This is a genomic window from Enterobacter cloacae complex sp. P15RS, assembly GCF_014895905.1.
In the GTDB taxonomy this organism is placed as follows: Bacteria; Pseudomonadota; Gammaproteobacteria; order Enterobacterales; family Enterobacteriaceae; genus Enterobacter; species Enterobacter quasihormaechei.
The window spans coordinates 1-56,699 of record NZ_JADBQL010000018.1 but is presented as its reverse complement, the minus strand read 5'-3'; the positions used below and the strand labels follow the sequence as shown (position 1 = coordinate 56,699).

The window sequence follows — 56,699 nt, the reverse complement described above, 5'->3', positions numbered from 1 at the left end:
GAGTCTCGTTTCCCGCTCCAGATTAAAGCATCGGCAGTTTGCGGGTGCGTGTCGAAAGATAAAAGATTTAAGGCGCGTTAGCAAAGCGGTTATGTAGCGGATTGCAAATCCGTCTAGTCCGGTTCGACTCCGGAACGCGCCTCCACTTTCTTCCCTGGCCGGATGGTGGAATCGGTAGACACAAGGGATTTAAAATCCCTCGGCGTTCGCGCTGTGTGGGTTCAAGTCCCACTCCGGCTACCATGGGAAACAAAGAATAATCAAAGCAATAAGCAGTGTCGTGAAACCACCGAAAGGTGGTTTTTTTGTGTCTGAAATCCTCTTCCTGACAACAATTCTTATTTTTCCTGCCTGACCCATGCACAACCATAATTTTTCGATCATTATGCGTTGAGTGCGTTTCCTTATCGTGTAAATTCTTATATCTCCGTTTCATCGATTGCCCTGCGGCAGCTTCGCAGAGAACTTCATTTGGATTTTCCTTAGAAAAAGTGGAAGAGCTTGCAAATGGACTGGGCAAGGGTATCAACAAATGACCAAAACATTGTTCTCCGGCGACAAGCTCTCGAACGTACAGGATATGAACTACGGTTGGCAAGAGGCATCTAAAACCGCAATGGCGCTGGATTTGACCAGTGGGAGCATTACGGGTTGGCAGATGTACCAGATAGCAAAAGAGAACTGATTATGTCTCATGAGTTAGAATTTTCGCTTCATCCACCTGTTTGGCCTGCTGTGGTCTATTTCATTGTATCTGTTGCAATTTTTCTCTTGCTTTATCTCGGCAAACTAAAAGTTAACAGACTGCATAAATACCCGCTATTTATCGCGTATATGGTGTTTGTAATCGCTATTGCAGCCGTTCAGATAAACATCTTTGCCAATGGCTACGAGTTTGTCAGCAGCTTTTTGCATATAGATTTTGACCCCTATCGATATGACTCGGTATATTGGGGATCATTGTTTTTCTCCATAATTTACTTGCTGGCGTTGCCCCGGAACAAGTTTTAGCGTAATGAATTTATGAGAATGTGCCGCGCGTCGAAAGTGAAAGGTCAGGGTAAGGCTGAATCATCTGAACGCGAAAGACTGAAAGGCACCTTCTGCTTTGTCTGACAGGGCGTCTTGTAGCAGTGAGGAAAGAAACGCTTTCACAGCGGTACATTACACGTGCTCCGCTTTTCAGCGAGCCACCACAATCGGTTCTGATCCGTGTTTCTTCACCTTTCTCACCGCACCTGTAGCTGCATGACAACTAAATTTGTCGGTGAGCACTTTACCGTCGGCAGCTATTTTTGCGAAGCGGCTTCGTCAGGCAAGTTGGCAAGACATTCGCGTGAATAACAGTTATCCATTTCGTAACGGAATTAAACAGATACGCATTATGCTATCGTGTAGCGGGCGCGATATGCGGTTTGAACATGTGCACGTTTGCGACCCCGATTCCCCATCTCATCACGTTATGTAAGGGACGCTATGTCTTTACCGCCATTGTATGCACTGCGTGCGTTTGAGGTTGCTGCGCGGCTGAACTCCTTTAGTAAAGCCGCTGAAACGCTGAATATTACGCCGGGCGCGGTCAGCAGACATGTCCGTACCCTTGAACAATGGTTCGACTGCGAGCTTTTCAAAAGGCAAGGTCCTCGCGTGGAGGTCACTGAAACCGGGCGGGTGCTTGCCGGACAGCTGAACGAAAGCTTCACGAGCATTGAATGGGCCTGCCGGGCATTTCGCAGTGAAAACCATCTGCTGCGGTTAAAAGCACCCAGCACCCTGACCATGAGATGGCTTCTCGACGTGCTGCGATCTTTTCGCAACACCCATGCAAAACCACAGGTGGAGATTGCCAGCGTCTGGATGGACATTGACACCGTTGATTTCAATCTTGAGCCATATGACTGCGCCATTCTTCTCGGCAATGGCCGTTTTGGTGAGACAACGGAAAGCCAGCTGCTTTTTCATGAATGGCTTATTCCGGTTTGCACCCCATCGCTTCTCGAACCGGCCCGGCAGCAGCTTTCGCAATGCGATCTGATCCATCCTTCACCGGACAGACGGGACTGGAGGCGCTGGCTGCGAAGGACGGGCTTGTTCCCGGGGCTTGATATGAGCAGCGGTATGGTGTTTGACACCCTTGAACAGGGAAGTATCGCCGCGATGAACGGGCACGGCATCGCTATCGCCGACCTGCATCTCACGCTTGATGCCCTGAAAAGCGGCCTGCTGGGCCTGCCGTTCAGGGAAGCTATCGCGACGGGAGATGGCTACTACCTCGTCTGGCCAAAAAATTCGCTCAAAAGAGAGAGCATCCAGCACCTTCTGGCCTGGCTGCAAAGCCATACCCCGGTCGTTCCGGCTCTGGATATTCTTTATCTGGAATACGATGAAAGCCGGGTTTATTAATACCCTTATGAATAAGAGATATTTGCCATCTTTTTATAGCGTTCTGGCAAAGCGCTGTTCAGGCTGAGCACCTTATCCAGAATATAAAAAGCAGGGGTATTTTTTTGCTGCTCGGCCTCGATGATTGCGTCGCGTAATATCGTGGCCGCAGACGTAATCTTGTGAAAATATGCCTCGGACTCGGGCGTCTGAAATTCACCCGACGTGGCGTAACGCACGTGCGGCCAGCCGGAGAAGTCGAGCAGAGGAAGGGGCTTTCCTGCTTCAGGATGACAGGCTGAAATCAGCGCAGCCGCTTGTTTAGGGTCGCGATGGGCAACGGACAGCATGTACACGCGCTGCGAAAACGGTGACAGAGCCTCTGAGTGATGTTTCGTCGCCATAAGCATGGCCATAAAATCCTGTAAATCATTGGCTGAATCGGTGTCAGGTGGTAATACAGTTTTCATTAACTGATATAACGCATCAAGTGTCATGTTTGCCCCGGATCCTCTTATCATTATTATTCAGTTTGCGGCTGAACGTTTTATCGGCCCGCGCAAAGGCGGGTCGTGAGGATGATATTTGAATACGGTCGCATCAGAAAAACGATTAATAATGGAAATCACTGTGAGTTTTTCTCACTATAGCCCTGGCTTCACACGCCACCCAGATACGCCTTCCTCACTTCCGGATCCCTCAGCAGCGCCTCGCCGCTGCCGCTCAACCGAATCTGCCCGTTAACCATCACATAGCCGCGATCGGACAACTTCAGCGCATGGTGCGCGTTCTGCTCTACCAGAAAAATCGTCATTCCGTTACGGGCCAGCTCGCGCAGCGTCTGGAAGATCTGCTTAACCACGATGGGCGCAAGGCCGAGACTGGGTTCATCCAGCAGCAGAAGTTTGGGGCGGCTCATCAACGCCCGGGCGATAGCCAGCATCTGCTGTTCGCCGCCGGAGAGCGTCATCGCCCGCTGGTTGCGTCGCTCCCTGAGGCGGGGAAACAGGTCAAACATGCTTTGCAGATCTGCCGCCGCATGGTGATTGCCGATGGGGATTGTCCCCATCAGCAGGTTCTCCTCTACAGACATATCCGGGAAAATGCGCCGCCCCTCAGGGGCCTGCGCGATGCCGCCGGTGGCCACGTAGTGGGTAGATTTTTGGCTGATATCCTCCCCGCAGAAGAGGATCTGTCCGTTGCGGATCCGGGGCTGGCCAAAAACAGACATCAGTAATGTTGATTTCCCCGCGCCGTTAGCGCCAATCAGGGCCACGGTTTCCCCTTTATTCACCTCCAGCGAAACCTGCTTCAACGCCTGGATCGCCCCGTAGAACACGTCCACATCATGAAACTGAAGCATCGGTTCGCTCACAGATTTACCTCGCTTTCGTCGGTGCCCAGGTACGCGGCAATCACCTTTTCGTTGTGCTGGATCTCGGCGGGTTTACCTCTGGCAATAACGTCGCCGTGATCGAGCACAATGATGTCATCCGAAATGTCCATCACCATCCCCATATCATGCTCAATCAGCAATACCGTGATGTCGTGGTGGTCGCGCAGGAACCGAATGATATCGCTCAGCTTGTGCGTCTCTACCGGGTTCAGGCCGGCAGCGGGTTCATCAAGACAAATCATCTCCGGGCCGGTACACATGGCGCGGGCGATTTCAAGGCGTCGCTGCTGGCCATAGGACATTTCACCGGCCAGACGGTTCGCGCAATCCACCAGATCCACCACCTCCAGCCAGTAAAACGCCCGGTCCAGCGCATCGTTCTCTGCCCGACGATACGCAGGGGTGTTCAGCACCCCCGCCAGCAGGTTACGGTTGACGCGCATATGCTGTGCCACCAGCAGGTTTTCCACCACTGACATCTCGCGGAACAGGCGGATGTTCTGAAACGTACGCGCAAGACCCGCGCGGTTCACCAGATGCGTGCCGCCAAACATCTTATAGAACAGGCGTTGACCAAGCTGCGCCGGGTTGAGCCAGTCGCCGGGCTGGAATTTCTGCCCGAGCACCTGAATGACGTTGGTGGTTTTATGCTGGGCATTGAACAGGATGTTGCCGCCGGAGGCCCGGTAGAAGCCGGTCAGGCAGTTAAAGACGGTCGTTTTTCCCGCGCCGTTAGGGCCAATCAGGGCGGTAATTGACCCGCGCTGCACTTCAAGATTGACGTCATTCAGGGCCTTGATCCCGCCGAAATGCATCATCAGATGTTCTACGCGCAAAATCGTTGCGTTCATGGCGCCACTCCTTTCCGTACGGCAAATCCGCTGCGGTTGATGCGGATCAGACCGCGAGGACGCCAGATCATCATCACCACCATCAGCATGCCAAAGAGCAACACGCGGTATTCCGCAAAGCTGCGCAGCAGCTCAGGCGTGACGGTCAGCACAAAGGCGGCCAGCACAACGCCCACGGTAGAGCCCATCCCGCCCAGAACCACGATCGCGAGGATCAGGGCCGATTCAAAAAAGGTGAAAGAGGTGGGGTTAACAAATCCCTGATAGGTGGCAAAAAACACCCCGGCAATACCTGCCGTTGATGCGCCCAGGGTGAAGGCAGAAAGTTTGACCAGAACGTGGTTAAGCCCCATGGAACGGCAGGCAATCTCGTCCTCACGGAGCGCTTCCCACGCCCGGCCAATAGGCATTCGGGTCAGCCGGTGTTTAATGTACAGCACCAGCATGACCACCAGAAAAAGCACCGCATAGATGAAGATAAACTTCATGTTGGGGTTATAGGTCAGGCCGAAGAACTCGTGGAAGGGTACGCCGCCTTCTTTGGCGCGTCGGCCAAACTCCAGGCCAAAAAAGGTCGGGGCAGGGGCCGAAACGCCGTTTGGCCCGCCGGTGAAGGTGAGCCAGTTGTTCAGCACCAGGCGGATGATCTCGCCAAACCCGAGCGTGACGATGGCGAGATAATCCCCGTGCATGCGCAGCACCGGAAAGCCGAGCAGGGCACCCGCGCCTGCGGCCATCAGCGCCGCCAGCGGCAGCATGCTCCAGAACCCGAGGCCCAGATACTGATACCCGAGCGCCAGGCCGTAGGCTCCAATGGCGTAAAAGGCGACGTAACCCAGATCCAGCAGACCCGCGAGCCCGACGACAATGTTCAGCCCAAGGCCGAGCAGAACGTAGATCAGCCCGAGAATAGCGACCGTCAGCACGTATTTGGTGGCAACAAACGGGAAACAGATCGCCAGCGCGATAATCAGCGGAAGGATCCAGCGCAGGCGGCTTTTATATTCCGGTGGCCGGACATATACCCCCGCATTGTCGGATTCAAACCGCGCCTGTAAACGCCTTCCGGCCGCCGTGCCCGTGAAGGCGCTCAGCAAAAAACGTCCCAGCATCACGGTGCCAACAATCCACGCCAGACGCTGGCCGTCAAAGTTAAAGCTGTAACCATCCAGTATGACGCCCGCAATCGGGCCGAAAATAATCAGGGCGATCATTCCGGAAAAAATTGCGTCCAGAATGCAGCGCTTCAGGGAAAAGCCGTCAGAGGTCATCGCGTTGTTCCTTACACTTTAGCCACGACAGGGCGGCCTAACAGCCCCTGAGGACGGAAGATCAGAATTAAGACCAGCAAACCAAACGAGAACACGTCTTTATAATCTGAGTTCACCATCCCGGAAAATTGCGCTTCTGCGACGCCCAGAATCAGCCCGCCGAGCATCGCCCCGGGCAGAGAGCCGATGCCGCCCAGCACCGCCGCCGTAAAGGCCTTAATGCCGATAACGAACCCGACGTAAAAATCAAAGGTGCCGTAATTCATGGTGATCAGCACGCCCGCCAGCCCGGCCATGGCTGCGCCGATAACAAACACCAGCGAAATAATTCTGTCGGTATTGATGCCCAGAATAGAGGCCATTTTGCGATCCTGCTGCACCGCACGACACATCCGCCCCAGGCGAGTACGGTTGATGATCCAGGTCAGCACCAGCATGCCCGCGAACGAGGCGATGAGAATAAAGACTTTGGTATAGGTTATCTGGACAAACCCTTCGCCCAGGTGGAAACGCAGCACGCCATCCAGCAGGGTGGGCACGCCCTGCTGACGCGGACCCTGACTGAGCTGGGCGTAGTTTTGCAGTATCAGCGACATCCCGATAGCCGAAATCAGCGGCGCCAGACGCGTCGAATTGCGTAGCGGCTTATAGGCGATGCGCTCGATCGTCCAGCCGTAAACCCCGGTGACCACGATAGAGAAAACCAGGGTTCCCAGGATCAGCAGCGGAAAGGACTGAAGTCCAAAAAACGCCAGCAGGGCCAGGCCAATGGCCGAGAGATAGGCGGAAATCATATACACTTCGCCGTGTGCGAAGTTAATCATACCGATGATGCCGTACACCATGGTATAGCCGATGGCGATAAGGCCATAGACCGAACCCAGCGTTAAGCCATTGATTAACTGCTGTAGGAAGAATGTACTCATTGTCACGCACCTGAATAAAGGGTTACGCCGACAGGCAGACCTGCCGGCGCAGAGCAGATTCCGTCCCGTTATGGCACTTCTTTATATTTGCCTTTGTCGTCCCACTGGTAGACCACGTAGTCAGACACCTTGAGGTCACCTTTGCTGTCCCAGGCTTTTTGACCCATGACCGTGTCGACTGGGTTGGCCTTCAGCCACTCGCTGGCTTTCGCTGAATCCGTGCCTTTTGTGGCCTTGAAAGCCGCCGCGATAGCCTGCACGGAAGCGTAGGCGTAGAGGGTATAGCCTTCTGGTTCAAATTTACCGGCGCGGAATTTATCAATCACGGCTTTTCCGTCGGGGATCATGCGCGGATCTTTACCGAACGTCATGTAAATACCGTTGGTGTATTGCGCTCCGCCAGCAGCGGTGACCATCTCTTCATTGACGATGCAGTCCCCCGAGAAGAACTTCGCCTGCACGCCTTGCTCACGCATCTGGCGAACCAGCGGGCCCGCTTCCGGATGGCAGCCCCCGAAGAACACCACGTCCGGTTTTTGTGCGCCAATTTTGGTCACCAGCGCGTTAAAGTCTTTTTCCCCGCGCGATAATCCTTCGTACATCACATCCTTAACGCCGCGTTTTGCCAGCGCCGCCTTAGTGGCATCCGCCAGCCCCTGACCGTAAGTGTCCTTATCGTGGATGATGACCACCCGTTTGGCCTTCAGCTTATCAAGAATAAAATCGCTGGCGACCTGGCCCTGCTGGTCGTCACGACCGCACATGCGGAACACATCGCTCATGCCGCGCTCGGTAATCAGCGGGTTCGTTGAGCCGGGAGTGATGGAAAGGATCCCGGCATCGCTATACACCTCGGAGGCGGGCATGGTCGACGAGGAGCAGAAGTGGCCGACGACCGCTTTCACCTTATCCTGATCGACTAAGCGGTTGGCGACGGCAACGGCCTGTTTGGGTTCGCAGGCGTCATCGCCCTGAACCAGTTTGATTTTCTCACCGTTGATCCCGCCTGCGGCGTTAATGTCTTCCGCCGCCTGCGTAGCGCCATGCCAGTATTGATCGCCGTAGGTTGCGTTCGGGCCGGTGAACGGCCCGGCAACGCCGATGACGATATCGGCCTGCGCGGAAAAGGCCGTTACCAGACAGCCGGCCAGCACCAGGGAGAGGGGAGTTTTGGTAAATTTCAGCGACATTATTATGTTCCTTAGCAAAGAGGTTTTTGCACCAGGTATAAACCCGAACGCCTGATGGCATTGTTAATCCAAAAACAAGAGCGAGAACAAAATGCACTTTAGAAGCAATCTTCTGCTTAATACGGCGAGGATCCCACGCACCGTGAAGCGCGCAGAACATTAAGCAAAAAGGTTGCCAGAATGGTTAATCCCTTGACCGGGGCACAACATGTTGAGTATAGAGTGCCGTTTTACGCCCCTTTGCGGGATAAGATGAATTTTCAGCGGAGATCACATCTCCTTAACAACAAAGCCCATAAGTTGTGCAATGGTCACGATTTGCACGTTTTTGCAGCAGCAAAGACCTCAACTTCAGATAGGCACGGGCGGCGATATATGTCAGGATCGTTTTTTTTATCAGGAGTATCCGCAATGGCTGAAGGCCCATTAAATGAAAGCGAGATGGCGTGGCTGGAAGAGACGTTAATGTCTTACGGTCACGACGATGCATCCGTGATTGACGTGTCCGAACTGGACGGCATGCTTACCGCAGTACTTTCCGGTCCCGTTGTGGTGGAGCCCGACACCTGGCTGGTGGCGGTCTGGGGTGGTGAGAAGTATATTCCGCGCTGGAAAAACGATCGTGAGATGAACCGGTTTATCGATCTTTGCTTTAAGCACATGAACGATATTGCCGAGCGTCTGAGCGAATACCCGGATCAGTTTGAACCGCTGTTTGGCTATAACGACGTTGACGGCCAGAGCTACACCGTGGTGGAAGAGTGGTGCTATGGCTACATGCGCGGCGTGGCGCTGACGGACTGGTCATCCCTGCCGGAAGCGCTGGAAGCGGATCTGGCGGTGATTGCCCTGCACGGCACGGAAGAGAACAGCGAGAAGCTGGATGCGCTGACCGAAGAGGAGTATATGGCCAGCATCGAGAGCATTCAGCCTGCGGCGCTGCGTTTGTATAACTACTGGGTCGCTAACCCGCAGCAGCCGGAAGCGAAAAAGCCGATAATCAACGGGGCGAAAGTGGGGCGTAACGACCCGTGCCCGTGCGGCAGCGGGAAGAAGTTCAAAAGCTGCTGCCTGCACTGAAAAAAGGGGCTATTCATAGCCCCTTTTTTTACCCCACTTCCGGCAGCATTCCCGCTGCAATGAGCACCTGCACCAGAATAATCACCATCCCACAACCAAACACCGCGCACAGCATTGGCGTACCGCCCGCCACGCGATACCCCTGCTGCGGATGCTGCTGGCGGCTTTTCCACGCCAGCAGGGAAGGCAACAGCAGGGCCAGAACCGATAACGCCACGCCGGCATACCCCAGCGCCATCACAAACCCGCGCGGATAAAAGAGTGCGAAGGCCAGTGGCGGCAGGAAGGTCATCGCCCCCGTCTGTAAGCGTCCGGCAACGGTATTGCGACGCTGGAGCAGATCCGCCATATAGTCAAACAGGCCAAGCGCCACGCCGAGGAACGAGGTTGCCAGCGCCAGATCCGCAAACAGATGTACCGCCAGCTCTACGTGTGAAGAGGCCACCACGTTACGCAGGGCAACCAGGAAACCATTCAGACCAGAATGCTCGGCCATCAGGCCAATAAAAGTGGTGGAATCGATGCTGCCCAGCGTCACCAGCTGCCAGAACAGATAGGCAATCAGCGGAATGGCGCTGCCGATGACAAAGACGCGGCGCAGCTTGCGGGTGTCGCCGTTCATATAGCTCACGATGCTCGGCACGCTGCCGTGAAAACCGAACGAGGTAAAAATCACCGGGATGGCCGAAAGCGCCAGGCCTTTTTCCAGCGGCATCGTCAGCAGGTTGATCTTATGAATGTGCGGGGCCAGCAGCACCAGCATCACAACAAGGAAGAGAATTTTGGCGCTGAATAAAAAGCGGTTAAACAGATCGACCAGCGACGTGCCCGCGCAAACCACGCCGCCACCGATTAGCGCAAAGACAATGGCGCCTGTTTCCGGTGAAACCGACGCCCCGAAGCCGTCATTGATACTTGACGCTATCAGTTCCCCGGCGCCGCTGATGTAAGCGGCAGTCAGCGCGTACATCAGGAACATCATGCTAAAACCGGTGATCCACTGCCCGTAGCGTCCAAGATAGCGTGCCGCCAGGGAGCCTAGGCCGGTATCGGCAGGGACGTGCTGATAAACCTCCAGCAACAGGAGTGCGGTGTAACACATCAGGGCCCACAACCCGCCCAGTAACAGTAACGTCACGCCAAATCCGACGCCGGCAGCCGCCAGCGGCATAGCCAACATTCCTGCGCCAATTGTCGTTCCGGCGACGATAAAAATACTTCCCAGAGTTCTGTTCTTCACGCTTTCCTCTACAACCCTTCGATACCGCGACTCATTCTGCGGCGCAGAGTAAGGGAAAAGCCCCATCTCGTCAAATCACCGTTACATAGGATGTAATGATTAATTTACAAAAAGAAAAGGGGAACCTGCGCCAGCGCAAAGCGTGTCGTGGAGGGAGCGGTTAGTCTGCTTTTTATTTGCGAGAGGTAACCATGTCAATTCACGGTCACGACGTGCTTAATATGATGATTGAGTCAGGTGAGCGCTATACGGAGCAGAGTCTGGTTGAGGCAATTCATGCCCGCTTTGGCGAAGCGGCGCGATTCCATACCTGTTCGGCTTCGGAGATGTCCGCCGCTGAGCTGGTGGCGTTTCTGGCGGCTCGCGGAAAATTCATTCCGGCAGAAGACGGATTTTCTACGCACGAAAGTAAGATTTGCCGTCATTAAAATAAAACGGTGCTGAAAAGTCAGCACCGTTTTGATATTAATTCTGAGTATCGAGAGTCGACAGCTCTTTATCGATGAAGTACAGGCCTTCCCCGGATTTCCCCGCCAGCGATAATTTATCCAGCACGGATTTAAACAGCTTCTCTTCTTCGTGCTGTTCAGCCACATACCACTGAAGGAAATTAAAGGTTGGATAATCCTGGCTGGTCATAGCGGCATGAGCCAGTTCATTTATTTTCTGGGTGATCAGCTGTTCATGCTCGTACGTGGCGCGGAACAATTCATCCAGAGAGCCGTACTCGGCGAAAGGCGACGCCACGTTATCAATGCGCGGCAGGCTGCCGGTATCCGTCAGATAATCAAACAGACGCTGCATGTGCGTCATCTCTTCCTGAGCATGACGACGCAGGAAGGCGGCGGCCCCTTCAAAGCTGTGATAGCTGCACCAGGCGCTCATCTGCTGATAAAGCAGGGAAGAAAAAAGCTCAAGATTCATTTGCGCATTGAGCTTGTCGATCATTTCAGTTTTTAGCATGGTGCAGCTCCGGTTTATTATTTCTGGTTCACGATGAGCGACACTATAATTTGTTATTTAATTATTTGCAAAAAGTAAAATAAATATCTCTTTATTAAAAATACGAATGGGAATAAAACGCATTGCCGCTATTTATTTTTATTAATGAGAATTGTTTTTGTTCTTATTAAATAAACTGCCAGCGTGACTGGCAGTACGGGTTAATACCACGGATTCTGGCTGCCGGCGGTTACGGCATAACCCTGACATTTATACTGAATGGTCACGCTTTCATTCAGACACAGCGAGCCGCTGATGAGCGTACAGGTTTTAATGGGCTGTCCGTAGGCTGACGCGGTGGCATAGCCCATGTTTTGACAGGCTTTTGTTGCCGTACCGTTATTGACATAGTCGTCAGACCAGGCGTTTTGCAGCATGGCCTGGCCGTAGTCGAGGCGCACAATCCCGTTAGGGGCATCGGTACTGCTTACTTCTGCCTCACGGTTGATGCTGCACCCGGCGAGCAGCAGGACGGTTCCGGCGATGATTACACTTTTCATGGTTCACTCTGCGTGACGGGAAATATGCCATTGTAACCAACGCGATGGGGCGCAATGGCTGGAATAGCCGGAGGATCTGACCCTTCACCGTGCAACGAGCCGGCCCCGCCTGCGAAATTGTGAGCGCATCTTTGTTTTTTAAAACAAGCTTTCACTTAATTTGAAAGTGCGTTTGTTTGATAGTAAGGTTAAGTGGAAAAGGTATCCACAGCGGGATTGCCCGCCATGCATTCAGGAGAGACGAGATGAAAATTGCACTGATGATGGAAAACAGCCAGGCCGCTAAAAATCCCATCATCCTTAATGAGCTGAAAGCCGTTGCTGATGAAAAAGGTTTCCCGGTCTATAACGTCGGTATGAGTGATGAGAACGATCATCATCTCACCTATATTCACCTGGGCATCATGGCGAGCATTCTGCTGAACGCGAAAGCCGTCGATTTTGTTGTTACCGGCTGCGGTACCGGGCAGGGCGCATTGATGTCCCTGAACATTCATCCGGGCGTCATTTGCGGCTACTGCATCGATCCTGCGGATGCTTTCCTGTTTGCACAAATCAACAACGGTAACGCGCTTTCTCTGCCATTTGCGAAGGGCTTCGGCTGGGGGGCAGAACTGAACGTCCGCTTTATCTTTGAGAAAGCCTTTACCGGACGCAATGGCGAAGGCTACCCGCCAGAGCGTAAAGAGCCGCAGGTGCGTAATGCGGGGATCCTTAATCAGGTGAAAGCCGCCGTGGTGAAAGAAAACTATCTGGATACCCTGCGTGCAATCGATCCTGAGCTGGTTAAAACCGCCGTCTCGGGCCAGCGCTTCCAGCAGTGCTTCTTCGAAAACTGCCAGGACAAAGAGATCGAAGCCTTTGTGCGCGGTATTGTTGGCTGATTCCGTTGTGCCGGGCGGCGCATTGCCCGCCCGGCAAGAAGCCTTACTTTTTCGATGAGACCGCGCTGCCTGCATCTTTGGTCAGGCGCAGCGTGTCAAACATTCCCACCAGGCAGATTAGCGCGATCGCCACAAATGCCAGCCGGAAGCTCATTCCCGGCATGGCGGTAAGCCCCAGCGCCTCGCTGACTGTTTCCCCGATACGAATACCAATTGCCCCGAGTGAGATGCCAAGCCCCACGGCAAGCTGCGTTGCGGTTGAAAATAACGTATTGGCGTAGCTCATCTGCGCCGGGGGCACATCCGCAAAGGCCAGCGTACTGACCGCCGTAAACTGAACCGAGCGGAAAACGCCGCCCAGATAGAGGATCAGCATCACGAGCCAAACCGGGGTCTGCGGAGTGAGAAACGCGCAGGCCAGCAATGCCACCACATTCAGCGCACCGTTAATCAGCAACAGCCGCTTAAACCCCAGGCCGCGGATCAGGGGCGTCGTCGCGGGTTTAATGGTGAGATTGCCAACGAAAACGGCCAGCACCAGCAGGCCCGAATGGAACGCATCCATGCCAAAGCCGACCTGAAACATCAGCGGTAGCAGGAACGGGACCGCGCTGATGGAGGCGCGAAACAGCGATCCGCCGTACAGGGTGACGCGAAACGTCGGCACCTGCATCGCATCGAGACCGATCATCGGCCAGGCTGCCCGTTTAAAATGACGCAGCGCCAGGCCCAACGCGACAAAACCGACGATGAACAGCGTGGCCGTTAATCCTGCCCGGAGAGGCTGTCTTCCCATCAACTCCATCGCGTACACCAGGCTTACCATGGCAAGGGTGGTGACAACAAAACCCGGCAAATCAAACGGCCGTCGCGTATCTTCATGCAGGTCAGGAATGATGCGCAGCGCCAGCAAAATGGCGATGAACCCCAGCGGCACGTTAATAAAGAAGATCCAGCGCCAGTCGGCATAGCTTGTGATGAACCCGCCCAGCGGCGGGCCGATGATTGGCGCAACCAGCGCAGGCCAGGTCAGGGTGGCAATTGCCGTGATGAGCTGGTGTTTTGGCGTTGTGCGTAACACGGCCAGGCGGCCAACGGGCACCATCAGCGCGCCGCCTATGCCCTGGAGCACGCGCATCGCCACGAACTGCTCAAGCGTTTTGGACAGGCCGCAAAATACCGAGGCCAGCGTGAAGATTGCCAGCGCGAGGGCGAACACTTTGCGTGCGCCGAAGCGGTCGGCAATCCAGCCGCTGGCGGGGATCAGCACGGCCAGGGTAATCAGATAGGCGCTGATACCAATATTCAGATCCACGGCCTGTACGCCAAAGCTCTTTGCCATATCCGGCAGCGCGGTGGCAATCACCGTCCCGTCCAGAAACTCCATAAAGAAAGCACCGGCCACCAGCAGCGCCGCAGGCGAGAGTCCACGGCCCTCTTTGCCGGTTAGGTTTTCACTCATTCTCTTCCTGCCCGTTCAAAAAATTTTATAAAAATTTACTGGAATTTATAAGTCTGTAAGATGCGGATTTATCTTGGCTTTTTTTAACAAACCAGCAGCATTGTGGGGTTAGTAACCGTGATGCAGGTCACAAAATGGTTGATTTTTGTGATAGTGGTCATATTATAAGCGTATTGACAATAACACCTGCATAACACATTACTGGAGCAACATAATGAAACTGCGCAAAATCCTGAAAAGCATGTGGGCGAACTACTGCACGACGTTCAAAGACGTCCCACCGGGTGCGATGTTTTAATAGAAAAACCTGCTTCGGCAGGTTTTTTTATGTCTGCGAACGACGAGAGGAAGATAGAAGGGCGTCTGTTTTGCTACTATGGCGGCCTTTCAATAAGGAGAAACCCATGTCACAAAACCTGAGCGCCGATCAGGAACTGGTATCTGACGTCGTCGCCTGCCAGCTGGTTATCAAACAAATCCTTGATGTGATTGACGTTATCGCGCCGGTAGAAGTGCGCGAAAAGATGTCGACCCAACTGAAAAACATCGATTTCACCAACCATCCTGCCGCGGCGGATCCGGTTACGCTCCGCGCGATCCAGAAAGCGATCGCGCTGATTGAACTCCGCTTCACGCCGCAGGGTGAGTCACACTAAAATAAACCGATGTTTTAAAATTAGAAACTGTTTTCTGATTTTACGTTGAAGGGCGACAGCGTCTGTCGCCCTCAGTAGGGTCAGAAGAACGTCTGCACCAGCAGATAGCTCACCACGCAGGCGCAGCTAACGCCAATCAGCCCCGGCAGAATAAAGCTGTGGTTAATGATGAATTTGCCGATGCGGGTGGTGCCGGAACGATCGAATCCGATACAGGCAAGATCGCTCGGATAGGTGGGCAGCACAAAGTAGCCGTATGACGCCGGGAAGAAAGCAACCAGCATTTTCGGGTCGATGCCCAGCATCAACCCCATCGGGGCGACGGCGGTCAAGGCCGCGGCCTGGCTGTTGACCAGTTTTGAGACCAGAAACAGCACGATGGCATACGTCCAGGGATGGCTCTTCACGACCCCCTCCAGCGCCATTTTCAGCTCGTCGAGATGCGCCTGAAAAAAGGTATCGCTCATCCACGCCACGCCAAACACCGAGAAGATGGCGACCATCCCCGCCTTAAACACTGCCCCGTTTGAAATTGCCGATGCATTGACCTTGCAGGTCATCAGCATGACGGCCCCGGCGATCAACATCATCATTTGAATGACAAGATTCATCGACAGAGCCGTCATTTTACCTTTGATCTCAAAGGCCGGGCGTAGCGCTGGCACTGCCCCCAGCAGCACCACGACGGCAATACCGGCGAAGAAAATCCACGTTGACCAGTAGGCCTGTTTCGGGAAGCGCTGATCCATCAGCGTCTCCGTTCCCCCGTAGATAAACTCCCGCTGTTTCGGATCTCTCAGCTTTTCCTGAAACTCAGGATCGTCTGCCAGGTTCTTCCCGCGGCGTAAGCTCCACAGCGCGGCGATAGCGACGCCACACAGCGAGGCCGGTACGGAGACGGCCAGGATTTCGAGGATCCCCCACGCGTGGCCGATACCGTGCTGCGCACCCAGAATGGACACCAGCGACACGACGGCCACGGAAACGGGGGAGGCGGTGATCGCCATCTGAGATGCCACCGAGGCCACCGCCATCGGTCGTTCCGGACGTATGCCTTTTTTCAGGGCAATATCCGCGATAATGGGAAACATGGTGTAAACGACGTGGCCGGTCCCGCAGAGAAAGGTCAGCGTCCAGGTGGTAAATGGCGCGAGAAGGGTGATGTGCTGGGGATGTTTACGCAGCAGACGCTCCGCGAACTGCATCATCACGTTCAGGCCACCCGCAGTCTGTAGCGTGGCCGCACAGCCGATGACCGCAAGGATTGTGAGCATCACGTCAACCGGGGGTTTACCGGGTTGCAGACCAAAGACAAAACTCAAAATAAACAGGCCGATGCCGCTTATCAGCCCCAGGCCCATACCGCCGAAGCGTGTGCCTATCAGCAGGCAGAGGATAATGACAATAAACTCAATGGTGATCATGATGCTCCCTCGTCAATGAATGTAATTAAACAAATCATTACACGATGTGTGGTTATTCATTGGGAGCGAGATCTGATTTGTTAAATGTCAGTAAAAGCAGGGAGTTGGTACCCACTCCCTGACGGGAGCGGGTGAAAGGGATTAGTGGTGCTGAACGGTGGCAATGTCGAGAAGATGGCGGTCCGTCTGCTCCAGGCAAATACCCGCGCGCTTCGCGTTGCGGATTTCATCTGCGAGCGTTTTCAGCAGCATGCCATCCTGCTGCTGCTCTCTGTCCATATCACGTAAAAACCTGAAGGTCGTGATGTCCTGTTGTGCTTTGGCTTCATCAGCCAGCTTGCTCAGCGTCGCACAGCGTTGCTCATACTCTTCGAGCGTTTTCTGGAACAGTTCTTCCAGAGAAGAGTAATTATCTTCAATCGTTTCAAGCTCTTTTACGGTGGGGTTTGCCCCGACGGCTTTTAAAAAGTTAAAGACACGCATCATGTGCGTGACGTTACTTTGCGCCTGAGTACGAAAGAAGGTGGCAGTGCCGTTGAGGCTTTTTCTGGAACACCACGCGCTCAAATGCAGATGCAGATTTGAAGCGTAAAACTCCAGGTTCATCTGAGCATTCAGTTTTTGCATCATCGTTTGGGTAGTCATACTCATATCCTTATTGACTGTGGGACTTGATGTCCGCTACTTAACCTGACCCGGCAGGTATTGACGATTGAATGGCAGAAAAAGATTTCTGCAAGGTAAAGAAACTCGAAAATTCACTTCCTGTGTTCGATTTAAATAAGCATACGCTTCTCTTTGAATTAAGAAAACTCTTAATTGGGCTGTGTTTACCATACATTACAAATTTAAATATAGCGCAGAATAGAAAACAGGCGATAAGACAGATTGTTTTTTAATTATATGATTTTATTGATTTAAAAAAGAATAACGCTCATTTTTATCGTTTCAGGAAACCTTCTTTGGCGGGAAATTCTGCGAAAGTGTTAAATGAGAAATAATATCTGCAAATATATCCTGCTGTAGGAAATTTGAGCTAAATCAATTTTACCGCAATATACGGTTCTGTGATCGCGTCGCAAGAATGTCATCTGACAAGGTGTAAAAATGAAACAATGTTTTATATCGTTTCATCCGTTGAGGTTTATGATGACTAAAGTTGCGGTGCTGTTGGCACCAGGTTTTGAAGAAGCAGAAGCGATTATCACTATTGATATTCTGCGCCGCTTGCAGATTGAGGTGGAAACGCTGGCCTGCACGGAGTCCCGTGCGGTAGTGAGTTACCACAACATTCCCATGGTGGCCGACAGTACGCTAACGGAGCGCAGTGAGACGCTTTATGACGCGGTGGTGTTACCCGGCGGGCCGCAGGGAAGCGTCAGCCTCGCGGCTAACCGCGAGGTGATACGCTTTATTTCCGCGCACGACGAGCGCGGCAAGCTTATCTGCCCCATCTGCTCTGCGGCAGCGCGGATTCTGGGCGGCAACGGGTTGCTCAAGGGGCGCCGCTACGTCTGTTCCGGCGATCTTTGGGAAACCGTTACTGACGGGGTTTATGTGGATGCGCCGGTCGTAGAAGATAACAACCTTATCAGCGGTAAGGGCCTGGGACACGCTTTTGACTTTGCGCTGACGCTCTCTGCTCGTCTGTTGGGCGACGACGCCCCCGTTCGCGATCATGCGGAACACATCTATTACTCCTGGTAATTTCTCTGCCGGGCGCTCAGGCGTCCGGATGACAGGGACGTCTTAGCTGACCTTATGGATAATTCTGCTTAATCCCTTTCCATTTGTAGGACAATTACGGCCTTTTTTATGTCATTTTTCGCTGAATTTATGTACGCAATTACTGTAATTCTGCGGTGTGATGGCGCTCTCTTATGGATGATTAATTTCCCGCTAAAACTATCTCCAGCAATAACGCTTATGACGAGGTAAGCGCTAATGCCTTGTTTTAAGTCCGATTAAATAAGCTGTTCGCCATTATTCCCTACAGATAAGAATACTTAAGCTGGAGTTTACCATGCACAAATTTACTAAAGCGCTGGCGGCCATCGGCCTGGCTGCCGTTATGTCACAATCCGCTATCGCTGAAAATTTAAAGCTCGGTTTTCTGGTCAAACAGCCTGAAGAACCGTGGTTCCAGACCGAATGGAAATTTGCTGATAAAGCCGGGAAAGATTTGGGATTTGAGGTGATTAAAATCGCCGTGCCTGACGGCGAGAAAACGCTGAACGCCATCGATAGCCTGGCGGCCAGCGGCGCAAAAGGTTTCGTTATCTGTACCCCGGATCCAAAACTGGGTTCGGCTATAGCCGCGAAAGCGCGCGGTTACGATATGAAAGTCATTGCCGTGGACGACCAGTTCGTGAATGCCAAAGGCAAACCGATGGATACCGTTCCGCTGGTGATGATGGCGGCCACCAAAATCGGTGAGCGTCAGGGTCAGGAACTCTATAAAGAGATGCAAAAACGCGGCTGGGATGTGAAAGAGACCGCCGTAATGGCCATTACCGCTGACGAGCTGGATACCGCCCGTCGTCGTACCACGGGCTCCATGGACGCGCTGAAGGCGGCCGGCTTCCCGGAAAAACAGATCTACAAAGTGCCGACCAAGTCCAACGATATCCCGGGCGCCTTTGATGCGGCGAACTCCATGCTCGTCCAGCATCCGGAGGTGAAACACTGGCTGGTGGTGGGCATGAACGACAACACCGTGCTGGGCGGCGTGCGTGCAACGGAAGGTCAGGGCTTTAAGGCACCGGACGTGATTGGGATCGGCATTAACGGCGTTGACGCCGTGAGCGAACTGTCTAAAGCGCAGGCGACCGGCTTCTACGGCTCCCTGCTGCCAAGCCCGGATGTCCACGGCTATAAATCCAGTGAAATGCTCTACAACTGGGTGACCAAAGGGGTTGAGCCGCCGAAATTCACCGAAGTGACCGACGTGGTGCTGATCACCCGCGATAACTTCAAAGAGGAGCTGGCGAAAAAAGGACTGGGCGGTAAGTAATACGCTGTGATTGTGCCCCTCACTCGCCGTGAGGGGCCAGACGTACACACTACAGGAATCACGGAGTCGTTATGCAACAGTCTGATCCGTATCTCTCTTTCCGCGGCATCGGGAAAACGTTCCCCGGCGTAAACGCGCTGACCGATATCAGCTTCGACTGCTATGCCGGCCAGGTTCACGCCCTGATGGGGGAGAACGGCGCGGGAAAATCCACGCTGCTAAAAATCCTCAGCGGCAACTACACGCCCACCACCGGTACGCTGGCCATTCGCGGCGAAGAGGTGGCCTTTGCCGACACCACGGCCGCGCTAAACGCGGGTGTCGCCATCATCTATCAGGAGCTGCATCTTATTCCTGAGATGACCGTGGCGGAGAATATCTATCTGGGCCAGCTTCCGCATAAAAGCGGCGTGGTCAACCGCTCGCTGCTCAACTATGAAGCGGGCTTGCAGCTGAAGCACCTTGGGCTGGATGTCGATCCGCAAACGCCCCTTAAGTATCTCTCCATCGGCCAGTGGCAGATGGTGGAAATTGCCAAAGCGCTGGCGCGTAACGCCAAAATCATCGCTTTCGATGAGCCAACCAGCTCGCTCTCCGCGCGCGAAATAGAAAACCTCTTTCGCGTGATCCGCGAGCTGCGCAAAGAGGGCCGCATCATTCTGTACGTTTCTCACCGTATGGAAGAGATTTTCGCCTTAAGCGATGCCATTACCGTGTTTAAGGATGGCCGCTACGTACGCACCTTTACCGATATGAAGCAGGTCAATCATGACCAGCTGGTGCAGGCGATGGTCGGACGCGATCTGGGAGATATCTACCACTGGAAACCGCGCGAATACGGCCCGGAGCGTCTGCGTCTGGATAACGTTAAAGCGCCCGGCGTTCGCACGCCCATCTCACTCTCGGTGCGCAGCGGCGAAATCGTCGGGCTGTTTGGCCTGGTGGGGGCAGGGCGCAGCGAGCTGATGAAAGGGCTGTTTGGCGGTACGCGCATCACCCAGGGCCAGGTCTTCGTCGACGGGAAAAAGGTGGATATTCAGAAGCCTGCCCAGGCGATTAACGCGGGCATCATGCTCTGCCCGGAGGATCGAAAGGCCGAAGGCATCATTCCGGTACATTCGGTGCGCGACAACATCAACATCTCTGCCCGGCGCAAGTTCATCCGTGCGGGATGCCTGATTAACGATGGCTGGGAGGCGAGCAACGCGGATCACCATATCCGTTCGCTGAACATCAAAACCCCCGGTGCTGAACAGCTGATCATGAACCTGTCCGGCGGCAATCAGCAAAAAGCGATTCTTGGCCGCTGGCTGTCGGAAGACATGAAGGTCATTTTGCTCGACGAGCCGACGCGCGGCATCGACGTCGGGGCGAAACACGAAATTTATAACGTCATCTATGAGCTGGCAAAACGCGGCGTGGCGGTGCTGTTCGCCTCCAGCGATCTGCCCGAAGTGCTCGGCGTTGCCGACCGTATCGTTGTGATGCGCGAAGGCGAAATTGCCGGTGAATTGTTGCATGAACAGGCGAATGAACAACAGGCGTTGAGTCTCGCCATGCCTAAAGTTAGCCAGGCTGTCGCCTGAGTAAGGAGTCAATGATGTCCTCTGTTACTACATCCGGAGCGCCGAAGTCGGCCTTCAGCGTTGGCCGCATCTGGGACCAGTACGGCATGCTGGTGGTTTTTGCCGCCCTGTTCGTTGCGTGCGCGATTTTTGTGCCAAACTTCGCGACCTTCATCAACATGAAGGGGCTGGGGCTGGCGATCTCCATGTCCGGCATGGTGGCCTGCGGAATGCTGTTCTGTCTGGCCTCCGGCGATTTTGACCTGTCGGTCGCCTCGGTGATTGCCTGTGCCGGCGTCACCACCGCCGTGGTCATCAACATGACCGAAAGCCTGTGGATCGGCGTATTTGCCGGGCTGATGCTCGGCGTGCTGAGCGGCCTGGTGAACGGCTTCGTGATTGCGCGTCTGAAGATTAACGCCCTGATCACGACGCTGGCGACCATGCAAATTGTGCGCGGTCTGGCCTATATCATCTCTGACGGTAAGGCGGTGGGGATTGAAGACGAGCGCTTCTTCACGCTGGGCTATGCCAACTGGCTGGGCCTGCCCGCGCCTATCTGGCTGACGGTCGCCTGTCTGATCCTGTTCGGTTTCCTGCTTAACCGCACCACCTTTGGCCGTAATACCCTGGCAATTGGCGGTAACGAGGAGGCGGCGCGCCTGGCGGGGGTGCCGGTTGTGCGCACCAAGATCATTATCTTCGTGCTTTCCGGGCTGGTATCGGCGGCGGCGGGGATTATTCTGGCGTCGCGCATGACCAGCGGCCAGCCAATGACCTCTATCGGCTATGAGCTGATTGTCATTTCAGCCTGCGTTTTGGGGGGCGTTTCCCTCAAGGGCGGCATCGGAAAAATCTCATATGTGGTGGCGGGGATCCTGATTCTGGGGACCGTGGAGAACGCCATGAACCTGCTTAATATTTCTCCGTTCTCTCAGTACGTCGTGCGCGGCCTAATCCTGCTGGCAGCGGTGATATTCGACCGTTACAAGCAAAAAGCGAAGCGCACCGGCTGATTTATTTTTAGCCACCAATATGCTCAACTATTAACCATAGTTGACCCCCTGACCGGCCCGCCAGTTTTGCTGACGGGCCGGTTGCTAAATGGCGAGCAGCGTCACACTGTCTATACTTACATGGCTGTTTTGCTAACCGTAAGGAGGATTAGGGTGGCTGACTTGTTAACCGCACCGCCTGTACTGCCCGGAAAATTTGCTTTCTTTTTTGACCTCGACGGGACGCTCGCCGGGATTGAGCCGCATCCTGACGACGTCGTTGTACCGGATACGGTGTTAGAGAATTTGCAGCAGCTCTCACGACAGAACGAGGGGGCACTGGCATTGATTTCAGGGCGCTCAATGGCTGAGCTGGACGTGCTCGCCAGTCCTTATCACTTTCCGCTGGCCGGTGTACACGGAGCGGAGCGCCGCGACATCCATGATCAACTGCACATAGTTTCACTCCCCGATACGCTGATTCAGGCGCTGCATGCGCAACTCTCTTCGGCACTGGAACTGCTTCCTGGTACGGAACTGGAAGCCAAAGGCATGGCCTTTGCGCTGCACTACCGTCAGGCACCCCACCATGAGTCGGCGATCTTTGCGCTGGCAAGAAGCGTGGCGGAAGCCCATCCGGAGCTGGCCTTACAGCCGGGTAAATGTGTGGTTGAGATTAAACCGGCAGGCATTAATAAAGGCGCTGCCATTGCAGCGTTTATGGCGGAAGCACCGTTCAAAGGGCGTACGCCAGTCTTTTTTGGGGATGACCTGACCGATGAGGCCGGGTTCAGCGTGGTAAACCAGGCCGAGGGCATGTCTGTCAAGGTCGGGCCTGGTGAAACCATTGCCGGATGGCGTCTGGAAAATGTCGCCAGCGTCTGGCAGTGGATATCTGACGTCGCTAACCAGCAACAACAACAAATAGCGCAAAACAACGGGAGAAATCATTATGGGTCGCTTAGTCGTCGTCTCTAATCGCATCGCACCGCCGGATGATAAAAAAGCCAGTGCCGGTGGACTGGCGGTCGGGGTATTAGGTGCCCTCAAAGCCGCGGGTGGTCTCTGGTTTGGCTGGAGCGGTGAAATCAGTAATGATGAAAAACCGCTAAACAAGGTGTCGCGGGGCAATATCACGTGGGCCTCTTTCGCCCTCAGCGAAAAGGACTACGATGAATATTATTCCGAGTTCTCGAACGCCGTGCTGTGGCCTGCGTTCCACTATCGTCTGGACCTGGTGAAGTTCCAGCGTGAATCGTATGAAGGCTATATGCGCGTCAACGCGCTGCTGGCAGATAAACTGCTGCCGCTGATCGAAGAAGACGATATTTTATGGATCCACGATTATCACCTGCTGCCCTTCGCCAGGGAGCTGCGTAAACGTGGCGTGAAAAACCGAATCGGCTTCTTCCTGCATATTCCCTTCCCGACTCCGGAGATTTTTACGGCGCTGCCGCAACATGAAGAGATCCTGGAGGCGCTGTCCGATTACGACCTGCTCGGGTTCCAGACGGAAAACGACAGGCTGGCCTTCCTCGACAGCGTGTCGGGTAAAACGCGGCTTGTCACTCACGGCGGAAAATCTCACACCGCGTGGGGGCGAAATTTCCATACCGAAGTTTACCCGATTGGTATTGAGCCTGACGAAATCGCCGAACAGGCCTCCGGCCCGCTGCCGCCGAAGCTTGCGCAGCTTAAGAACGAACTTAAGCACGTTAAGAACATCTTCTCGGTCGAGCGTCTGGACTACTCCAAAGGGTTGCCGGAACGATTCCTTGCTTACGAAACCCTGCTGGATAAATTCCCGCAGCATCACGGCAAGATCCGCTATACCCAGATAGCCCCAACCTCGCGCGGTGAGGTTCAGGCTTATCAGGATATTCGTCACCAGCTGGAGACCGAAGCAGGGCGCATCAACGGACGTTACGGCCAGCTCGGCTGGACTCCGCTTTTCTATCTGAATCAGCACTTTGAGCGCAAAATCCTGATGAAGGTATTCCGCTATGCTGACGTCGGCCTGGTCACGCCGCTGCGCGACGGGATGAATCTGGTGGCAAAAGAGTATGTTGCAGCACAAGATCCTGCTGACCCTGGCGTGCTGGTGCTGTCACAATTTGCCGGTGCGGCAAACGAGTTAACCTCAGCGCTGATTGTGAACCCTTACGATCGCGATGACGTGGCCAATGCCCTGAACCGCGCGTTAACCATGCCGCTTGCGGAACGTATTTCGCGTCATTCGGAAATGATGGAGACCATCGTTAAGAATGATATCGACCGCTGGCAGGCGCGTTTTATTGACGATTTGCGCGCGATCCAGCCGCAGAGTCAGGAAGGTGACCTGCAAAAAAAGATCGCGACATTCCCTAAACTCGCCTGATTTTCTCCGGGGGCATTAATTGCCCCCGAGAGGCACCAGCAGTACATCAACACGGCTTGATGAAACAATGGATTTTGCCGAGCAAGCCGCACGAGAAAAAAAGCTCTGGTTATGATTCCCGCAAATAACCAGGTCAATATTCTCTTTCTGGCACAAGTCGAGAATATGCGCGCTTAATTCACCCGTCGCGATGACGGTCTGATGAATCGGATAGTCTGCCCTCTGTGCCAGTTCTCGCAAAAATTGCTGCGTTTCCTCCTGCAACACCTCACGAATATCCTCCAGCATCGGCGCAGCCAGCTGATTATACATTTCGGGTTCGGCGGCCAGCGTGATCAGGCTGATGCGGGCGTTTGCGGGGCGGGCGATGGACACGGCTCGGGCGACAAGCTGATGGCTTTCGGGAGAAACAGCAACTGAAACAAGCAGATGGGAGTAACTCATCACGCACTCCTTTGATGTCAGAATGACAAGTTTCCCCAGCTTTACCGCGAAACTGACGTTACTGCAAGAGGTGAATGCGTCATTAGTGTGAAGCTTATCATAATTATTCATTAATTATTCTTATAAGAAGAATAACTGAAAAGTTGGGCTAAATGAAAATAATTAACAACTTAACGTAAATCACACATTTAAGCTTCCGGGCGGTTTACCCGTCTTAACGCAACGTCAACCCGACGAAGATCGTTACGCAACGAAACTGTTTTTTTGGTTGCCAACGTTAACCTGCTGTTTTTACTTTATTAATTAAATGTCGTTTCAGCGTGACGTTTTTCCCATAGCAGGTTATCGCGAATTTGCCCTGTTCTCGCCTTTCCCCGACCCAATTTTCCCGTCCTGATGCATGAGTATTCGTTGCTTAAGAATATAAACAAGCTTCGGTTGGGTGAAAAACACCCAAATTACAAGTCACGCTGATGGATTTATGGGTTACATTCGCGTAAATTATGTGACGTAGATCACATTTTTTTTAAATTCCAGGGGGGGCTGCATTGTATGTGTCAAAACTGACGAGTAGAGTTTGCGTCGAATTAGGAAAAATCTTAGTTATTTGTAAGAAAAGATAAAATGTGTAACCGACATTTTGGCCATGTTAGCCGGTCACGCGCTTTACGACGTACAAACCTAAATTCAACTATGCATTTGGCCTTTTCTTTTTTATACCGGGTGATTTCCCGGCGACATCACGGGGTGCGGTCTTTCCGCATAAAAATAATAGTTGGTTATTCGGGATGGGAAAAATGCATACATCCGAGTTGCTAAAACATATTTACGACATCAATTTATCGTATTTATTGCTCGCGCAGCGTTTGATTAGTCAGGACAAACCGTCAGCGATGTTTCGTCTGGGTGTTAACGAAGAGATGGCAACCATGCTGGGTGGATTAACGCTTCCGCAAATGGTCAAGCTGGCGGAAACTAACCAACTTGTCTGCCAGTTCCGTTTTGATAACCCCCAGACCATTACGCGTCTGACTCAGGAATCCCGCGTGGACGATCTGCAACAGATCCACACCGGTATTCTTCTCTCCACCCGCCTGCTCAACGAAATCAGCCAGCCTGATGACGTAGCCCGGAAGAAAAGGGCTTAACAATGAGCGAAAAAAGCATTGTTCAGGAAGCCCGTGACATACAGCTGGCGATGGAGCTGATCACGCTGGGCGCGCGTTTACAGATGCTGGAAAGCGAGACGCAGCTGAGCCGTGGACGTTTGATCAAGCTGTACAAAGAGTTACGTGGAAGCCCGCCGCCGAAAGGCATGCTGCCGTTTTCAACGGACTGGTTCATGACCTGGGAACAGAATATCCACGCTTCCATGTTCTGCAACGCCTGGCAGTACCTGCTTAAAACGGGCTTATGCAGCGGCGTTGACGCCGTGATCAAAGCCTACAAACTTTACCTTGAGCAATGCCCGCAGCAGGAAGAGGGTCCTCTGCTGGCGCTGACGCGCGCCTGGACGCTGGTGCGTTTTGTTGAAAGCGGAATGCTTGAATTGTCGCGCTGCAACTGCTGTGACGGCAATTTTATTACCCACGCGCACCAGCCTGCGGGCAGCTTCGCCTGTAGTTTGTGCCAGCCTCCATCCCGAGCCGTAAAAAGACGTAAACTTTCCCGGGATGCTGCCGATATTATTCCACAACTGCTGGATGAACAGATCGAACACGCTGTTTAACCCGAACCTGTGGGCAAGATTCCAGCAGCGGTAAGCCATTACCGCTGCTTTTTTTTACCCTGCGTTCCGGTCATGCGCTCGAGATGAACGTCCTGCCATAGTCACTAGCGGAAGGATGATGTCGTGCTTATCTTATTAGGTTACCTGGTAGTTCTCGGTACAGTTTTCGGCGGTTACATGATGACCGGCGGGCACCTTGGAGCACTCTATCAACCGGCTGAACTTGTCATCATCGGCGGTGCAGGGGTAGGGGCTTTTATCGTTGGGAACAACGGTAAATCGATCAAGGGCACGCTGAAGGCGATTCCGCTGCTGTTTCGTCGTTCGAAATACACCAAAAGCATGTATATGGATCTGCTGGCGCTGCTCTATCGTCTGATGGCGAAGTCACGTCAGCAGGGGATGTTCTCGCTGGAGCGGGACATCGAAAACCCGAAAGAGAGCGAAATTTTCGCCAGCTACCCGCGTATTCTGGCCGATGCGATGATGCTCGATTTTATCGTCGATTACCTGCGCCTGATCATCAGCGGCAACATGAACACCTTCGAAATTGAAGCCCTGATGGACGAAGAGATCGAAACCCACGAGAGCGAATCCGAAGTGCCGGCCAATAGCCTGGCGCTGGTGGGCGACTCGCTTCCGGCCTTCGGGATCGTGGCGGCGGTTATGGGCGTTGTTCATGCCCTGGCCTCGGCGGATCGCCCGGCGGCAGAGCTGGGCGCGCTGATTGCCCACGCGATGGTGGGAACTTTCCTCGGTATTTTGCTGGCCTACGGCTTTATCTCCCCGCTGGCGAGCGTGCTGCGCCAGAAGAGTGCCGAAACCACCAAAATGATGCAGTGCGTGAAAATTACGCTGCTCTCAAACCTCAACGGCTATGCACCACCGATCGCCGTCGAATTTGGTCGTAAAACGCTCTACTCCAGCGAACGTCCGTCGTTTATCGAACTGGAAGAGCACGTGCGTGCGGTGAAAAACCCTAACCAACAGACGACCACCGAGGACGCATGAAAAACCAGTCCCACCCGATCGTCATCGTAAAAAAGCGCAAGCATAAGGGGCACGGGCACGGTTCTCACGGCTCCTGGAAAATCGCCTACGCCGACTTTATGACCGCCATGATGGCCTTCTTCCTGGTGATGTGGCTGATCTCCATCTCCAGCCCGAAAGAGCTTATCCAGATTGCGGAATATTTCAGAACGCCGCTGGCGACGGCGGTCACCGGCGGGCCGCGTATTTCGAACAGCGACAGCCCGATCCCCGGCGGCGGTGACGATTACACCCAGCAGCAGGGCGAAGTCAAAAAACAGCCTAACATCGACGAACTGAAAAAACGGATGGAGCAGGCGCGCCTGAAAAAACTGCGCGGCGACCTGGATCAGCTGATTGAAGCGGACCCCAAACTGCGCGCGCTGCGTCCGCATCTGAAGATCGACCTGGTACAGGAAGGGCTGCGCATTCAGATCATCGATAGCCAGAACCGACCGATGTTCAAAACCGGCAGCGCCGACGTGGAGCCCTATATGCGCGATATTCTGCGCGCGATTGCACCGGTGCTGAACGGCATTCCTAACCGCGTTAGCCTGTCCGGTCACACGGATGATTTCCCGTACGCCACGGGCGAGAAGGGATACAGCAACTGGGAGCTTTCTGCCGATCGCGCCAACGCCTCGCGACGCGAGCTGGTGGCGGGTGGGCTTGATGATGGCAAGGTCCTGCGCGTGGTCGGCATGGCTGCAACCATGCGCCTTACCGACCGCGGACCGGATGACGCCATCAACCGTCGTATCAGTCTTTTAGTGCTGAACCAGCAGGCGGAGCAGGCCATCCTGCACGAAAACGCCGAAAGTCAGAATGAGTCACTGGACGATTTAAAACAGCCTGGGGCCGTCCCTTCGGCTGCCGTTCCAACATCGCCACCAGCCAATCCGAGGTGATAGCGTGAGCATGGATATTACCGATTTTTACCAGACATTTTTTGATGAAGCCGATGAACTGTTGGCCGATATGGAGCAACATTTGCTGGATCTGGTGCCCGAAGCACCGGACTCAGAACAGCTCAATGCCATCTTCCGTGCGGCGCATTCCATTAAAGGCGGAGCCGGCACGTTTGGATTTACCATTTTGCAGGAAACGACCCATTTAATGGAAAACCTGCTGGATGAAGCACGACGCGGTGAGATGCAGCTCAATACCGACATTATCAACCTGTTTTTGGAAACGAAAGATATTATGCAGGAACAGCTCGACGCCTATAAAAGTTCGGCAGAGCCTGATGCCGCCAGCTTTGAATACATCTGCAACGCGCTGCGTCAGCTCGCGCTGGAAGCCAAAGGTGAGGCGTCTGCGCCCGTTGTCCCTGCGGCAAAACTGAGCGTTGTTGACGCCGTTGCTGAGCCAGATACGGCTCCTGAAGCGCCCGCAGGGAAACTGCGCGTGGTGCTGTCACGCCTGAAAGAGAGCGAGGTCAACCTGCTGGAAGAGGAGCTGGGTAACCTGGCGACGCTCAGCAACGTGGTGAAGGGCAAAGACAGCCTGGCCGCGACCCTCGACGACGGTATCGGCCAGGACGACATCGTGGCGGTGCTGTGCTTCGTTATTGAAGCGGATCAGATTGCTTTCGAAACCGACGCTGCGGCGGTTGAAGCGCCCGCTGCGGAAGAAAAGGCCCCTGCGGTGGTCCCTGCTGCCCCTGCGCTGAAGGCCGTGCCTAAAGAGACGGCATCGCCGGCGCGCGGTGAAAAACCGGCGGCGCGTTCCAGCGAGTCCACGAGCATCCGCGTGGCGGTAGAAAAAGTGGATCAGCTGATCAACCTGGTCGGTGAACTGGTCATCACCCAGTCGATGCTGGCCCAGCGCTCCAACGAGCTGGACCCGGTGACCCACGGGGATCTCATCACCAGCATGGGCCAGTTACAACGTAACGCCCGCGATTTGCAGGAATCGGTGATGTCCATTCGCATGATGCCGATGGAATATGTCTTCAGCCGCTTCCCGCGCCTGGTGCGCGACCTGGCCGGCAAGCTCAACAAACAAATCGAACTCACGCTGATGGGCAGCTCTACCGAGCTGGACAAAAGCCTGATTGAACGCATTATCGACCCGTTAACGCACCTGGTGCGTAACAGCCTCGACCACGGCATCGAGCTGCCGGAAAACCGCGTGGCCGCCGGGAAATCGCCGGTTGGCAACCTGATCCTCTCTGCGGAACATCAGGGCGGCAACATCTGCATCGAAGTGACCGATGACGGCGCGGGCCTGAACCGCGAGCGTATCCTGGCGAAGGCGATTTCGCAGGGGATGGCGGTCAACGAAAACATGACCGATGAAGAAGTGGGCATGCTGATTTTTGCCCCGGGCTTCTCAACCGCAGAGCAGGTCACCGATGTTTCCGGCCGTGGCGTGGGCATGGACGTGGTGAAACGTAACATTCAGGAGATGGGCGGTCACGTTGAGATCCAGTCTAAGCAGGGCGCGGGCACCACGATTCGTATCCTGCTGCCGCTGACGCTGGCCATTCTTGACGGTATGTCCGTTAAAGTGGCGGACGAAGTCTTTATTCTGCCGCTGAACGCGGTGATGGAATCCCTCCAGCCGCGTGAAGAAGATCTCCATCCGCTAGCGGGCGGCGAGCGCGTGCTTGAAGTGCGCGGCGAATACCTGCCGCTGGTGGAGTTGTGGAAAGTGTTCGAAGTGGACGGGGCAAAAACCGAGGCGACGCAGGGTATCGTTGTGATCCTGCAAAGCGCCGGGCGCCGCTACGCGCTGCTGGTCGATCAGCTGATTGGTCAGCATCAGGTGGTGGTCAAGAACCTGGAAAGTAACTACCGCAAAGTGCCGGGGATCTCTGCTGCCACCATCCTGGGTGATGGTAGCGTCGCGCTGATCGTCGATGTATCGGCACTTCAGGGATTAAATCGTGAACAACGTGTGGCGAACACAGCCGCCTGATTAAGTAAAAGGTAATAACATGACCGGTATGAGTAACGTAACGAAACTGGCGGGCGAGCCATCTGGGCAGGAATTCCTGGTTTTCACTTTAGGGGATGAAGAGTACGGGATCGACATTCTGAAAGTGCAGGAAATTCGCGGTTACGATCAGGTAACGCGCATTGCGAACACGCCAGCGTTTATCAAGGGTGTGACCAACCTGCGCGGTGTGATTGTGCCTATCGTGGATCTGCGCGTGAAGTTCAGCCAGGGCGACGTGGAGTACAACGACAACACGGTGGTGATTGTCCTGAATCTGGGGCAGCGCGTGGTAGGGATCGTCGTGGACGGCGTGTCTGACGTGCTGTCGCTGACCGCCGATCAAATCCGTCCTGCGCCGGAGTTTGCGGTCACGCTGTCGACGGAATACCTGACGGGTCTGGGTGCGCTCGGCGAGCGTATGCTGATTCTGGTCAATATTGAGAAGCTGCTGAACAGTGAAGAGATGGCGCTGCTGGACATCGCGGCGAATCACGTGGCATAAAACAAAGCCGGGTGGCGCTGACGCTTACCCGGCCTACGTGTTCGAGCCATTTGTAGGCCGGGTAAGGCGAAGCCGCCACCCGGCTCTTTTGTAACCTTACGCCTCCTGCTCCACCAGCTCTGCCTCCGCTTCCCGCGCCCCTTCATTCTGCGACAGCATCGCCGTCGCAATCCCGTTCCCCAGCACGTTGATAGCCGATCGCCCCATATCCAGGAAATGGTCAATTCCCATCAGCAGCAGGATCCCGGCGACCGGAATGTTAAAGCTCGGAATGGTTGCCGCCAGCACCACCAGCGACGAGCGCGGTACGCCCGCAATACCCTTCGAGGCCAGCATCAGCGTGAGCATCAGCACCGTCACCTCGGTGAAACTCAGGTGAATATTGTACGCCTGGGCGATAAACATCGAGGCGAACGAGCAGTACACCATGGAGCCGACCAGGTTAAACGAATAGCCGATTGGCAGGACGAAAGAGGCGATATTACGTGAACAGCCGAAGCGCGCTAGCTGCTCCAGCGTTTTAGGGTATGCCGCTTCTGAACTGCTGGTGGTAAACGCCACCAGCACCGGATCCTTCAGCATCGCTACCAGACGGAAAACCTCTTTTTTCAGCACCATGTAACCGACCGCCAGCAATACCAGACAGGTCAGGAGGATCGCCACATAGTAACCACCAATAAACGAGGCATAGTTCAGCAAAATGCCCAGCCCCTGCGTGGCAATCACCGACGAAATCGCTGCAAAAATGGCGAGCGGCGCAACGTACATCACGTAGCCCGTCACTTTAAGCATAATGTGGGACACCACATCCAGCGCCGCGACCAGCGGGGCGTTGAATTTTTGGCCCAGCGACGCGCCACCAATGCCGAAGAACATCGAGAAGACCACAATTTGCAGGATCTCATTGTTGGCCATCGCGCCGGCAATGCTGGTTGGAATGGTGTGTGACAGGAAGGCTTTCAGCGACATCCCGCTCACGGCCAGGCCGGTATCAACCGTCTCAACAGGAATGCTCAGGTTCAGACCGCTGCCGGGTTGTTCAAGGGTAACGATAAACAGCCCCACCAGAATGGAAAGCACGGACGAGCTGATAAACCATACCATCGCTTTACCACCGACGCGTCCAATCGTCGACGTTTCACCCAGCCTCATAATGCCCACCGTCAGGGTGCTGAACACCAGCGGGGCAATCACCATTTTAATCAGCCGCAGGAAGATATCGGTCAGCAGCGTAATGTTCTCCGACCAGGCCTGTATCGCGTCGGGCGAAGCATATTCATGGATCGCTGCACCTGAAAGAATACCCGCCAACATGAAAATCACGATGAAGAGCGTGAGTTTGTTTGCACTTGCCACAAAAAGATCCTCGATGCGCTAAAAGAGTTTCCTGCGTCAATGCATACAAAATTTTTATTTAAGCGCAGGAAAATATTCGGGGCATAAATTGAAGTAAAGCGGGGTGAGTTACAACTTGTTTTTAATTTTTATGAAATTCGTTGTTTTGCAGGTCACGATATATTGTGACGCAGATCACACTACAGGCGATATATCCTCAAGCTAAGCAAGAATAATGCCTCTTTTTTTTTGCTAACTCTTTGTAATGTTTGTTAATAGTCTGTTAATTCGGGAGAAGTTGACCGCTTTTTGATGAAAGTGGTTGAAGTGCTAACCATAAACTAAATTCTCAGTAACCGCGCCGGGGAATGTTTTAGCGGGGCTAACATATTGAACAGTATGAATAAAATATAGCAAGCGAACCTATAATCTTCTGGAGAGTGGTAAATGAAAAGAAAACTTCTTTTTATCTGCGCGGGCACGCTGCTGACGGCGACAACGGTCGGTCAGGCTCTCGCGGTCACCAGTAGCGGCACTATCGGCGCGACGCTGACGCTGACCAACGGCTGCTTGATCAACGGCTCGCCAACGCAAAACGGCATTAACTTCGGTACGCTCGATTTCGGCACCCATCCTGCTACGTTTTCCACGCTGACAACCCAGTTAACCGGTGCCAGTGGAGGAAACACCTTTACCATTCAATGTACCACCGCCAGCTATACGGTGGCGATCACCGGCAACACCAACGCTACCGCACCCGGAACCGTCGTCGGCACCCCAGGTACGCCGGGCCGCTATTTGGTGAACACCGCCAATGCGGCGCAGGGCGTTGCCTACAGCCTGTTCAGCGACAGCGGTTACAACAACGTGGTTGCGAACAATGCCGCGCTGCCGGTTGCCTCTACGGCGGGTGGGGTGGATAGCTACACCCTCTACGCACGCATTACGGGCGGCGGTAATAGCGTAACGGTCGTACCGGGAACCTATACCGACACGATTAACGTCAGCGTCACCTACTGATTCAGCCATGAAGGCACTGTGTTTATGTCTGCGCGTCAGCGCAGAGGGCCTCGTGCACCCTTTTTTGGCCCTGTTCGTCGGGCTGGTGCTGCTCCCCGACGCCAGGGCGGTGACGTCCCAGTCATTCAGGGTGAGCGCGACGGTGGTACCCGGATGCTCGGTAAGCACCGGCACCGGCGGGCGTTTCGGTACGCTAAATTTCGGGACCCGCAGCGGCGTGGAAAGCGCGCCGGTCAGCACCAGCTTTGTCGCCGACGGCGCGTTGTCCATCGCCTGTACGCCGGGCGTGGCGCTAAGCATGAGCATTAACGGCGGGCAGAACTACAGCTCGGTGCGGCGGATGACCCGTTCTGGCGGGACGGAGGTGGTTGGATACCGCCTCTACAGCAGCAGCTCTCTGGCCGCAAACAGTGAAATTGGGGTTAACCAGGCCATACCGATTACCTATACCAACAGCAATAACATCGCGCTGCCTCTTTTTGGCGTCGCGCTGCTGACCGGGTTTAGCCCGTCAGGAACTTATTCAGATCAACTCACCGTGACCTTGTCATGGTAGGAAAGGGAGAGCATCGATGAAGGCATTATTCAGGCGGTCAGGCCTGATAAGTCTGTTGGGGGTAACGGCCCTCGCGGCGGTAAAGGCGCAAGCAGCGGCAACCATTCTTCTGTGGCCCATCGATCCGTGGCTTGCGGCAGAGGCCAAAGCCACTGAATTGTGGATCCAGAACCAGGGCAACAGCGCCACGACAATGCAGATACGTATTGTACGCTGGAAACAGGAGGGCGGTTATGAGCGTTACACTGCCCAGCAGGATGTGGTCGCCAGCCCGCCGATTGTGACCATCGCAAACGGCAGTAAACAGCTTATTCGCCTGATCAAGCAGGGGACGATCCCGTCGGGCGTCGAGCAAGCCTACCGCATTATCGTGGATGAAATTCCCCAGCCGGATGCTAAAGCGGAACCGTCCCTCGGCCTGAAACTGCAAATGCGCTACTCCATTCCTTTATTCGTCTACGGCCAGGGGATCCCCACTCTCAATGAAGGAGCGCATCACGCGCTGGCGAACACGCAACAACTCAGCTGGCGGGTCATTCAGGAGGAGGGAAAACCCGCGCTTCAGGTCCGCAATCAGGGGAACGTTCACGTCAGGCTCAGCCAGGTTGCGGTTGAGCAGGGCGGGCAAAAACGCACGGTTGCCGAGGGGCTACTGGGTTACGTGCTGCCAGGCAGCACCCGAAGCTGGCCGCTTCCGGCAGGGATTTATCAGCCGAATCGGATGAGCGCGCAAATTAATGCCAGGGATACCCAATGGCAATCGACGCCCGACAGCTGAAACCGGCGATGATGATCCTGCTTTGCGTCAGTACCAGCGCCTTTGGCGAAACCGGCGACGACAGTTTACCGCCGCCGCCGGACGCGCAGACGATGAACGGTGAAGCAGTATTCCAGCTCGCCCTGGTGCTGAACCACTATGACACGGGTCTGGTGGTGCCGGTGACGCAGCGCGAGGGCGCCTGGTTTATTTCAGGGGCAGATTTGCTTCGCGCCGGGCTGCCGCCGGAGCATGTGCCTGCCGGAGAGGTGAACCTTTCAACGCTTTCATCGGTACGCGTGGAGTATGACAGCAGCGCCCAGCGGCTAATGCTGACGGTCCCCCGGGACTGGGTTGCGGCGCGGATCACCTCGTTTAACGGTCAGAGCGCGCAAAGCAAACCGCATTATGGCCGGGGTGCGCTGCTCAACTACGACGTTTATACCAACCATACCGAGCACACGGGCGGCCAGGCATCGCTGTGGCATGAGTTCCGCTATTTCAACGAAGACTATTCGTTTTCTTCAACAGGGTACGCCCGACAGAATTTCGCCGGAAGCAGCGGGCAGCAGGAAGGGTACGTGCGTTATGACTCGACCCTGCTGATCACCAACGAAGAGGATGCCACCACCTGGACCGTCGGGGACGTTATCAGCGATGCGCTGAGCTGGAGCACCAGCGTGCGCATGGGCGGGATCAGCTACGGGCGCGACTTCTCCCTGCGTCCGGATCTGGTGACCTGGCCGCTACCGGAGTTTTCCGGTGAGGCGGCGGTGCCGACATCGGTCGATCTGTTTATCAACGGTTACCGTTCCGGCTCCACCCGTCTTCAGCCGGGGCCATTTACCCTCACTAATCTGCCGTATATCAACGGCGCGGGGGATGCGGTACTGGTTACCACCGACGCGCTGGGGCGTCAGGTGAGCACCACGCTGCCGTTTTACGTCAGCAGCGATGTGCTGAAGCAGGGGTTAAGCGACGGCGCCGTGACGCTGGGCAGCCTGCGGCGCAACTACGGTATAGACAATTTCGACTATGGCCCGGCGGCGGGCAGCGGATCGTATCGCTACGGGTTGACCGACTGGCTCACGCTGGAAGGGCACGCGGAAGGGGCGGAATCGCTGGCGCTCGGCGGCGCGGGCACGGTGGTGAAGCTCGGGCGTTTTGGCGTGGTCAATACCGCTTATACCCAAAGCCGGATGCGCGGCGACGAAGGGGGACAGATGAACTGGGGCTATCAGTACAGCACCAGCGAGTTTAGCGTAGCGACCCAACATACCCGACGCGATCGCGGCTTCGGCAACCTCGCCCTGTACGATCAACCCACCGTTTATGATGAATATGATAACCCCATTGCCAGCCTGAGCCGCAATACCGACCAGTACTCCTTAACCTTTAACCTCGGTGATTACGGCAATATCGGCGCGGCGTGGATTGGCGTTGAGAGTTTTGACAGCCGCAAAACCGAGCTGCTTAACCTCTCCTGGAGCCGCAACCTGTGGGGGTCAAGCAGTATTTATCTGGCTGCCAGCCGTGACCAGCAGCGAGGCGACTGGACGGTTGCGCTGTCGTTGCAGGTTCCCCTCGGCGAACGTGACAGCGCCGCCGTCACCTTTGAAAACACGCCTGACGCAGGCAGCACGCAACGCATTAACTATAACCACTCGATGCCGTCTGACGGCGGCTTTAGCTGGAACATGGCCTGGGCCAACCAGTCGCGGTCGAGTAACTATCAGCAGGCCACCCTCGGCTGGCGCAATAACAACGTTGAGCTTCAGGGCGGCGGCTACGGCGAGAAGGGCATGATGACCTGGTGGGGCGAGGCGATGGGATCCATCGTGCTGATGGACGGTGAACTGTTTGCGGCGAACAAAATCAACGACGCGTTTGTGGTGATCAGCACCGACGGACACCCGGACGTACCCGTCAGCTACGAGAACCAGCCGGTGGGTAAAACCAATAACAAAGGCTACCTGCTGGTGAGCGGCGTTTCCGCCTACTATCCGGCAAGCTACCGCATTGATACCCTGAACCTTCCGGCAGATACCCGGCTGAAGGAGACCGAGCGTCGGGTGGCGATTCGTCGGCATAACGGCTATCTGGTGGATTTCCCGATGGAGCAGGAGCGGGTTGCCAGCGTGATCCTCCACGACGCGCAGGGCTATGCGATCCCGGTGGGAAGCCAGGTCAAACGCGCGTCCCGCAGCAGCGCGGTTGTCGGCTATGACGGCCTCGCCTGGCTGGAAAACCTCAACGATGTGAATCCACTGGAGGTTATCACCCCGGACGGTAAACGCTGTACCGCAACGCTGACCGTGGGCGCAAACCCCGAGCATAAGCTGCAAACCTACGGTCCGCTGACCTGCCGGGAGGCGCCATGAAACGTTTGATGATAGCCATACTGCTGCTGTTCTCGGGCAGCAGCTGGGCGGCCTGCACCGTCAGTACGGTGAACGCCTCGTTTGGCAGCGTCACCTCGTTCGCCCTGAGCAGCACGGGGGAGGTGCAAACCACCGGCACGCTGGTGGTCTCCTGCGATACGGTCCTTAACCTCCTCACCAACGACTCGGTGACGCTGACCTACACCTCGGCATCGATAGCCGCCAACAGCCGCGCCACCATGAAACGAACCGATAACGCGGCTATCGCGGACGTTATACCCACGCGCCTGTGCGGTGCCACTGGCTGTGGCGGAAACAGTGAAGTGCAAATCAGTAAATCCTATACCTGGAGCGGCAACACCCTGCTCGGGCTGCTGGGGTCCAGACGCTACAACATTCCCCTTTATTTCCGTACCGTGCCGGGGCAGAACGTCACGGCCGGGCCGTACCAGGTATTGCTAACGTTCAGCATCAACTACAACGTGTGCGCCGTTGGCGCGGTCGGGGCGTGCCTGACCCCGCAAACCGGCACGGCAACCACCTCTATCCTCCTCAATATGACCGTCACCAACGATTGCAGCACCATGACCACGCCTGACGTGAACTTTAACAGCGCGCCGCTGGTGCAAAATTTCCCCACCGTTTCGCAGTCGATCGCCGTCACCTGCACCAAAGGCAGCACCTACACCATAGGGATAAACAATGGCGCAAACGCCCTGAACAACGTTCGTCGTATGGTTAGCGGCAGTAACTTTATGAGTTACGACATCTATAAAGAGGCGACCAGCAACCGCTGGGGCGGCAGCGGCAGCGAGCGCTGGGCCAGCGCCAGCTCGTCCCAGGTCAGTACCGACGGGCTTTTACGCACCTACAACTACACCGCTAAAGTCCTGACCAGCCAGGCCACGCCGCCTGCCGGAACCTACAGCGACACGCTGATTGTTGACGTCGCGTTCTGATCCTCCGCGCTTTTCCCTTTCGCAAATGTAAAGTTCCCGTGGCCCGTGCCGATAACACCGTTAATCAATCGATGAGAAGGTGTTGTATGTTGAACCGTATCCGCGTTGTCACAATGCTAATGATGGTGCTGGTCATTTTCGCACTTCTTCAGCTTATTTCTGGCGGCCTCTTTTTCTCGTCTTTAAAACAGAACCAGGACAGCTTCGCGGCCTCGAACGATTTGCGGATGCAGCAAAGTGAACTGACCACGACCTGGGATCTGATGTTGCAGACGCGTATCAACCTGAGCCGCTCGTCCGCCCGCATGATGATGGACCCGAACAACCAGCAGAGCAGCGCCAAAACGGAACTGCTGAAGAACGCGCGCGCCACGCTGGCAGACGCGGCGAAACACTATGACGCCTTCAGAAAAATCGCCCCTCAGCCCGCAATGGCGCAGGCGAGCGCGAATATAGATGAAAAATATCAGGCCTACTTTGCCGGCCTGACGGAGCTGGTGCAGTTCCTGGAGAAGGGCAATATGGAAGCCTATTTCGCCCAGCCGACCCAGGGCATGCAGAACGCCCTCGGCGCGGCGCTCGGCGAGTACGCTAAAGCCAGCGGCGAGCTTTATCACTCGGCGTTTACGCAAAGCCAGAACGACTACCGTTTTGCGAAATGGCAGATGGCGGTTCTCGCCCTCGCGCTGGTCATCGTGCTGATGGCCGTCTGGTACGGCATTCGCCATATCCTGCTGAACCCGCTTGGCCGCGTCATTGCGCATATCCGTGACATTGGCCGGGGCGATCTCACTAAAACGCTGACCGTTTCTGGCCGCAACGAGATCACCGAGCTGGCGACCAGCGTCGACCATATGCAGCGTTCGCTGATTGATACCGTCGCCAACGTGCGCGAGGGGGCGGATGCCATCTACACCGGCACGAGTGAAATCGCGATGGGTAACAACGATCTCTCGTCCCGTACCGAACAGCAGGCGTCTGCCCTGGAAGAGACGGCGGCCAGCATGGAGCAGCTCACCGCAACCGTGAAGCAGAACGCCGACAACGCCCGCCAGGCGTCTCAGCTTGCAGAAAGCGCGTCCGATACCGCCCAGCGCGGCGGTCGCGTGGTCGACGGCGTGGTGAAAACCATGCACGACATTGCCGACAGCTCGAAGAAAATCGCCGACATCATCAGCGTTATCGACGGCATCGCCTTCCAGACCAACATTCTGGCGCTGAACGCGGCCGTTGAAGCGGCGCGAGCGGGCGAGCAGGGACGCGGATTTGCCGTGGTCGCCGGCGAAGTGCGCAACCTTGCCAGCCGCAGTGCCAACGCGGCGAAAGAGATCAAAGCCCTGATTGAAGACTCTGTTTCACGCGTGGATACCGGCTCGGTGCTGGTAGAAAGCGCGGGTGAAACCATGAATGACATCGTGAATGCCGTGACGCGCGTGACGGACATCATGGGTGAAATCGCCTCTGCATCGGACGAGCAGAGTCGTGGTATTGACCAGGTCGCCCTGGCGGTATCGGAAATGGATCGTGTGACGCAGCAAAACGCCGCCCTGGTGCAGGAGTCCGCTGCGGCGGCTGCTGCGCTGGAGGACCAGGCGAGCCGCCTGAAAATGGCCGTCTCGGCGTTCCGTCTTACTTCAAAAACAACAAATACGGTCAGCTCGCGGCAGGCGTACGGCGAAGCAGCCCCGGCGCCCGTGACAGCACGTACGCGCGCAGCGGTGACCGGACAAGATGAAAACTGGGAAACATTTTGACTGACAATTAAACCGCGGCTGCTTGCCGCTTGATGGGAGCGTGGATGTTAAATCGTATTCGTATCTCGACCACACTGTTTTTGATTCTGATCTTGTGTGGGGTTTTGCAGGTTGGCAGTAACGGGTTGTCTTTCTGGGCGTTTCGCGATGGCTATCAGAATTTGCAGGAAGTTGAGACGAGTAATCAGCAGCGCTCCGCACTGGCACAAACGCGTGCCGTGCTGTTGCAGGCAAGCACTGCGCTGAACAAAGCAGGGACCTTAACCGCGCTGAGCTATCCGCCGGATGATATTAAGACGCTGATGGTCGTGGCCCGCAGCAGCCTGAAGCAGGCCGACGCGCAGTTTAAGGCGTTTGCGGCGCAGGAGGCGGTGAGTGAGAAAGAGAAAGCGCTGAAGGTCGCCATGAAGAAGAACTTTGATGCGTGGTACGGCGATCTCGAGCATCAGGCGACGTGGCTGGAGAACAACCAGCTTTCTGACTTCCTGACCGCGCCGGTGCAGGCATCTCAGGCGGCGTTCGACGGCAGCTTTAACGCGTGGCAGCAGGATATTAACCAGTTTGTGGCGCGTGCCGGCGCGGACAGCCGTACCAGCTACCGCATGTCAGGGATGATTTTTCTGACCGTGGTGATCCTGGCGGCCCTGCTGACCGGCGGCTCGCTGTGGTGGTCGCGCAAAACGATCGTGCAGCCGCTGGCCATCATCAGCAGCCACTTCGACAGTATCGCAAAAGGCGATCTGGCGCGTCCGGTTGCCGTGTATGGCAAGAATGAAATATCGGCGATTTTTGCCAGCCTGAAGGCGATGCAGGGATCGCTGCGGGAAACGGTAAGCAACGTTCGTCAGGGCAGTTACGCTATGCACACCGGGATCTCAGAGATTGCGGCGGGCAATAACGATCTGTCGTCCCGCACCGAACAGCAGGCGGCATCGCTGGCGCAGACGGCAGCCAGCATGGAGCAACTGACCGCGACGGTAAGCCAGAACGCCGATAACGCGCGTCAGGCGTCCGACTTGTCCAGACAGGCGGCGATGACGGCGAAACGTGGGGGTGACCAGGCCTCGCACGTCGCCAGCACGATGCAGGAGATTGCCGCCAGTTCGCAGAAAATTGGCGACATTATTAGCGTCATCGACGGTATCGCGTTCCAGACCAATATTCTGGCGCTGAACGCTGCGGTGGAAGCGGCGCGTGCCGGGGAGCAGGGACGCGGGTTTGCGGTGGTTGCCGGTGAAGTCCGTAACCTCGCCAGCCGCAGCGCCAACGCGGCGAAAGAGATCAAAGGGCTGATTGAAGAATCGGTCTCCCGCGTCCAGCAGGGATCCGCGCTGGTGGATACCGCCGCGCAGACCATGCACGAGATTGTCACCTCCGTGACGCGGGTGAACGACATTATGGGCGAGATTGCCTCGGCGTCGGATGAACAGCGCCGCGGCATTGAGCAGGTGGCGCAGGCCGTCACGCAGATGGATCAGGTTACGCAGCAGAACGCCTCGCTGGTGGAAGAGGCGGCGTCGGCTGCCGATCAGCTGGCGAACCAGGCGGATCACCTTACCGGGTTAGTCGCCGTATTTAATGTGAAAGAGCACGTTGAAGCAGTAACAGAAGTCGGACGGTCACAGGCCGTGCCCGTTGTATCCTGAATGTGATTAAGAAGGCGCTATGACATCACCCATGCCCTCAGGGCAAACGTCATTATTGTTGCAGATGACACAGCGCCTCGCGCTGTCGGACGCGCATTTTCGTCGGATATGTCAGTTAATCTACCAGCGTGCGGGGATCGTGCTTGCTGACCATAAGCGAGACATGGTCTACAACCGGCTGGTGCGGCGCCTGCGCACGCTGGGGCTGGACGATTTTGGCCGCTATCTGAGCATGCTCGAAGCGAACCAGAACAGCGCCGAATGGCAGGCATTTATCAACTCATTAACCACCAACCTGACCGCGTTTTTCCGCGAGGCGCATCACTTCCCGGTGCTGGCGGAACACGCCCGTCGCCGTAGCGGAGAGTATCGCGTCTGGAGCGCGGCGGCCTCCACCGGTGAGGAGCCGTACTCGCTGGCCATCACCCTGGCGGACACCCTGGGCATGGCGCCGGGCCGCTGGAAAGTGTACGCCAGCGACATCGACACCGAAGTGCTGGAAAAAGCCCGCAACGGCGTTTATCGCCAGGATGAGCTGAAAACCCTGTCGCCTCAGCAGCTACAGCGTTACTTCATGCGCGGTACAGGCCCGCACGAAGGACTGGTGCGCGTACGCCAGGAGCTGGCGAACTGCGTGGAATTTGCCCCCGTTAATTTACTGGACAAGCAGTACAACGTGCCGGGGCCATTCGACGCCATTTTTTGCCGTAACGTGATGATCTATTTTGATAAAACGACGCAACAGGACATTCTGCGTCGCTTTGTTCCGTTGCTCAAGTCTGACGGTTTACTGTTTGCCGGGCACTCGGAAAACTTTAGCAACCTCGTGCGTGAGTTTAGCCTGCGTGGGCAAACGGTATATGCGCTGAGTAAGGAAAAAGCATGAGTAAAATCAGGGTATTGTCTGTCGATGATTCGGCGCTGATGCGTCAGATCATGACCGAAATCATCAATAGCCACAGCGATATGGAGATGGTGGCGACAGCGCCCGATCCGCTGGTCGCGCGGGATTTAATCAAAAAATATAACCCCGACGTGCTGACGCTCGATGTCGAAATGCCGCGCATGGATGGCATCGATTTTCTGGAAAAATTAATGCGCCTGCGACCGATGCCGGTGGTGATGGTCTCCTCCCTGACCGGAAAAGGCTCGGAGATTACCCTGCGCGCGCTGGAGCTGGGGGCGGTGGATTTTGTCACCAAGCCGCAGCTCGGCATTCGCGAGGGGATGCTGGCATACAGCGAGATGATCGCCGAGAAGATCCGCACCGCATCCCGGGCGAAGCTCGCCGCGCACAAGCCGACGGCGGCCCCGGCAACGCTGAAGGCGGGGCCATTACTCAGCTCGGAAAAACTGCTGGTGATTGGCGCGTCAACCGGAGGAACAGAGGCAATTCGCCATGTACTCCAGCCATTGCCGCTCTCAAGCCCGGGTATCCTGATTACGCAACATATGCCGCCAGGCTTCACCCGCTCGTTCGCGGAGCGCCTGAATAAGCTGTGCCAGATTAGTGTGAAAGAGGCGGAAGACGGCGAGCGCGTGCTGCCGGGACACGCGTATATCGCTCCGGGTGACAAGCACATGGAGCTGGCGCGAAGCGGGGCGAACTATCAAATCAAAATTCATGACGGGCCGCCGGTTAACCGGCACCGTCCGTCGGTGGATGTGCTGTTTCATTCGGTGGCGAAACATGCGGGGCGCAACGCCGTAGGGGTGATCCTGACGGGGATGGGCAACGACGGCGCCGCCGGAATGCTTGCGATGCACCAGGCTGGCGCCTGGACCATCGCGCAGAATGAAGCAAGTTGTGTGGTGTTCGGCATGCCGCGCGAGGCCATCAATATGGGTGGCGTGAGCGAAGTGGTCGATCTTAGCCAGGTAAGCCAGCAGATGCTGGCGAAAATCAGTGCCGGACAGGCAATACGTATTTGACTCAGGAGTATTATTTTATGGCGGATAAAGAGCTTAAGTTTTTGGTTGTGGATGACTTTTCCACCATGCGTCGCATTGTGCGTAACCTGCTGAAAGAGTTGGGATTCAACAATGTTGAAGAAGCAGAAGACGGTGTGGATGCGCTGAACAAACTCCAGGCTGGCGGGTTTGGCTTTGTGATTTCCGACTGGAACATGCCAAACATGGACGGTCTCGAACTGCTGAAAACCATTCGCGCGGATGCAAGCATGGCCTCTCTGCCGGTGCTGATGGTGACCGCAGAAGCGAAAAAAGAGAACATTATTGCTGCCGCACAGGCGGGCGCAAGCGGCTACGTGGTGAAGCCTTTCACCGCGGCGACTCTGGAAGAGAAGCTCGGAAAGATCTTCGAGAAACTCGGCATGTGAGGTGGTGGTGATGATGCAACCTGCTATGAAACCCGTTGAAGAACATTCGCCGAGCGACATTATCGCCCGCATTGGTAGCCTCACGCGCATGCTGCGCGACAGCCTGCGTGAACTGGGGCTGGACCAGGCGATCGCCGAAGCGGCGGAAGCCATCCCTGACGCCCGTGACCGTCTGGACTACGTGGTGCAGATGACCGCGCAGGCAGCCGAGCGCGCGCTGAACAGTGTTGAAGCTTCGCAGCCGCACCAGGACGCGATGGAGAAGGGCGCAAAAGCCTTGACCCAACGCTGGGACGCGTGGTTTGAAAACCCAATCGAGCTGGCCGACGCGCGCGAGCTGGTCACCGATACCCGCCAGTTCCTGGGTGACGTGCCGGGACACACCAGCTTCACCAACGCCCAGCTGCTCGACATTATGATGGCGCAGGATTTCCAGGATCTTACCGGCCAGGTGATCAAGCGCATGATGGATGTGATTCAGGAGATTGAGCGTCAGCTGCTGATGGTGCTGCTGGAGAACATTCCGGAACCGGCCGCCCGTCCGAAACGCGAAAACGAAAGCCTGCTCAATGGGCCACAGCTCGACGCCAGCAAGGCGGGCGTGGTGGCAAGCCAGGATCAGGTGGACGATCTGCTGGACAGCCTCGGCTTCTGATTAATGCGTTTACCCTCAGGTTGTTTGAGCAGCCTGAGGGTGTTCTGGCTAGCGTAGATCCATTTTTACCGTCACGTTACCTTCGAAGCTGCCGGGGGCAGGAGAGGCATCCTTAAGGCTGACCGGCACAGCCTGAATTTTAATGACACCATTTCCCTGTTCGTCCATTGCTACGGGAAATTCATAAGTACCGTCCAGCGCAACGTTTTGGCTGTTTTCGTCATAGACGCGTACACCCAGGTCATCTCGCTCAAGCAGTTTTGCAATGTACGGCGTACGGCTGTCCGCCACGCCCTGGTCCGCTGACAGCGTAAGCTTAATTCGATCCGTGTTACCAACGGCGTTATCGTCACAGTGATAAGCTATATCGACGCCCTTAAGGGCGTAGCCCTGCGGCGGCTGCCCTTTTTGGGTGAACTGCTTGCTGACAATGCTACCAAATTCCACCTCAATGGTGCTGCCTGCGTTGATCGTACAGCTCAGTGGCGCTGAAAGGGCCCCCCCAAACCAGATATCCGAGACCTGTTCTGCCTGAGTACCGTCGCAGGTAGTACCGGAGCCGATATAAAGGCAGGCATAGTTCTGAGCAATGAGCGTGGGTGGAATCACCTCTTCACCCAGAATCGGCTTTTTAACGTGGAGCATGACCGCCACAACATTCCAGCGAAATTTACGTTTTATTGCTGCGGCTCCTGAGGGTTGGGTATCGCTGCTGCAAACGCTGGCTTCGGACTCGGGTTTCGCCAGCGAATTTTCAAGGACACTCTGCATATTTCCCCGCGACGTGGGGTATTCATTTATTGGCACCGGCGTGAGATAAGTGCCGTCTGGGGAGTTAATTGCATCGGCGTAGCCGGTAATATCCGCATCAATCTTGTCGGTCAGATAGCCATAACCATTTACGCCTGGGCTGAGCGGGCTGCCCACCAGCGTTTTTTCATACACCATGCTGGAGGAAAATAAATTGTTTGGACAGGTGCAGTTAGCCTCCATCTCTACGCCGGCACCCACCAGATGATCGGGAATATCGTAGTCGCGATTGGCCACGTTTTCACTGGAATCAAATTCATGGTCGTACGACACATTGTAGGTTTGCGGTGCGCCGAAACAGTTCTGGAGTTGGGTTACGCCAGCAGCGCTGCTGGAAGGATAATAGGCCATAGCCAGCACCGTTGTGAGTGAGGCTGTTGTCGTAAGTCGCTGTAGTTTATTCAACATGCGGGTGCTCCTGCTGACAAAGCACGCTAACTGAGCGAATGCCGTTAGGGCTTTCATTTTGACGATCTGTCTGCTGTGAAAGAGAGGTGCTGCACTGCTGATCGGGTCCGTTACCCCACTTTACCGTCAGCTGCGCGGTATCCCCGATGCCTGCCAGATAAACGGTGCCGGTATCATCCACGATCCCGCTGATGACGGGGGATGCACTGGTCGCGATGGCACCAAACGGAACGCGCTGCCCGTTCGGACGCGTCAGAGTGATTAACATTCGGTAGCCAACGTGAGCATCAAAATTGGCCACTACCGCAGCATTACGGGACGGAATAACCGTGGCCGAGGTATCGCTGCTGTCTACGTTTTCCGGCAGGCTGGAGGTATCGATTCGAATTCGGTTCTCCTGATACGGAGTCAGCGACGGGATGATGGCATTCCCTTGCCAGTCAGTCTGAATGCCACGCTGGTTCTGGAAACGAACACCCGCTGCGTTGTTGGCATTAATAATGGCAAACTGATTGCCCAACGGTTGAGCAAGGGTGACACCGTGCGGGTGTGCCACAATACCGCCGCTGATCCCATAATTAAGCTGTTGAGAATGATCGGAAGAGGCGTAGTACCCGGCATTCAGGTTGGCATATTGCGAACGGTAACTGCCATATATGCTGCTGGTGTCTTCTCCATCGTGGTTAGAATGGCTTTGCTGTAGCGAGTAGCTCAGACGCTGATCATCCAGCAGGGTGCCGTTGAAACCGAGGTTTTGCCGGGTGTATCCGTGTTTGGTGTTGCTAATGTTATAGCTGCTCCACGCACGCGGTAGCCATCTGGCGAGTGGAACGCTAAAGCCAAAAGACACCATCCGGTCTGACTCTTCGCCATTCGTTTTACTGTAGGTATACGCCAGATGATAGCTAACGCCTGCGAGAACGGTATTAAACCCGACAGAGAGGCTGCGTTCTTTTTTCGAGGTTCCCCAGTAGTCCTGCTGATAGCCGTTAAGGTACAGACTCACGCCGGAAATAGTCTGGCTAATGCTGGCCTGAATACGGTTGCGTTTGTTATAGCGGAACAGCAGGTCATCTTCGTGCCCGTCAAGCTTTTGGTTGGCGTCTGCAAAACTGTAATAACCCCGGCTGGAATAGCGATAGCTGCCGAGGGTGAAATTCGTATTGGTACTGTCAATTTTACCGGTATACAGCAAACGCCAGGACTGGCCTTTGTGCTCGCTGTCGTCGTCGAGCCGGGTATCGGCTACGGTGACGTCTGCTGAAAGTGAGCCCAGCGGGCCTAACGCTATACCCGCCCCCGTATTGGCGGCGTTATAGTCTTTTGAAAGCGTTAAGCCGCCAAACCAGGTGAGAATATTGTTGAATCCGTAGATAAAACTTCCCTGCACGAAGTCGGGTTCATTTTGATCGCTGCCGCTATCGGCGCGATAACGTCCCGCCGTGAATTCATACTTCATGTGCCCCGGACGTTGCATAACGGCGATACTGGAGTAGGGTTGCGTAAAGTGATGCTCGGTACCGTCGGCTTCTTTTACCGTTACCTCCAGATCGCCGCTGTTTGTGGTGGAGTAAAGATCGTTGATCTCAAACGCGCCCGGCGCGACGTTCTGCTGATAGATGAGGTAGCCATTCTGGCGAACCGAGACTTCCGCGTTTGAGCTGGCTATCCCTCTAATGACAGGCGCATAACCGCGCTGGCTGTAAGGCAGCATCTCTTCGTCTGAGGCGAGGTTCACCCCACGATACTGGAGACTGTCAAACACCTCACCGCGGGTGTTACTTTCCCCAGCAGTAAACTGAGCCTTAAGCGCATCAACGTCATGTTGCAGATAGGTATTTATGTTTTCCCAGTGATTATCAGTATCTGATTTGCTCCACGTGGAGTAGTTTCGCACGCGCCATCCCTCAAGGTTTGCGCCGGTGCGCAAATTCAGGTACTGGCTGGACGTTTCATTATCGTCGCTGTCTTTGTTTTGCGACCCGGAAAAGGCATAGTCGCTGAACACGACAGGAACCCCGTCATCCCAGCGTGATGGGTCGATGTAATCCCGGCCGGTCCCGCCGATCGCTGCCTGAGGGATACTCAGCTTTAGGGTCATCGTCGAGAAATCAAGCGCGGCTGAGGCCATGGGAATGTAGTTTCCCAGGGATTTTGGCAACGTTTCGCCAGCGGGAAGTTCCAACAGTTTCGGAAAACGATCGACATTAATGCCCCACATTCGCAGCATATCAGGCGTCATTTGTGGCGCTAATGCGCCGTCGGGCGTGCTCACATACGTGATATCAGCGTCATCAAGGCGACGATCGTTGACCATCACTCTTGAAGAGTAGGTTCCGGGTAGCTGAGCGTTGGATTTCGAAAATAGCGAAAGATCGATATCCTGCTGAGTCAGCATGTCCCCTTCCAGCGAAGAGGGGGAGAAGCGGTATTCGCGGGCATGTCCGGAGCAGCTCGCCATAATCAAGAGGCCACCCAGGCAACGAAGAAGTGGATTCAGTCGAAAGATACCTTCGCATCGCAAGGAATTAGGTCCTGTCATCATTGTGAGTTTTTAATCCTGCGCCAGGGTAGAAATATGTTTTTCAGAGGCGTTGCCGTAATCGGTGATACAACGCCAGCTAACACTCGTACCTGATACGTTGGCGGGAAGCGTAATATCGACGCGTGATTTTGGCCCCACCATGTCCGCGTCTTTCAGCTTCTGCGATCCAAGTGAAAGTGAGTCGAAGATGCTATAAAACGCGCCGTCGTTAATGACGGTGAGTTGCTGACCATGACGAACGAAGCGCAGATTTTTACACGTTTCGGTGGATGTTCCCGCAAGCCCGGTGGGGCGCCAGAAGAGTTTCAGGCGAGTTTTATAGATTAGTCGGAGTACATTTTTATCTTCTTCATCCGCGGCAGTGGCAGGAACGGTACGCACATTCATATAGAAAAGCGTCTCTTTGTCGCCGGGCAGAGATTTGCCGTTCCAGGCGATACGCAGACTTTGCTCTTTTTGCGGATCAAGGCGAAAAAGGGGAGGCGTCACAATAAACGGCCCGCGCGTTTTACCATCACCCGTGTCTGTCCATGACTGAATTAACCAGGGGAGCGCTTTATCATTATTCTGTAAGGGCAGGGCAACTTCCTTTTTTGCGGCATCGTAAATTATGCGTGTACGGCTGATTTGTACGCCTGTAGCGTGACAATACATGCTCGTAATAACGGGAAGGCATAATAAAAATTTTATAGATGTGCGCATGGTCAAACCTTTAATAAAGGAGGTTGATAAAATGACAATAGTCCGGAATAGGATCCGAACTATTTTCTGAGCATGACTCCTTAAACGTCATGAGGCGTAAATATCTATTTGCTGAATACCAGAGAGCCGAATATTAGCGATATAGAATATTTACGGTCATATCCGCATCGGCCGGCCCGGCTGTAACGTTAGCTGCAAAAGATTTATAGCGAGCGTTGAAATCAGCTTTAATCGTGTCGGAGGATTTTGTCGCCAGCTCGATATAAACCTGTTCTTCAGCACCATCCATGGTGATGAGTTGTTCATTCCGCCCAGCCGGGCTGACGGCAATACCAATACCTGCGGCCGCAGTATCGCCTGAGGTGGTGATTTTGCTGACATTAAGTAGCGTTGTAGTGCCCGTAAGATCCGTTGGGCCAACAAACGTGAGCTGCACAGCTGGCAGACCGTCGCTTCTTAACGGACAATTTGCAAGGGTAATAGAAAACGGCGTGAGAGAGGTTTCCTTGCCGACTTCGGTGAAGTAAGACGTTGGATAGGTGCCCAGCGGAATGGTGCTATCTGTACCGTTATCGCCCTGAATGGTGCAACTTGGTTCAATAATTTCACCCGTAAAGTGAATGGTACCGGCATTCATTTCGGCAGCAAAACTGCTCATCGAAAGGGTGGCAAGCGCCAGGCCTGCGATAATATTCTTTTTGAAGTCCATCTGCTAAATTTCCTGAGTTTAAAATGTATGTCGGGCTGTTCATCTGACGTTGTGATTCAAATGACGCCGCGCAGAAGTATAACGGGTAATTTTTCGCAGGTAAGCGTTGGTCAAGATGAATATTATAAAGAGTAAAACCCTTTTACTAATTTGTAAATTAATGGGAGCCGGTTATTCAATATTCATTGTTTATTGAATTTACATACAGTTATCATTTCTGCAAACAAATAAGTCTAAAAAAAAGCAAAAAGTGAAGATGTTTGAGAGAGAGTTAGCCAGTTAGACTTATTAATTTATTTTTACTTAAAATATTTTCAATTATTAATCATCTCATAAAATGATTGACTTCATGTCAGTGAGCAATCTTTAGCCCATTTTTTCATCCCCCTTGCAGTCTGTTATCTCTCTAAGAGAATAAAAAGCCCCGCTAATGCGGTTTTATCAGCCCATTGGCGCATTGACATGATGGCATGATATCCCTGAATCATTGGGCTGCGAGACCGAAAGTGGCAGAAGAGAACGACGACAAAACAGAAGCCCCCACACCCCACCGACTTGAAAAAGCCCGTGAGGATGGGCAGATCCCCCGATCCAGAGAGCTGACGTCCCTACTGATCCTGGTGGTCGGCGTGTGTATCATCTGGTGGGGCGGGGAGATGCTCGCCCGCAGACTGGCGGGCATGCTCTCTGCTGGCTTACGTTTCGATCACAGCATGGTCAATGACCCCAATCTGATCCTCATTCAAATCATCAATCTTGTTAAAAGCGCGATGATCGCCTTGCTGCCGCTGATCGTGGGCGTGGTCATCGTGGCGCTTGTATCCCCGGTCATGCTCGGTGGCCTGGTGTTCAGCGGTAAATCGCTGCAACCGAAATTCTCTAAGCTCAACCCGCTGCCCGGTATTGCAAAAATGTTTTCCGCGCAAACGGGCGCTGAGTTGCTCAAAGCCATTCTGAAATCGCTTCTTATGGGCGGGACAGCCGGGTTTTTTCTGTGGCACTACTGGCCGGAAATGATGCGCCTGATCAGCGAATCCCCCATGACGGCGATGAAAAATGCCCTGAATCTGGTCGGATTATGCTCGCTGCTGGTGGTGCTCAGCATTATTCCGATGGTGGCGTTCGACGTTATCTTCCAGATCTTTTCCCATATCAAGAAGCTGCGAATGTCGCGTCAGGACATCCGCGATGAATATAAACAGATGGAAGGCGACCCGCACGTCAAGGGCCGTATCCGGCAGATGCAGCGTGCTGCCGCGCGTCGTCGCATGATGGAAGATGTGCCGAAAGCCGATGTGATCGTCACTAACCCGACCCACTACTCCGTCGCGCTACAGTACGACGAAAACAAAATGAGCGCGCCGAAAGTGGTGGCGAAAGGTGCCGGGCTGATTGCGCTGCGCATTCGTGAAATCGCCACGGAAAACCGCGTGCCGATCCTTGAAGCACCGCCGCTGGCCCGTGCGCTGTACCGCCACGCGGAAATTGGACAACAGATCCCGGGCCAGCTCTATGCCGCTGTCGCAGAGGTGCTGGCCTGGGTGTGGCAACTGAAACGCTGGCGTTTAGCAGGCGGTCAACGACCTGTAAAACCTGAGAACCTTCCGGTGCCTGAAGCACTGGATTTTTTGAACGAGAAGGACACTGATGGCTAATCTGGTGGCAATGTTGCGCCTGCCCGGCAACCTGAAAACGACGCAATGGCAGATCCTTGCCGGACCGATTCTGATCCTGCTAATTTTGTCGATGATGGTGCTGCCGTTACCGGCATTTATCCTCGACCTGCTTTTCACCTTCAACATTGCGTTGTCCATCATGGTGCTGCTGGTGGCGATGTTTACCCAGCGCACGCTGGAGTTCGCCGCGTTTCCAACGATCCTGCTATTCACCACGCTGCTGCGCCTCGCGCTGAACGTTGCCTCCACGCGTATCATCCTGATGGAAGGGCACACCGGCGCGGCGGCGGCGGGCAAGGTGGTAGAAGCCTTCGGTCACTTCCTGGTGGGCGGCAACTTCGCCATCGGTATCGTGGTGTTCGTCATTCTGGTGATTATCAACTTTATGGTTATCACTAAAGGTGCAGGGCGTATCGCAGAAGTGGGCGCGCGCTTCGTGCTCGACGGGATGCCGGGCAAGCAGATGGCCATCGACGCCGATCTTAATGCCGGGCTGATCGCGGAAGATGAAGCGAAAAAACGCCGTGCCGAAGTGACCCAGGAGGCCGATTTCTACGGCTCGATGGACGGTGCGAGTAAGTTTGTACGCGGTGATGCCATCGCGGGCATTCTGATTATGGTGATTAACGTCGTCGGCGGCCTGCTCGTCGGCGTGCTGCAACACGGAATGGACATGGGCCACGCGGCGGAAAGCTATACGCTGCTGACCATCGGTGACGGTCTGGTCGCGCAGATCCCGGCGCTGGTGATCTCCACCGCGGCGGGTGTGATCGTGACTCGCGTCAGCACCGACCAGGACGTTGGCGAGCAGATGGTGGGACAGCTGTTCAGCAACCCGCGCGTTATGCTGCTCTCCGCGGCGGTGCTGGGCTTGCTCGGGCTGGTGCCGGGCATGCCAAACCTGGTGTTCCTGCTGTTTACCGCTGGACTGCTGGGGCTTGCCTGGTGGATGCGTGGCCGTGAAACCCAGCCAGCGGCAGAGCCGGCCCCGGTCAAAATGCCTGAGAATACTCAGGCGGTGGAAGCGACCTGGAACGACGTTCAGCTTGAGGATTCTCTGGGGATGGAGGTGGGCTACCGCCTGATCCCGATGGTGGATTTCCAGCAGGATGGTGAACTGCTGGGCCGTATCCGCAGCATTCGTAAAAAATTCGCCCAGGACATGGGTTTCCTGCCGCCGGTGGTTCATATCCGTGACAACATGGATCTGCCCCCCGCACGCTACCGCATCCTGATGAAAGGGGTGGAAATCGGCAGCGGCGACGCGTACCCCGGCCGCTGGCTGGCAATTAACCCCGGCACCGCCGCAGGCACGCTGCCGGGCGAGCAGACGACCGATCCGGCCTTTGGTCTGGCCGCTATCTGGATCGAAAGCGCGCTGAAAGAGCAGGCGCAGATTCAGGGTTACACGGTCGTTGAGGCCAGTACCGTGGTGGCGACGCACCTTAACCACCTGATTGGTCAGTTCTCTGCGGAGCTGTTCGGGCGTCAGGAGGCGCAGCAGCTGCTTGACCGCGTAACGCAGGAGATGCCGAAGCTGACCGAAGATTTAGTCCCGGGCGTGCTGACCTTAACCACGCTGCATAAAGTGCTGCAAAACCTGCTCGACGAGAAGGTGCCTATCCGCGATATGCGTACCATCCTCGAAACTCTGGCCGAGCATGCGCCGCTGCAAAGCGATCCGCACGAGCTGACGGCGGTAGTGCGCGTGGCGCTCGGACGCGCCATTACCCAGCAGTGGTTCCCGGGAACCGGCGAAGTGCAGGTGATTGGCCTCGACACGCCGCTTGAACGTCTGCTGCTTCAGGCCCTACAGGGCGGTGGCGGACTGGAGCCAGGCCTGGCGGACAGATTACTGGCGCAAACTCAGGAGGCGCTGGCGCGTCAGGAGATGCTGGGCGCACCGCCGGTGCTGCTGGTGAATCATGCGCTGCGTCCGCTGCTGTCGCGCTTCCTGCGCCGGAGCCTGAACCAGCTGGTGGTACTGTCGAACATGGAGCTGTCCGATAACCGCAATATCCGCATGACGGCGACCATCGGAGGAAAATAATGCGTAAATGGCTGTGGATCTTACTTTTTCCGCTGGCGGCGCAGGCCGCAGGCGAGGGGGCATGGCAGGCCAGCAGTATCGGCTTAACGCTCAACCATCGGGGGGAGGCGATCTCCTCCCGTCCGCTGTCGGCCTCTGAGCCCGTTTCCGGGCAGATGACGCTGGTGGCCTGGAATTACACATTGACGGGCCCTACGCCGGCCGGATTACGGGTGCGGCTATGCTCGCTGACCCGCTGCGTGGAAATCGAGGGGCAGAATGGCACAACCCAGGCCTTAAACGGGGTGTCTGCTCAGGAACCTTTACGCTTCATCTGGGAAGTGCCGGGCGGTGGACGCCTGATCCCGGCGCTAAAAATTCAGCGCAACGAGGTGCTCGTCAACTACCGCTAACTGCCCGCCTTTTCGCCAGTCTTCAGGCATTTCTGAAGGCTGGCTCGCAAAATTGACCTTCCCTTTTGATACAAAAGAAACGCTGTTTTATAAATCAGTGACACGCGTAACGACACTCTTTGCATTTTTGCCATTTGCCACCCGGTGATGGCAGAAACAGAAAGGTTTCACCAGGTCGATACTTTTACTGTAGCCGTGTAAAAACTCCCGGACGAGGTTTGCTTACAGGGAGTCTCCCAAAACTGATTAGGGTTGACGGCAATGAAAACACGAAAAATTGGACTCGCAAATTATCTTGCTTACGGGTCAGGGGACTTCCTCGGGGCGGGGACTACCGCCCTGACGGCCGCCTGGCTTTTGTATTTTTATACCACCTTCTGTGGACTCACACCGATTGAAGCAACCTTTATCTTCGCCGCCGCAAGGGTGCTGGATGCGGTTGTCAGCCCTTTAATGGGCTTTTTAACCGATAACTTTGGTACCACCTGGCTGGGTAAGCGTTTTGGCCGTCGTAAGTTCTTTATTCTGCTCGGTATTCCCTGCGTGTTCAGCTATTCGCTGATGTGGGTAGGGGACATGAGCTTCTGGTACTACCTGCTGACTTATCTGATCTTCGATATCGTCTACACCATGATCCTGGTGCCGTACGAAACGCTGGTGCCGGAAATGACGGACGATTTCAAACAGAAAACCAAATTCTCCGGGGCGCGTATCTCCATGGCGCAGATGTCTGCCATTCTCGCCTCCTTCCTGCCGGGGATCCTGCTCACGCAATTTGGCAAAGACAACGCGATCTCTTTCTTCTATGCCAGCCTGGTCTTCTCCGTACTGTGCGCCCTGATGCTCACTTTTGTCTGGTTCTTTACCTGGGAACGTCCGCGTGAAGAGTGGTCTGAAGCGGCCCTGCGTGCCGAAGAAGAGAAGAAAAAGCTGACCCTGGGCCAGAGCCTGAATCGTCTTTTTGTCGAATTAAGTTCAACGCTGCGTATCAAGATTTTCCGCCAGCACCTGGGCATGTACCTCGGCGGCTATATTGCTCAGGACGTGTTCAACGCCGTCTTCACCTATTACGTGGTGTTTGTGCTGATGCAGGAAGCGTCGATGGCGTCCAACCTGCTGGGCACGATGGCCATCTTCCAGTTCCTCGCTGTGATCGGGATGATTCCGCTGTGCATTCGCTTCGGACCTGCACCGTCTTACCGCATGGTGGTCGTGCTGTTTGGCCTGGCTTCGCTCTCTTACGCGGTGCTTTACTACGCGGGTCTGAGCGACGTATACGCTCTGCTGTTGCTGATCTCTGCAATTGCCGGTCTTGGCCGCGGGGGTATCAACTACGTACCGTGGAATACCTACACCTACATTGCTGACGTGGACGAAGTGATCACCGGTCAGCGTCGCGAAGGGATCTTCGCGGGCATCATGACCCTGACCCGTAAAGCGTCTCAGGCCGGCGCGGTGATGCTGGTGGGTATCGTGATGCAGATGTCCGGCTTTGTCAGCGGTCAGAAAGTACAGCCTGCGGAAGTGAGCCATACCATTCTGATGATCCTGAGCGTGGGCACCATTCTGGTGCTGTTCTGCGGCTTCCTGGTCTCCCTGCGCTTCAGGCTCAATTTACAAACCCACAGCACCCTGCGTGAAGAGACCGCGAAAATGCGCGAGTCCGGCCATGCGATGCCGGAGGCGGCGACCCCGCAGGCGCGCGCCACCGTGGAGATGCTGGCCGGTATGCCGTATGAATCCCTGTGGGGCAACAACAATATCGGTTATCTGAATCGCAATAAGCCGGCGGCCCCTTCGCTGAAGGATCGTGCGGTACTGAATTCGACATACAACAGAGGTTAAGATGATGAAAGTTTGGCCTGTCAAACATAGCCCGCTACTGCGTCAGCCTGAGCGCTTTATCGCCAGGGATGAGCTGAAATCGCTCATTCAGAAGGTGACGCATAACCTGGTCAATATCCACGACAAAACGGGTGAGTTTTTGCTGCGGCTGGACGACGGGCGTGTGATCGACACCAAAGGCTGGGCCGGATGGGAGTGGACGCACGGCGTCGGTTTGTACGGTATCTGGCAGTATTACTGCCAGACCGGTGACGAAGGCATGCGCGAGATTATCGACAGCTGGTTTGCTGACCGTTTCGCAGAAGGCGCAACCACTAAAAACGTGAACACCATGTCGCCGTTCCTGACGCTGGCGTACCGCTACGAAGAGACCAAAAACCCGGCCTGGCTACCGTGGCTGGAAAGCTGGGCAGAATGGGCGATGAATGAGATGCCGCGCACCGAACATGGGGGCATGCAGCACATCACGCTGGCAGAAGAGAACCATCAGCAGATGTGGGACGACACGCTGATGATGACGGTACTGCCGCTGGCGAAAATCGGCAGGCTGCTGAACAAGCCGGAGTACGTAGAGGAGGCGATCTATCAGTTCCTGCTCCACGTGCAGAACCTGATGGACCGGGAGACGGGGCTGTGGTTCCACGGCTGGAATTACGAAGGTAATCACAACTTTGCCCGGGCCCGCTGGGCGCGCGGCAACAGCTGGCTGACCATCGTGATCCCGGACTTCCTTGAGCTGGTGGATCTGCCGGAAAACAACGCCGTTCGTCGCTATCTGGTGCAGGTGCTGAATGCGCAGATCGCCGCGCTGGCAAAATGTCAGGACGAGAGCGGGCTGTGGCATACGCTGCTTGACGATCCTGATTCTTATCTGGAGGCGTCGGCCACGGCAGGGTTTGCCTACGGAATTCTGAAGGCCGTGCGCAAGCGTTATGTCGGCGCAGAGTACGCTGAGGTGGCGGAGAAAGCGATTCGCGGTATTGTGCAAAATATCTCGCCGGAAGGGGAGCTGCTGCAAACCTCGTTCGGGACGGGAATGGGCAGCGATCTTGATTTTTATCGTCAAATACCGCTGACGTCGATGCCGTATGGCCAGGCAATGGCGATTCTGTGCCTGACGGAGTATTTACGCAAATATTTCTGACGGCTGCTTAATAATTTCATTACTGCAAAGCCCCTCTTTAAAGGGGCTTTTTTATTATAATAACGGTGGGTAAATATAATACACCATCAATAGGATATTCTGCTTATATTTAAGACGTGAATAATAGGCTTAAAATAAATTCAGGCTATTATTAA

53 protein-coding genes and 2 tRNA genes are annotated in these 56,699 nt (G+C 55.1%); 37 read left to right on the top strand and 18 right to left on the bottom strand.

The genetic code is table 11. The annotated features are described in order from the left end of the window. Window positions 1-71 precede the first annotated feature (71 nt). The 4 genes from IM267_RS12035 (at window position 72) to IM267_RS12020 (ending at window position 2,403) form a co-directional block, all read left to right on the top strand. Window positions 72-145: transfer RNA gene (locus IM267_RS12035), tRNA-Cys, on the top strand. A gap of 11 nt (window positions 146-156) precedes the next feature. Then, a tRNA-Leu gene (locus tag IM267_RS12030) sits at window positions 157-243 on the top strand. Between the two features lie 289 nt (window positions 244-532). Then, window positions 533-685, top strand: coding sequence for a hypothetical protein (locus tag IM267_RS12025; RefSeq protein WP_157959548.1), 153 nt, complete (start codon window positions 533-535; stop codon window positions 683-685). 791 nt (window positions 686-1,476) lie between these two features. Next, window positions 1,477-2,403, top strand: a complete 927-nt coding sequence (locus IM267_RS12020) for a LysR substrate-binding domain-containing protein (RefSeq protein ID WP_193033473.1) — start codon at window positions 1,477-1,479, stop codon at window positions 2,401-2,403. Between the two features lie 5 nt (window positions 2,404-2,408). Here the strand turns inward: IM267_RS12020 and IM267_RS12015 are convergent, their stop codons facing one another. The 6 genes from IM267_RS12015 to IM267_RS11990 form a co-directional block, all read right to left on the bottom strand. Next, complete coding sequence (locus tag IM267_RS12015) at window positions 2,409-2,879, bottom strand: hypothetical protein (protein ID WP_112793134.1); 471 nt, start codon at window positions 2,877-2,879, stop codon at window positions 2,409-2,411. A gap of 161 nt (window positions 2,880-3,040) precedes the next feature. Beyond that, window positions 3,041-3,757, bottom strand: a complete 717-nt coding sequence (locus tag IM267_RS12010; protein WP_063450159.1) for an ABC transporter ATP-binding protein — start codon at window positions 3,755-3,757, stop codon at window positions 3,041-3,043. Further along, entirely contained in the window at window positions 3,754-4,629 is an 876-nt protein-coding gene (locus IM267_RS12005; protein ID WP_193033472.1) for an ATP-binding cassette domain-containing protein, read from the bottom strand. The genes IM267_RS12010 and IM267_RS12005 overlap by 4 nt, the downstream gene beginning before the upstream one ends. Then, window positions 4,626-5,900: a high-affinity branched-chain amino acid ABC transporter permease LivM gene (gene livM, locus IM267_RS12000; protein ID WP_193033471.1), complete on the bottom strand. Its 1,275-nt coding sequence runs from the start codon at window positions 5,898-5,900 to the stop codon at window positions 4,626-4,628. Before livM ends, IM267_RS12005 begins: the two co-directional genes overlap by 4 nt. An 11-nt stretch (window positions 5,901-5,911) precedes the next feature. After that, window positions 5,912-6,826, bottom strand: coding sequence for a branched-chain amino acid ABC transporter permease LivH (locus IM267_RS11995; RefSeq protein ID WP_193033470.1), 915 nt, complete (start codon window positions 6,824-6,826; stop codon window positions 5,912-5,914). Between the two features lie 68 nt (window positions 6,827-6,894). After that, the gene (locus tag IM267_RS11990; protein WP_063868432.1) at window positions 6,895-8,016 is read right to left on the bottom strand and encodes a branched-chain amino acid ABC transporter substrate-binding protein; all 1,122 of its coding nucleotides are present in this window, start codon (window positions 8,014-8,016) and stop codon (window positions 6,895-6,897) included. A 411-nt stretch (window positions 8,017-8,427) separates the two neighbouring features. Between IM267_RS11990 and IM267_RS11985 the strand changes: the two genes are divergently transcribed. Beyond that, window positions 8,428-9,096: a YecA family protein gene (locus IM267_RS11985; RefSeq protein ID WP_063868433.1), complete on the top strand. Its 669-nt coding sequence runs from the start codon at window positions 8,428-8,430 to the stop codon at window positions 9,094-9,096. Window positions 9,097-9,124: 28 nt separating this feature from the next. On the opposite strand, the gene tyrP is transcribed toward IM267_RS11985, so the two are convergent. Then, window positions 9,125-10,336 carry a tyrosine transporter TyrP gene (gene tyrP / locus IM267_RS11980; RefSeq protein ID WP_193033469.1) on the bottom strand — a complete coding sequence of 404 codons (1,212 nt, stop codon included), beginning with the start codon at window positions 10,334-10,336 and terminating at the stop codon, window positions 9,125-9,127. A 191-nt stretch (window positions 10,337-10,527) separates the two neighbouring features. Between tyrP and IM267_RS11975 the strand changes: the two genes are divergently transcribed. Further along, entirely contained in the window at window positions 10,528-10,764 is a 237-nt protein-coding gene (locus IM267_RS11975) for a YecH family metal-binding protein (RefSeq protein WP_063868435.1), read from the top strand. Between the two features lie 37 nt (window positions 10,765-10,801). Here the strand turns inward: IM267_RS11975 and ftnA are convergent, their stop codons facing one another. Both ftnA and yecR read right to left on the bottom strand, forming a co-directional pair. Further along, window positions 10,802-11,299 carry a non-heme ferritin gene (gene ftnA / locus IM267_RS11970; RefSeq protein WP_003859676.1) on the bottom strand — a complete coding sequence of 166 codons (498 nt, stop codon included), beginning with the start codon at window positions 11,297-11,299 and terminating at the stop codon, window positions 10,802-10,804. Between the two features lie 200 nt (window positions 11,300-11,499). Then, window positions 11,500-11,838, bottom strand: coding sequence for a YecR family lipoprotein (gene yecR, locus IM267_RS11965; protein WP_193033468.1), 339 nt, complete (start codon window positions 11,836-11,838; stop codon window positions 11,500-11,502). 245 nt (window positions 11,839-12,083) lie between these two features. On the opposite strand from yecR, the gene IM267_RS11960 reads away from it, so the two are divergent. Beyond that, a complete protein-coding gene (locus IM267_RS11960; RefSeq protein WP_003859680.1) occupies window positions 12,084-12,722 on the top strand; it encodes an RpiB/LacA/LacB family sugar-phosphate isomerase in 639 nt (212 codons plus the stop codon). 43 nt (window positions 12,723-12,765) lie between these two features. Here the strand turns inward: IM267_RS11960 and IM267_RS11955 are convergent, their stop codons facing one another. Further along, window positions 12,766-14,184 carry an MFS transporter gene (locus IM267_RS11955; RefSeq protein WP_193033467.1) on the bottom strand — a complete coding sequence of 473 codons (1,419 nt, stop codon included), beginning with the start codon at window positions 14,182-14,184 and terminating at the stop codon, window positions 12,766-12,768. A gap of 214 nt (window positions 14,185-14,398) precedes the next feature. Here IM267_RS11955 and azuC point away from each other — a divergent pair, with 214 nt between their 5' ends. Together azuC and IM267_RS11945 are read left to right on the top strand one after the other, a co-directional pair. Beyond that, the gene (gene azuC / locus IM267_RS11950) at window positions 14,399-14,482 is read left to right on the top strand and encodes a stress response protein AzuC (RefSeq protein ID WP_003859682.1); all 84 of its coding nucleotides are present in this window, start codon (window positions 14,399-14,401) and stop codon (window positions 14,480-14,482) included. Window positions 14,483-14,588: 106 nt separating this feature from the next. After that, window positions 14,589-14,840, top strand: a complete 252-nt coding sequence (locus IM267_RS11945; RefSeq protein ID WP_003859683.1) for a DUF2766 family protein — start codon at window positions 14,589-14,591, stop codon at window positions 14,838-14,840. An 80-nt stretch (window positions 14,841-14,920) separates the two neighbouring features. On the opposite strand, the gene IM267_RS11940 is transcribed toward IM267_RS11945, so the two are convergent. Continuing rightward, window positions 14,921-16,264 (bottom strand): anaerobic C4-dicarboxylate transporter, encoded by a 1,344-nt coding sequence (locus IM267_RS11940; RefSeq protein WP_112793130.1) that lies wholly within the window; start codon window positions 16,262-16,264, stop codon window positions 14,921-14,923. Window positions 16,265-16,405: 141 nt separating this feature from the next. Further along, window positions 16,406-16,909: a non-heme ferritin-like protein gene (locus IM267_RS11935; protein ID WP_063868438.1), complete on the bottom strand. Its 504-nt coding sequence runs from the start codon at window positions 16,907-16,909 to the stop codon at window positions 16,406-16,408. A gap of 504 nt (window positions 16,910-17,413) precedes the next feature. On the opposite strand from IM267_RS11935, the gene IM267_RS11930 reads away from it, so the two are divergent. From IM267_RS11930 to otsA, 6 genes are all read left to right on the top strand, one after another. Then, entirely contained in the window at window positions 17,414-17,971 is a 558-nt protein-coding gene (locus IM267_RS11930; protein ID WP_193033486.1) for a DJ-1/PfpI family protein, read from the top strand. A gap of 316 nt (window positions 17,972-18,287) precedes the next feature. Further along, window positions 18,288-19,277, top strand: coding sequence for an arabinose ABC transporter substrate-binding protein AraF (gene araF, locus IM267_RS11925; RefSeq protein WP_017384422.1), 990 nt, complete (start codon window positions 18,288-18,290; stop codon window positions 19,275-19,277). Window positions 19,278-19,348: 71 nt separating this feature from the next. Further along, window positions 19,349-20,863 carry an L-arabinose ABC transporter ATP-binding protein AraG gene (araG, locus tag IM267_RS11920; protein WP_193033466.1) on the top strand — a complete coding sequence of 505 codons (1,515 nt, stop codon included), beginning with the start codon at window positions 19,349-19,351 and terminating at the stop codon, window positions 20,861-20,863. A gap of 14 nt (window positions 20,864-20,877) precedes the next feature. Continuing rightward, on the top strand, window positions 20,878-21,858 hold the full coding sequence (gene araH / locus IM267_RS11915) for an L-arabinose ABC transporter permease AraH (RefSeq protein WP_193033485.1): 981 nt from the start codon (window positions 20,878-20,880) through the stop codon (window positions 21,856-21,858). Between the two features lie 153 nt (window positions 21,859-22,011). Next, window positions 22,012-22,815, top strand: coding sequence for a trehalose-phosphatase (otsB, locus tag IM267_RS11910; RefSeq protein ID WP_193033465.1), 804 nt, complete (start codon window positions 22,012-22,014; stop codon window positions 22,813-22,815). Continuing rightward, window positions 22,790-24,214: an alpha,alpha-trehalose-phosphate synthase gene (gene otsA / locus IM267_RS11905; protein WP_063868442.1), complete on the top strand. Its 1,425-nt coding sequence runs from the start codon at window positions 22,790-22,792 to the stop codon at window positions 24,212-24,214. Before otsB ends, otsA begins: the two co-directional genes overlap by 26 nt. A gap of 15 nt (window positions 24,215-24,229) precedes the next feature. On the opposite strand, the gene uspC is transcribed toward otsA, so the two are convergent. Continuing rightward, on the bottom strand, window positions 24,230-24,658 hold the full coding sequence (uspC, locus tag IM267_RS11900; protein ID WP_193033464.1) for a universal stress protein UspC: 429 nt from the start codon (window positions 24,656-24,658) through the stop codon (window positions 24,230-24,232). A gap of 797 nt (window positions 24,659-25,455) precedes the next feature. On the opposite strand from uspC, the gene flhD reads away from it, so the two are divergent. The 6 genes from flhD to cheW all read left to right on the top strand — a co-directional run bounded on the left by flhD (window position 25,456) and on the right by cheW (window position 30,861). Beyond that, window positions 25,456-25,806 carry a flagellar transcriptional regulator FlhD gene (gene flhD, locus IM267_RS11895; protein WP_003859693.1) on the top strand — a complete coding sequence of 117 codons (351 nt, stop codon included), beginning with the start codon at window positions 25,456-25,458 and terminating at the stop codon, window positions 25,804-25,806. A gap of 2 nt (window positions 25,807-25,808) precedes the next feature. Continuing rightward, a complete protein-coding gene (gene flhC / locus IM267_RS11890) occupies window positions 25,809-26,387 on the top strand; it encodes a flagellar transcriptional regulator FlhC (RefSeq protein WP_003859695.1) in 579 nt (192 codons plus the stop codon). A 123-nt stretch (window positions 26,388-26,510) separates the two neighbouring features. Further along, entirely contained in the window at window positions 26,511-27,398 is an 888-nt protein-coding gene (motA, locus tag IM267_RS11885) for a flagellar motor stator protein MotA (RefSeq protein WP_003859696.1), read from the top strand. Further along, window positions 27,395-28,324, top strand: a complete 930-nt coding sequence (gene motB / locus IM267_RS11880; protein WP_022648511.1) for a flagellar motor protein MotB — start codon at window positions 27,395-27,397, stop codon at window positions 28,322-28,324. Before motA ends, motB begins: the two co-directional genes overlap by 4 nt. 4 nt (window positions 28,325-28,328) lie before the next feature. After that, entirely contained in the window at window positions 28,329-30,338 is a 2,010-nt protein-coding gene (gene cheA / locus IM267_RS11875) for a chemotaxis protein CheA (protein ID WP_063450138.1), read from the top strand. A 19-nt stretch (window positions 30,339-30,357) separates the two neighbouring features. Then, window positions 30,358-30,861, top strand: a complete 504-nt coding sequence (gene cheW / locus IM267_RS11870) for a chemotaxis protein CheW (RefSeq protein ID WP_003859699.1) — start codon at window positions 30,358-30,360, stop codon at window positions 30,859-30,861. 96 nt (window positions 30,862-30,957) lie between these two features. Here cheW and IM267_RS11865 read toward each other — a convergent pair whose 3' ends face one another. Next, entirely contained in the window at window positions 30,958-32,217 is a 1,260-nt protein-coding gene (locus tag IM267_RS11865) for a dicarboxylate/amino acid:cation symporter (RefSeq protein WP_193033463.1), read from the bottom strand. Window positions 32,218-32,643: 426 nt separating this feature from the next. Here IM267_RS11865 and IM267_RS11860 point away from each other — a divergent pair, with 426 nt between their 5' ends. From IM267_RS11860 to cheZ, 11 genes are all read left to right on the top strand, one after another. Then, window positions 32,644-33,216 (top strand): spore coat protein U domain-containing protein, encoded by a 573-nt coding sequence (locus IM267_RS11860; RefSeq protein ID WP_063450136.1) that lies wholly within the window; start codon window positions 32,644-32,646, stop codon window positions 33,214-33,216. A gap of 7 nt (window positions 33,217-33,223) precedes the next feature. Beyond that, window positions 33,224-33,772, top strand: coding sequence for a spore coat U domain-containing protein (locus tag IM267_RS11855; protein WP_063450135.1), 549 nt, complete (start codon window positions 33,224-33,226; stop codon window positions 33,770-33,772). Between the two features lie 16 nt (window positions 33,773-33,788). Then, window positions 33,789-34,550 carry a molecular chaperone gene (locus IM267_RS11850; RefSeq protein WP_193033462.1) on the top strand — a complete coding sequence of 254 codons (762 nt, stop codon included), beginning with the start codon at window positions 33,789-33,791 and terminating at the stop codon, window positions 34,548-34,550. After that, window positions 34,526-36,910, top strand: coding sequence for a fimbria/pilus outer membrane usher protein (locus IM267_RS11845; RefSeq protein ID WP_063868446.1), 2,385 nt, complete (start codon window positions 34,526-34,528; stop codon window positions 36,908-36,910). The genes IM267_RS11850 and IM267_RS11845 overlap by 25 nt, the downstream gene beginning before the upstream one ends. Then, window positions 36,907-37,869: a spore coat U domain-containing protein gene (locus IM267_RS11840; protein WP_063450132.1), complete on the top strand. Its 963-nt coding sequence runs from the start codon at window positions 36,907-36,909 to the stop codon at window positions 37,867-37,869. Before IM267_RS11845 ends, IM267_RS11840 begins: the two co-directional genes overlap by 4 nt. 86 nt (window positions 37,870-37,955) lie before the next feature. Beyond that, window positions 37,956-39,623: a methyl-accepting chemotaxis protein II gene (tar, locus tag IM267_RS11835; RefSeq protein WP_193033461.1), complete on the top strand. Its 1,668-nt coding sequence runs from the start codon at window positions 37,956-37,958 to the stop codon at window positions 39,621-39,623. Between the two features lie 44 nt (window positions 39,624-39,667). Next, window positions 39,668-41,269 carry a methyl-accepting chemotaxis protein IV gene (tap, locus tag IM267_RS11830; protein WP_193033460.1) on the top strand — a complete coding sequence of 534 codons (1,602 nt, stop codon included), beginning with the start codon at window positions 39,668-39,670 and terminating at the stop codon, window positions 41,267-41,269. Window positions 41,270-41,288: 19 nt separating this feature from the next. Further along, window positions 41,289-42,155, top strand: coding sequence for a protein-glutamate O-methyltransferase CheR (gene cheR, locus IM267_RS11825; protein WP_063868450.1), 867 nt, complete (start codon window positions 41,289-41,291; stop codon window positions 42,153-42,155). Continuing rightward, the gene (locus IM267_RS11820) at window positions 42,152-43,201 is read left to right on the top strand and encodes a chemotaxis response regulator protein-glutamate methylesterase (protein WP_003859716.1); all 1,050 of its coding nucleotides are present in this window, start codon (window positions 42,152-42,154) and stop codon (window positions 43,199-43,201) included. The genes cheR and IM267_RS11820 overlap by 4 nt, the downstream gene beginning before the upstream one ends. A 17-nt stretch (window positions 43,202-43,218) precedes the next feature. Continuing rightward, the gene (gene cheY, locus IM267_RS11815) at window positions 43,219-43,608 is read left to right on the top strand and encodes a chemotaxis response regulator CheY (RefSeq protein ID WP_193033459.1); all 390 of its coding nucleotides are present in this window, start codon (window positions 43,219-43,221) and stop codon (window positions 43,606-43,608) included. A gap of 10 nt (window positions 43,609-43,618) precedes the next feature. Then, entirely contained in the window at window positions 43,619-44,263 is a 645-nt protein-coding gene (gene cheZ, locus IM267_RS11810) for a protein phosphatase CheZ (protein WP_063450128.1), read from the top strand. 48 nt (window positions 44,264-44,311) lie between these two features. Here cheZ and IM267_RS11805 read toward each other — a convergent pair whose 3' ends face one another. The 4 genes from IM267_RS11805 to IM267_RS11790 form a co-directional block, all read right to left on the bottom strand. Beyond that, a complete protein-coding gene (locus IM267_RS11805) occupies window positions 44,312-45,481 on the bottom strand; it encodes a fimbrial protein (RefSeq protein WP_193033458.1) in 1,170 nt (389 codons plus the stop codon). After that, complete coding sequence (locus IM267_RS11800; protein WP_226848062.1) at window positions 45,471-47,942, bottom strand: fimbria/pilus outer membrane usher protein; 2,472 nt, start codon at window positions 47,940-47,942, stop codon at window positions 45,471-45,473. The genes IM267_RS11805 and IM267_RS11800 overlap by 11 nt, the downstream gene beginning before the upstream one ends. 93 nt (window positions 47,943-48,035) lie before the next feature. After that, window positions 48,036-48,728, bottom strand: coding sequence for a molecular chaperone (locus tag IM267_RS11795; RefSeq protein WP_193033456.1), 693 nt, complete (start codon window positions 48,726-48,728; stop codon window positions 48,036-48,038). Window positions 48,729-48,861: 133 nt separating this feature from the next. Continuing rightward, the gene (locus tag IM267_RS11790; protein WP_193033455.1) at window positions 48,862-49,437 is read right to left on the bottom strand and encodes a fimbrial protein; all 576 of its coding nucleotides are present in this window, start codon (window positions 49,435-49,437) and stop codon (window positions 48,862-48,864) included. 506 nt (window positions 49,438-49,943) lie between these two features. On the opposite strand from IM267_RS11790, the gene flhB reads away from it, so the two are divergent. From flhB to IM267_RS11765, 5 genes are all read left to right on the top strand, one after another. Further along, window positions 49,944-51,092 carry a flagellar biosynthesis protein FlhB gene (gene flhB, locus IM267_RS11785; RefSeq protein WP_064910429.1) on the top strand — a complete coding sequence of 383 codons (1,149 nt, stop codon included), beginning with the start codon at window positions 49,944-49,946 and terminating at the stop codon, window positions 51,090-51,092. Then, complete coding sequence (gene flhA, locus IM267_RS11780; protein WP_063450124.1) at window positions 51,085-53,163, top strand: flagellar biosynthesis protein FlhA; 2,079 nt, start codon at window positions 51,085-51,087, stop codon at window positions 53,161-53,163. Before flhB ends, flhA begins: the two co-directional genes overlap by 8 nt. After that, window positions 53,163-53,555, top strand: coding sequence for a flagellar protein FlhE (locus tag IM267_RS11775; RefSeq protein WP_193033454.1), 393 nt, complete (start codon window positions 53,163-53,165; stop codon window positions 53,553-53,555). Before flhA ends, IM267_RS11775 begins: the two co-directional genes overlap by 1 nt. Window positions 53,556-53,816: 261 nt before the next feature. Continuing rightward, window positions 53,817-55,400: an MFS transporter gene (locus IM267_RS11770; RefSeq protein WP_063868457.1), complete on the top strand. Its 1,584-nt coding sequence runs from the start codon at window positions 53,817-53,819 to the stop codon at window positions 55,398-55,400. Window positions 55,401-55,404: 4 nt separating this feature from the next. Further along, a complete protein-coding gene (locus IM267_RS11765) occupies window positions 55,405-56,544 on the top strand; it encodes a glycoside hydrolase family 105 protein (protein ID WP_063868555.1) in 1,140 nt (379 codons plus the stop codon). Window positions 56,545-56,699: the final 155 nt, after the last annotated feature.

Excerpts from the sequence above, each read along its gene's own strand:
- cheR (WP_063868450.1), top strand. The coding sequence starts at position 41,289 with ATGACATCACCCATGCCCTCAGGGCAAACGTCATTATTGTTGCAGATG.
- IM267_RS11845 (WP_063868446.1), top strand. The coding sequence starts at position 34,526 with ATGGCAATCGACGCCCGACAGCTGAAACCGGCGATGATGATCCTGCTT.
- ftnA (WP_003859676.1), bottom strand. The coding sequence starts at position 11,299 with ATGCTAAAAACTGAAATGATCGACAAGCTCAATGCGCAAATGAATCTT.
- IM267_RS11985 (WP_063868433.1), top strand. The coding sequence starts at position 8,428 with ATGGCTGAAGGCCCATTAAATGAAAGCGAGATGGCGTGGCTGGAAGAG.
- cheY (WP_193033459.1), top strand. The coding sequence starts at position 43,219 with ATGGCGGATAAAGAGCTTAAGTTTTTGGTTGTGGATGACTTTTCCACC.
- otsA (WP_063868442.1), top strand. The coding sequence starts at position 22,790 with ATGGGTCGCTTAGTCGTCGTCTCTAATCGCATCGCACCGCCGGATGAT.
- IM267_RS11945 (WP_003859683.1), top strand. The coding sequence starts at position 14,589 with ATGTCACAAAACCTGAGCGCCGATCAGGAACTGGTATCTGACGTCGTC.
- tap (WP_193033460.1), top strand. The coding sequence starts at position 39,668 with ATGTTAAATCGTATTCGTATCTCGACCACACTGTTTTTGATTCTGATC.
- IM267_RS12025 (WP_157959548.1), top strand. The coding sequence starts at position 533 with ATGACCAAAACATTGTTCTCCGGCGACAAGCTCTCGAACGTACAGGAT.
- IM267_RS12005 (WP_193033472.1), bottom strand. The coding sequence starts at position 4,629 with ATGAACGCAACGATTTTGCGCGTAGAACATCTGATGATGCATTTCGGC.
- araH (WP_193033485.1), top strand. The coding sequence starts at position 20,878 with ATGTCCTCTGTTACTACATCCGGAGCGCCGAAGTCGGCCTTCAGCGTT.
- yecR (WP_193033468.1), bottom strand. The coding sequence starts at position 11,838 with ATGAAAAGTGTAATCATCGCCGGAACCGTCCTGCTGCTCGCCGGGTGC.
- IM267_RS11775 (WP_193033454.1), top strand. The coding sequence starts at position 53,163 with ATGCGTAAATGGCTGTGGATCTTACTTTTTCCGCTGGCGGCGCAGGCC.
- IM267_RS11940 (WP_112793130.1), bottom strand. The coding sequence starts at position 16,264 with ATGATCACCATTGAGTTTATTGTCATTATCCTCTGCCTGCTGATAGGC.
- IM267_RS11800 (WP_226848062.1), bottom strand. The coding sequence starts at position 47,942 with ATGGCGAGCTGCTCCGGACATGCCCGCGAATACCGCTTCTCCCCCTCT.
- IM267_RS11975 (WP_063868435.1), top strand. The coding sequence starts at position 10,528 with ATGTCAATTCACGGTCACGACGTGCTTAATATGATGATTGAGTCAGGT.
- cheZ (WP_063450128.1), top strand. The coding sequence starts at position 43,619 with ATGATGCAACCTGCTATGAAACCCGTTGAAGAACATTCGCCGAGCGAC.
- azuC (WP_003859682.1), top strand. The coding sequence starts at position 14,399 with ATGAAACTGCGCAAAATCCTGAAAAGCATGTGGGCGAACTACTGCACG.
- uspC (WP_193033464.1), bottom strand. The coding sequence starts at position 24,658 with ATGAGTTACTCCCATCTGCTTGTTTCAGTTGCTGTTTCTCCCGAAAGC.
- IM267_RS12020 (WP_193033473.1), top strand. The coding sequence starts at position 1,477 with ATGTCTTTACCGCCATTGTATGCACTGCGTGCGTTTGAGGTTGCTGCG.
- IM267_RS11820 (WP_003859716.1), top strand. The coding sequence starts at position 42,152 with ATGAGTAAAATCAGGGTATTGTCTGTCGATGATTCGGCGCTGATGCGT.
- IM267_RS11770 (WP_063868457.1), top strand. The coding sequence starts at position 53,817 with ATGAAAACACGAAAAATTGGACTCGCAAATTATCTTGCTTACGGGTCA.
- motB (WP_022648511.1), top strand. The coding sequence starts at position 27,395 with ATGAAAAACCAGTCCCACCCGATCGTCATCGTAAAAAAGCGCAAGCAT.
- flhA (WP_063450124.1), top strand. The coding sequence starts at position 51,085 with ATGGCTAATCTGGTGGCAATGTTGCGCCTGCCCGGCAACCTGAAAACG.
- araF (WP_017384422.1), top strand. The coding sequence starts at position 18,288 with ATGCACAAATTTACTAAAGCGCTGGCGGCCATCGGCCTGGCTGCCGTT.
- IM267_RS11960 (WP_003859680.1), top strand. The coding sequence starts at position 12,084 with ATGAAAATTGCACTGATGATGGAAAACAGCCAGGCCGCTAAAAATCCC.
- IM267_RS11765 (WP_063868555.1), top strand. The coding sequence starts at position 55,405 with ATGAAAGTTTGGCCTGTCAAACATAGCCCGCTACTGCGTCAGCCTGAG.
- IM267_RS11995 (WP_193033470.1), bottom strand. The coding sequence starts at position 6,826 with ATGAGTACATTCTTCCTACAGCAGTTAATCAATGGCTTAACGCTGGGT.
- IM267_RS11855 (WP_063450135.1), top strand. The coding sequence starts at position 33,224 with ATGAAGGCACTGTGTTTATGTCTGCGCGTCAGCGCAGAGGGCCTCGTG.
- IM267_RS11805 (WP_193033458.1), bottom strand. The coding sequence starts at position 45,481 with ATGTTGAATAAACTACAGCGACTTACGACAACAGCCTCACTCACAACG.
- flhD (WP_003859693.1), top strand. The coding sequence starts at position 25,456 with ATGCATACATCCGAGTTGCTAAAACATATTTACGACATCAATTTATCG.
- IM267_RS11930 (WP_193033486.1), top strand. The coding sequence starts at position 17,414 with ATGACTAAAGTTGCGGTGCTGTTGGCACCAGGTTTTGAAGAAGCAGAA.
- IM267_RS11790 (WP_193033455.1), bottom strand. The coding sequence starts at position 49,437 with ATGGACTTCAAAAAGAATATTATCGCAGGCCTGGCGCTTGCCACCCTT.
- cheW (WP_003859699.1), top strand. The coding sequence starts at position 30,358 with ATGACCGGTATGAGTAACGTAACGAAACTGGCGGGCGAGCCATCTGGG.
- IM267_RS11795 (WP_193033456.1), bottom strand. The coding sequence starts at position 48,728 with ATGCGCACATCTATAAAATTTTTATTATGCCTTCCCGTTATTACGAGC.
- IM267_RS11840 (WP_063450132.1), top strand. The coding sequence starts at position 36,907 with ATGAAACGTTTGATGATAGCCATACTGCTGCTGTTCTCGGGCAGCAGC.
- flhC (WP_003859695.1), top strand. The coding sequence starts at position 25,809 with ATGAGCGAAAAAAGCATTGTTCAGGAAGCCCGTGACATACAGCTGGCG.
- IM267_RS12015 (WP_112793134.1), bottom strand. The coding sequence starts at position 2,879 with ATGACACTTGATGCGTTATATCAGTTAATGAAAACTGTATTACCACCT.
- IM267_RS11990 (WP_063868432.1), bottom strand. The coding sequence starts at position 8,016 with ATGTCGCTGAAATTTACCAAAACTCCCCTCTCCCTGGTGCTGGCCGGC.
- IM267_RS11955 (WP_193033467.1), bottom strand. The coding sequence starts at position 14,184 with ATGAGTGAAAACCTAACCGGCAAAGAGGGCCGTGGACTCTCGCCTGCG.
- IM267_RS11860 (WP_063450136.1), top strand. The coding sequence starts at position 32,644 with ATGAAAAGAAAACTTCTTTTTATCTGCGCGGGCACGCTGCTGACGGCG.
- araG (WP_193033466.1), top strand. The coding sequence starts at position 19,349 with ATGCAACAGTCTGATCCGTATCTCTCTTTCCGCGGCATCGGGAAAACG.
- IM267_RS11935 (WP_063868438.1), bottom strand. The coding sequence starts at position 16,909 with ATGACTACCCAAACGATGATGCAAAAACTGAATGCTCAGATGAACCTG.
- livM (WP_193033471.1), bottom strand. The coding sequence starts at position 5,900 with ATGACCTCTGACGGCTTTTCCCTGAAGCGCTGCATTCTGGACGCAATT.
- IM267_RS11850 (WP_193033462.1), top strand. The coding sequence starts at position 33,789 with ATGAAGGCATTATTCAGGCGGTCAGGCCTGATAAGTCTGTTGGGGGTA.
- tar (WP_193033461.1), top strand. The coding sequence starts at position 37,956 with ATGTTGAACCGTATCCGCGTTGTCACAATGCTAATGATGGTGCTGGTC.